This is a genomic window from Thermodesulfovibrionia bacterium, assembly GCA_030646035.1.
In the GTDB taxonomy this organism is placed as follows: Bacteria; Nitrospirota; Thermodesulfovibrionia; order UBA6902; family UBA6902; genus JACQZG01.
Genome location: JAUSMY010000030.1, coordinates 115344 through 173014 on the forward strand (window position 1 = coordinate 115344; position 57671 = coordinate 173014).

Consider the following 57671-nt stretch of genomic DNA (forward strand, 5'->3'; position numbering starts at 1 on the left):
CATGGTGCGTGGCGCCGTCTTTAGATGCCGCATAAATAGGACATTCTTCCGCAGGATAATCGGTCCCGTCAGGCTTTCGATAGTGAACTAAAGAGTGTATATGTTTCCCGAAGAGTTCTCCTGCATCCCATCCTAACATTTTTTCAGCAGTTGCATTGATAAATGTGCAGTTGCCCTGCAGGTCCACCCCATAGATCCCATCGCCTGCACAGTTCAGGATCAGGCCATGCTGGTTTTTCAGCCGTTGAAGTTCTGAAATATATCTTTCCATCTCGCTCGCCATCTTGTTGATAGACAAACCAAGATCTCCAATCTCATCGCTTCTGCCGTATTCCTCCACCCGCGCAGCAAGGTCGCCCTTTTCTATTTTGTTCACGGCTTCAGATAATTTCAGTATCGGCGCGACTATCCTTCTTGTTGCAATCCATGTGATTATTATCAGCGAAAAAACGATGATGAGAAAGCCGACGAAAAACATCGTATTTCTCGCAAGATAGATATTCTTTAATGCCGCTGCTTCAGGGATTTCATAGATTATTGCCCAGTAGCGGCTCTTGTTCATCGGATCAAAGAATATCTTTTTAAAGCCGTCCACATGGTGGTCCTCTTTATGATACTTAGTAAGACTGTCCAGAGACTTCATCTCATCTAAAGATTCATGCATCACGTTCTTAACTGTATAGTCAAAGCCAAGATCAAATCCAAACTCCTTTGACCTGTCAGGGTGGACGAGGAAAGCGCCATCCTGGTTGATGACATATTTTCTTGCCTCGCCGGCTGCTGTCCTGATATTTGAGAAGATGGCTTCGGCAAATACATTGATGACCACAACACCCCTCACCCTTTTTTGCGCATCATAAACCGGGGTTGCTATCCTGAAGACAGAGGTATGGGGTATTTGTATCACACCTTCTTCGCGATTCAGGTTGACATCTGAATAATAGACCTCGTTCTGCCTGAGCTTCATGGTCTCAGCGAAATAGAGATATTGCGCCTTGTTCTGAAGCTCTTTCCGTGGGATTATCTTTATTGTGTCGCCGACCAGGTCGGCGCGTATGATCTCGTTGCCTTTTTCGTCAAGATAGCGAAGCTGGAAATATTCAGGATGATATTTCAGAAATGCACCGAATATCAGTTCGAGGCGCGCATACCAATGTTCAGTCTTATCTCCTGTAAGCGGGTCTATCCCGTCATTATCCCTTGCCCTGATGATCCCCTGTACAGGCGGAGTTGCTGAAATGACCATCAGGTCATCCTTTGAACTTTTTACAAAATGCTCGATCTCCATTGCATCTTTTTCAATATTCTTTCCGGTTGATTCTAACAATTCATTAACTGCAAGGGTCATTCCCTGATAGTAGGTTGTCCCTCCCATAATGAGGAGGGCAAATGTCAGGAGCGTCCCCAGCCCGAGAATGGTCTTTGCTTTAAGCCCGAATTTCATCTTGTTAAAAATCATTCAATTCCCTTTTTAATTAAAAAATCCTGAATTCTTTTAATATGCGCACCCTCATCAAAGTGCAACTTCTGAAGTTTCAATATGATCTCTGAATCCGACTCTCCTGTCATTTTATCATGCAGATAGCTTTCACCAAGGGATCTCTCCAGCAATAACGACATATCCAATGCCTTTTTCAGTATTATGTCTCCGGATTCAATTTCATTTGCAATATTATCGGCAATTTTCAGACTCTCTTTAATATGGAGCACAGACACAGGCACAACCGTCTCCTGACTCAGTTTATCGCCCATAACATACGTCCTGGCAACTTTCAGAATAAGAGCATGGTTCTCCTCTTCAATAGCAAGCTCTCTGAAGAGGCTTTCAGCCTCGGGGAACAGCCTGCTTAATGCCCTGTATATGCCGGCGCATTTATTCTCAAGTTCAATGCATGCCTCCAACTCTTCATATGAACTCATATTAATACCTCCTTAACCCTTGCTCTCTTCAACTTCCCATTGTCTCACCGGTATTGTAAAGATAAATTTTGAGCCCTTCCCAACCTCGCTCTCAACCCATATCTTTCCGCCGTGAAGCTCAATAAAATCTTTGCAGAGTTTTAATCCAAGCCCTGTGCCAGCGTATTTCTTTGTATAAGATGACTCAAGCTGCTGAAACGGCTGAAAGAGCTTTCCCATATCCCCAGGGGCAATGCCTATGCCTGTGTCTGTGACGGAGATTTCGATTAACTCCCGACCCCCCTTAACTTCCCCCCTTGGCAAGGGGGGATCGAGGGGGGTGTCTTCTATCCGCCGGGTGGAGATGCTCACGCTTCCCCCGTCCGGAGTAAACTTCATTGAATTGCTTAAGAGATTAAATATTATCTGCTTTATCTTTCTTTCATCTGCTGTGATGTTTCCAATATTCTCATTCACCTCTGATGTCAGCTTTATAGCATGCTTCATCGCTTTTTCCTTGAACATCACAAGGCTTCTTTCAATCAATGCCCTTAAGTCGAATTCAGAAGGCTCAAGCTCCATCTTGCCTGCCTCTACCTTTGACAGGTCAAGGATGTCATTTATCAGGCTGAGCAGGTGCCTGCCGCTGTCTTTGATATCAGTGGAGAATTCTTTCTGCTGCTCTGTCAGAGGGCCGGCAATGCCGTCTATCATCACCTCTGAAAATCCTATGATCGAATTAAGCGGCGTACGAAGTTCATGCGACATGTTGGCAAGAAAGTCGGACTTCGCCCTGTTCGCGGCTTCAGACTGAAGTTTTGCATATTCAAGTTCCGATGTTCTCTCTTTTACCTTCTCCTCAAGCTTCTCACTGTATTCTTTAAGCTGAACCTCAGATCTCTTCCTTTCTATCATCCCTGCCAGTGTGTCAGCTACTGCCTGCAAAAACTCAATCTCACTTTTTTCCTGCCGGTGGCCTTCCTGTAAATAAATCACGACAACCCCCAACACCTTGCCCATGGACAGGATCGGGACATTATAATGTCCGTGAGGAGCTATCCCGTCATAACTGTTTTCATGACGCTCATCCAGGCAATCAGCAAATTGTATCTGCTTGCTTGCCGCTGCCCGGCCGCAGAGACATCTTCCAAAGGGAACTCTTGCACAGATCTCCTGTATCGGGGCACTGAATCCCCTGCTTGCGGTAAGCACCAGCACCTCAGGCTCATCTTCAACAATAAAGATACCGCCTTTGGGCATAAGGGGGAGAAATGGCACAGAAAGGATCACATCAATTGCTTTCCCCAGCAGTTCATTAAGCGGGGCATCTTCCAATGAAATATGAAGGAGTGAATTCAATACATTCTGAATCTCGTAATTTTTATTAAGCTCATCCTCAGCCTCTTTCAGCGCTGTTATATCCTGAACCGTTCCTAACCCTTTTATGGCAATACCTTCTTTGTTGAACTCTATTTCAGCGATCTCCCTCACCCACTTTATATTACCGTCAACAAATACTCGGTGCCTGATATCGTAAAGTTTTCCTTTGAGAGCGGCAGTCCATGCCTTATCAAGCAATTCCCTGTCATCAGGATGAACAATATCAAGAAAGCACTTATAGGACAAGGTAGCTTCCATGGGTATCCCGAATATGCGGTAAGTCTCTTCAGACCAGAAAAGTTCGTCTTTTAATATGTCCAGATACCAGCTTCCGGTATGGGCAACTGACTGAGCCCTCTTAAGACTGGCTTCGCTCTCACTTAGAGCATCTTCCATCTTCTTCCGGGCTGTGATCTCACGCGATACCCATACAACCATCCTTGATTCACCCGGCATGATAAGAGGAGATGTCCTGCCTTCAAACCATGTCTTCCCTGCCTGGACATCGAGCGAATACTCAAGTATCTGCGACTCATTGGTTTCAATCGTCTTCCTTATAGTCGAAAGAAAGAGGTCAGCGCTCTCTTTCGGCAATATCTCATGGAGCAGCCTGCCTTTCAGCTTCTCGGTCTCCGCATAGAGCAGGGCTTTTTTATCAGGGAGTGAAAGCACTTCTATATAGCGGCCGTTCTCGTCCAGAATGAATGATATGTCAGGAAGGGCGCTGGCAAAAGCCTTCAGCCTCTCATCGCTCTTCTTAACCTTCTCCAGCATACGGACATTATTTATTGCAAGAGAAACAATAGCAGTAAAGGAAACTGCCAGGTATTCATCATCTTTGTCAAATTCTGTCCCTCCGGATTTATTTGAACAATAGAGCCTTCCAATAACCTCATCATGCAGAACAACCGGCACACCCAGAAACGTCTTCATCGGGGGGTGGCCGGGAGGGAATCCTATAGATTCAGGATGTTTTGATATATCAGGGATACGCACCGGTTTACCCTCTCTCAATAAATAACCGAGAAGCCCCTTTCCCTCAGGCAGGCCGTGCTCTCTCTTCATACGATCAAAAATATCAGGCGGGATGCCTGAAGGCACAAAATGTTCGTATCCCCCCTCTTTGTTCAAGATGCCGATCACAGCATATTCTGCATCCAGCAGTTTACAGGCGCTGTCAGCTATTTGCTGAAGAAGAATATCAATGTCTTGAGCGCTGATGACCTCTTTAGATGCGGCATAAAGACTGTTCAGATTATTTATAAGTCTTATATTCCGGTCAAAGGTCAGATCAAGTGTCCCGGCCATATGATTGAAACTTTGCGCAAGATCTCCCAGCTCATCTTTACTATCCACAGCCGCAGATACATCATAGAACCCTTTCTCAATCTCCACTGCCATTTCTTTTAATCTTAGGATCGGGACAACTAACTTCCTCCTGACATAAACAGCCATTACTATAAATAGCACAATGGAAAAGCCGATAATGCCAAACCGCAAGTCTCCGTAGAGCCTGAACTCAAACTCATAATTTTCAACGAGCCGATTGACAAACGAGTCAATGGTATCAATACATCTCTTGCTTCTGATATCGTATGCTGCCTGAGCGCCCTCCTCCCCTTTCAGCACCTTGTCAGCAGTCTCTATGATCATGGGCTTCACCTCTGACTGCCATTTAGAGACAAGATCATCTAAAGGGAGAACCAACGGCTGGTGAGTCAGGGGGGCGAGCCCTGAGCTTTTATCCCCGTATTTAACATCATTGAACGTCTTTTCTATTTCCGCGATCTTTTCTGCGATGACGATCTCAATTGTCCGGCTGCGCTCCAAGCCCTCTTCATGCCCTGCCCTGTTAAAGAGCCAGGCTATCTCTACCATCTTTAATCTCAGCGAACCTGCGGCATTGATCCTCCTTGCCTCGCTATGTAAATGTATGGTGAACCAGAATGACGCAGCAGTGAATGCTGTCACTATGAAGAGGAAGATTGAGCCGATGATGATGTATTTTGAGGTGAGAGATCTTATGTTCAGCATTGCCCCCAAATAAAAGTCGTTCTAATCCGGCAGTTAAAAAAGAATATTATGGCGAATATGTTACAGCCATATAATAACTATACAATAAAAAGGGGGGAATTCAAAAAAGGCAACTCATATAGAGAAAGGGCTATTGGAAACTTAAGGAGAATTATTCTTTTGACTTCTCTAAAAAACTCTCAAGATACTCTTTGAACTTCTCAGGAAAGAGCCATCTGATGCCGAGCTTCTCAGCCCATTTTATCGCGCCCTGGTCAGCAGTCACAAGCACCGCGTCAAGCTCTTTTGCAAGGAGTATGAGGTCAACGTCTTCTTTGCTGTCAAGGATGCCTTCTCTGAGCGCCTCCCTGTAGCCCTTCCTCATAGTCTGTATTATCTCCCGCTCATCCATCTTGCCCGCGCTCTTTACGGCAATCTCGGCAACCCTCAGCCCCTTGTTTATCCTCTGCCTCATATCTTCGATAAGCTCATAGAGAAAGAATGCCGGGGTGGTCAGCTCGTGTTTGCTCGGCGATTTTTGATGAATAACTGCAAGGAGCGCTCCGGGTATCTGCTTCTTGTCCACAAAGTTCAGGAGTTCGTTAAAGATAGATGACGGCATATAAAACTCAAGCGACGGGATCTGCTCTGCCATGCGCAGAAAGTTTTCCATAGCCTCGGTAGGCGAGTTTCCAAAGTGATTGCGCACATCAGGATTCACAAAGAGGCTTGTATCAAGGACGAGTCTCTCTTTTTTATTTTTTACAGGCGCCATTCAGATCAAAAGCAAGCGTGTTCCAGCTCTTACATTCAGGGCACCTGCCTGCCCATTTTTTGGAGGTATATGCACACTTTGAACAGCAGAAAGGTATGACGATCGGTTTATCTACCTTAAGAGCCTTCTTGAACTCTTCTGCAGCCTGTTCGTACTGCGAGCGCCTTTGATAGATATTGCCGAGCAGCACATGTATATCAGGAGAATCAAAAACAGAGAAATCGATATTGTTTAAAGTCTGAAGCGCGTCATCTATCATCTCAAGGCGGTAGTACAGCTTTGCAAGGAGAAACTGTATCCTGGGGTCTGCCGCGTTCTTTTCAGCAGCCTCCATATAAAAGTCTATGATCCTGCCGGGCTCGCCAATGGAGAGAAATAGGTCCTCAAGCCTCGCAAGGAATACAAGTGATGATGTTGTCTGATAGCCGTTAATAAGTATATCTATGGCATCATCATCCTGATTCTCTTCAAGGCATGTCTCTGCGAGAGCGATGTGAGCCGCTATAAAATCCTTGTCAGCCTTGATGATCGATCTCAGTGCCTTTACCGCTTTATCCGAATTACCGGCTGTGATCTGCTGGCGGCAGAGTTCATATCTATAACCGAGAAGCGTATCCTCCTCATTGATTATCTCATCAGCAGACAGGTCGCCCTTGAGTATCTTGCCCTGGACATCTATCACGTCATCCCACCTTCTGGTCTTATCAAAGATATCCCTCTTCTTGCGGAGCGCCATAAGGTTGCCTTCGTCAATATCCAGCACCCTGTTAAGATATTTCAATGCATCCTGCCATTTCTGTTCTTTCTCAAATACCCTTTCAAGAGACATCAGGGTCTCAATGTCCCTCGGCTTCAGGGCAGCGGCTTTGGCATAATAGTCCCTGGCGCTGACAAGGTCGCCCTTTTTAAAATAAACATCTCCAAGCCTCAAAAAGGCGTTCGCATGCTTTGGCTCCTCGTCATTTATGCGCTTAAGAAGCTCGGCAGCCTCATTAAGCCTTGAGGCATGGAATGCGTTCAGTCCCTTTGCGTAGTGCTGCTCTATCTTCTGTTCTTCCTTTTGGCTGCGCTGCTCCTGCCAGTTATCGATAAAACGCTTTGCATCCCTAAAAATTGTCACAATAAACATTGAGAAGAAACCAATCGCCGTTGACATGAGAATAACGGCGATAATGGGGATATCTTTAAAGGTGGTTCCCTGCCAGACGGTCACTGAGACAGTGCTGCTGTTCAAGAAAGCCAACATGCCTAATGCGGAGATGAAGATCAAAATAAACAGAATTATTATCTTTCCCATTCTATTTCCCTAAAAAACATTAACCTTTGAAAGATATCCTCGGCGCATCCATCCAGAGCTTTTCAAGATCGTAGAATGACCTGGACTCCTCATTGAATATATGAATTATTATATCACCGTAATCCATCAATACCCACTGGCCGTTCGCCATCCCCTCTATGCCCATAGGCTTGATGCCGGCATTTGTTTTAAAGTCCTGCTCTATAGCCTCGGCTATGGTCCTTATCTGGACCGGGTTCTCCCCTGAACAGATAACAAAATAGTCAGCGAATGCGGTGAGGTCTGAAAGCTGAAGTATGATGATATCTTTGGCCTTCTTGTCAGAAGCTGTCTTTGCCGCCTCAACAGCCCTTTCTTTAATGATCTTGTCTATGGAAGTTTTACTTTTTTTCAATTGATGTCCTTACAAAGAGTACGCCTCAAACCGCTCATTATTTGCAGGTTCTCACTCTTCAGTTATTATTATTTTTATACAGGTTATGCAAAATTATATAGGATTTAACAGATTCAGGCAAGAGGCTCGCAGTATCCATGCCCCTGCTTATCGCCTCTCTGATATGCGATGAAGAGACATTCACATCAACCACCTTGCAGAGGATGGTCTCCTTTTCTCCTGAGGCAGCAAGTGCGAATACTCTTCTTTCACCCCTGTCAAGCTCATCCAGTATATTTTTTGAAACTCGTTGCAGATACGGTGATGATGACAGTCCGGCAAATGAATAGCCCGGCCTTGAGATCACAACCACATTGACCATTGAGAAGAGCCGTTCCGTCTCTTTCCACAGCGGCATGTCCCTGAACGCGTCTATCCCGATTATTAAAAATAGGGCCACGCCTTCCACTGCCAATTTCTCTACCGTCTCGATCGTATAAGATTTCCCCTCTCTTCTAAGTTCAATATCTGAGGCCTCAAATTCGGGATGTCCGGCGATCGCCGCCTTAACCATCTCAAACCTATGGCCTGCTTCTGCAAGTCCGGGTTTATTAAACGGCGGGCTGCCTGCAGGCACAAAGATAATCTTATCAAGTGATAGTACCCTGAGGACTTCTTCAGCAGTCTTCAGATGGCCATAGTGAACAGGATTGAACGCGCCGCCGAATATACCGATCTTCATGAGTTGTGAATTTTACCTTTTAACTTTTATTGAATTTGATAATTTGTAAAACCGCTAAAATGTTTATGGTTAGAAATAAACTGTCAAAGGAGAGGTTTATTGCTCCTTTGAGCTTGGATAGCGCCAGTAGATATATTAACGCATATATCATTGCGCCGCCTGCAATCAATCCAAGCATATTACCGAGGCGATTTTGTTTAAATAATAAATAGGCAGTTAGAAAGTAAATAGGAATAAAAAACATATCGGGGTACATCAATGTATTGTAGGCTTCTTCAGGGAAAGCCTCGGGGCGAACCCATGTGCCATTTATAACAGCGCCTACAGCGTATGCCTGAAATATGCCCCAGGCAAAGAACCAAATTATTGCTATCCACGGTTTTTGTTCTTTTGTGTTCATTTTTTCTAACCTAAGATTAGTTTTTATATTTGTTCATAATCGGAGACCAGGCATCTACCGCTTTCACAGAGGATTCCCTTGTGAATACCGAATGTATTATGTTTGACGGTATCGCAATCACATCCCCTGATTTGACCGGATAGACTTTGCCCTCAACATCAAAATACAAAACCCCTTCAAGAACCATAGTTATTTGCTCGCTTTCATGACTATGAGAATCAAATACGCTGTTCTGCTGCACCTCGAAATAGGTGAACATCGTTTTCTCAAGTGATATCCCCCACATTTTTGCGCCGGGAACGTCTTCTTGTAAACGAAGAATATCTTTTGTGCAAAACTTTACTCTTCCTCCAATATCCTGCATCATGCATATCGCAGATGAGGGGCATATGCTTTTAAATTCTTCAGTGTTTTTGATCTCTGATGGCACTCGTGTTCTGTCTATTTCCTCAAATCCTGTCTTTTTAAAAAACCCGCTTGCTGTAGTTGTAAGCAAAAACAGCTTTTCCACATTGTTCAGTTGGGCGAAAGACCTGATCTTATCAACAAATGTTTTTCCAATACCATTGTTGCGCGCCGCCTCTTTTACCGCCAACGACCTTAACAACGCCGTATTACTTACTATCTCAATCCCGCCTACTCCGATAAGCTCACCACCTTCTTCCGCTAACAAGAAATTTGAAATATGTCCGTCGATATCTTGATATGGAAGATCAACTGCCGCCAGAAGTTCACTAACTCTCGGTAAATCTTTATGTTCCGCAAATCTGAATATCATGGGGTATTCTTCTATTAATTCGTCTTGAGGCTAACTGGATAATAAAATGGAATTTAGAAAGCTATTATGTCCTTACCTGCCCATTGCCCATTACAATGAACTTCGTGCATGTAAGCTCCTCAAGCCCCATGGGGCCGCGCGCGTGTATCTTGTCGGTTGATATCCCCATCTCAGCTCCGAGGCCGTACTGAAAGCCGTCACTGAACCTTGTTGAGACATTCACCATTACCGAAGATGAGTCCACCTCTTTAAGGAACCTCATCGCCTTGTTATAGTCCTCGGTGACTATTGAATCGGTATGCGCAGAACTGTACTTTGCGATATGGTCCATTGCGGCATCAATGCCTTTCACAATCTTTATGTTCATTATCTTGTCGATATATTCAGTATGGTAATCATTATCTGCGGCAGGTGAAACAGCTTTATCATATTTTCTTGAGGCCTCATCTCCCTTAAGCTTGACCCCTGCCTTCTTGAACCTCTTTATCATAGAAGGGAGGAATTTTCCTGCGATCTTTTCATCCACAAGCATCGTCTCCATGGCGTTGCATGTAGCGGGACGCTGCACCTTGGCGTTAAAGCATATCTCTTCAGCCATCTTAAGGTCTGCGTCACGGTCAACAAATACATGGCAGACTCCCTTGTAGTGTTTGAGCACCGGGATACGCGAGTTCTCAGTAACAGCCCTTATCAGGCTCTCTCCTCCGCGTGGAATGACAAGATCTATTATCCCCTCAAGCTTGAGCATCTCCATCACAGCCTGCCTGTCAGGCGTATCTATGAATGTTATAACACCCTGATGTATGCCCTGTGATTTTATCGCGCTTCTGAGTATCTTCACTATAGCTGTATTGGAGTGGATCGCCTCGGAGCCGCCCCTGAGCACGACCGCATTGCCCGCCTTAAGGCAGAGCGCGGTAGCATCTGCTGTCACATTGGGCCTTGATTCATAGATGATAGCTATGACACCGATGGGGACCCTCATCTTGCCGACCATCATTCCGTTCGGCCTTGTCTGCATCTTGAGAATCTCTCCTGAAGGATCAGGCAGTGCCGCTATCTCAACAAGCCCCTGCGCCATATCTTCTATACCCTTTTGCGTAAGCGTGAGCCTGTCAATCATAGCCTTTGAAAGGCCCTTCTTTTTTGCTTCTGTGACATCCTTTTTATTCGCAGCCTGAAGCATTTTTGAATTTTTCAGAATGGCATCAGCCATCTTTATCAGTGCCTTGTTCTTCAATTCAGAAGATGCCTTTGCAGCAGACCTGGAACCTTCCTTTGCCTCAAGCGCTTTTTTTAATACGTATGCCTTTATATCCATGAAAGTCCTCCATCAATTAATAGCGATTGAAAATTTTAGCATAAACAACAGGAAAGAGAAATGTTATGTCTGCGGAGAGATGACCGTGTTCAGCAGCTATTGCTTATTTCAAAAAACTCGGTACTGCATTGCATAAAGGCATCCACAATATCAGGGTCAAAGTGTTTGCCCCTGTCTGTCATTATTCTTTCAACCGCTTTCTCATGCGGTATCTCGCCTTCATAAGGCCTTGAAGCCCTGATCGCGTCATAAGCATCACACAGAGCGAATATCCTGGCTTCTAAAGGGATCTTATCTCCTTTTAAACCGATATAACCGGTACCGTTATATTTTTCATGGTGGTAAGCGCAAATATTTCTGCCCATGATCAGAAATGACTGTTTTGTTATAAACTCATCAATATCCCTGTCAAGCACGCTTTTCCCTATATGAACATGTTTTTTCATCTGCTCATATTCTTCATCGGTCAGCTTCCCTGGTTTTAACAATATGGCATCCTTTATTCCGACCTTCCCAATATCATGCAGCGGCGAGGCATCGGCAATATCCTGAATGAATTCTTCAGTGATCACATTACGGTACTTATTATTCTTCCGCAGCTGCCTCGTCAGAGCCAGTGCATATTTTGTTGTCCTTTTTAAATGACAGCCGGTATCGACATCTCTGCATTCAGTTAGGTCAGCAAGAGAATGTATCAGTGTCTTCTGAGATGAAATAAGTTCTTTATACCTCGATATATTCAGATATGCAACAAGGCCTATAAGAGAGACAAAGAGAAGAACAAGCGAGGCTGGCGGCATTGCAAGGCCCAGCATAGATGCCCTGAACAATGAAAGGTCCTGTTTATTGCCAAGCAATAATTTTCTTATCGAAAGTATATCAGCGGTAAGGTAGTGTATACTCTCTTTTTCAGAAATATCGAGTTTGCCCTGCCTGCCGATAAATGTAAATTTGGACTTGTTGAGTTTAAGGGTGCCGTCAGACCCAAAAGAGATGATATTGCCCTCTTCAGTATTAAGAAAGATATTTTCAGGCAGCCGGCTTAAGATCTTTGAAAGAAAGATGCTCATTACGAGAAAACCCTTTCGTGTGCCTTTGGAATCAAAAAGAGGAGTTGCCAGATCAATCATTGGAATATAATTAACAACTCCTCTTTTCTGTTCAGCATTAAGCTTTACAGAAGACACATATACATCCCATTCATTCAGATCCGAAGGATAGTTAATATTATTAAGGCGCATGATATTAACAGTATCGCCATCATCATTAACCACATGGTTCACGTCATAATTGTTTTCTACCTTTATAATTTGATGATTTTCAGTATCAATGATGCTTATCCGGTACAAGTCAGAGTAATTCGATTTCAGATCATGAAATGTATCCAGCACCTCATCTTTCTTCAGGGAAGACGTGAAGCCGCTGTCAGTATATTCTCTTGTAACAGCACTATCCTTAACAAATAAGAGCTGGCTGGCCAGTCCTGAAAATAATACCTCCAACACTTCTTTAGCGGTCTCAAGGCGGGCTGCCGAGGTATTCTCCTGAAGTGTTATCTCAAGATCATATATCTGCTTTGCAGTAACAAAAACAACAAAACTCACAACAAGAAACAGCGTCAAAACCACTGATATCAACACCTTGTTCTGTCTGAAAAATTTACTGGTCATTTCAATAACACCGGCTGAATGAATTTTGATTTATATGTGATAAGCTCAAACTGACGTTTAAAGTCTATCACATATAAATCTGAGTTCAAGCTGATGGCAATATTTACTGGAATTGCGGGGTGTTAACGCGAGAGGCTATTATGCTCCGGCGGTTTCTGCCTGAACCTTTTCAGCCTTTGCCTTTTCACGGGCAGCCTTTTTCGCCTCAAACGCAAGGGCGATCTCAGCATAGTTGATCGTCCCTTCGATGGCAAGAGAGGGACACTTGGATGTGCAGATGCCGCAGCCTATGCACTTTTCCTGATCAATGACATGCAGTTTCTTCGGCTCGCCTGAAGCGGCATTCACCGGGCAGACCTTTGCGCAGATTCCGCAGCCGATGCATTTTTCATTGATAAGCGCTTTCGGCCTGAAAGGCAGGTTATCTACGATTGCGTCTGTCGGGCACTTTATTACGCATAAGCCGCAGACTTTGCACTTGTCGATATCAATAACAGAGAGGTTATTAGTAATTGCAGGCGCGTCATACGGGCATACCTTTACGCACATGCCGCATCCGATACAGCCGACCCTGCAGTTCCTCTTTGTGTCAGCGCCCTTGTCCTTTGAACGGCATGTGACCAGCACCTCTTTTGAAAGAGGCAGTATTGAAATGATCTGTTTCGGGCAGGCCTTTGCACATTTTCCGCATGCCGTACACTTTACAGGATTTATAATGGGCAGATTCTCTTCGCTCATGTTTATTGCGCCGAAAGGACATGCCCTGAAGCATGTTCCATAACCGAGACAGCCATATACACACGATTTATCTCCGCCGCTTGCAAGCACAGCCGCCTTGCAGTCTCTTATGCCCTCATATTGGAACCTGCGGGATGACTTTGACGCGTCGCCATTACAGAGAACCCTTGCGATCTTCGGCTCAGTTATCTCAGCAGCCTTGCCGGATATTTCAGCTACAGCTTTAGCGCAAGGCGCACCACCGGGGGTGCAGAGGTTTGGCGGGACATCCGGGTTTGAAATAACCGCCTCTGCATACTGACGGCAGCCTGGATAACCGCATGCTCCGCAGTGCGCGTGCGCAAGAACCTCAAGTATCTCCTCAACCCTTGGGTCGGTCTTGACGTCAAACTTCTTGGCGGCAAAGGCAAGTCCAAGCCCGAACAGGGCTCCGATACCGAGCAGAAAGATTGCAGAAAACTTGAGCACTGAAGCGATATCTACAAATTCCTTTGCCTCTACGCCTCCGCCGACACCTGCATAAGAGAGCGAAGAGGTTAAGAGGATGAGAAGATAAGAGAACAAGAAGATAAAGCAGGAAGCAGCCATAAGCTTCTTCTTTCTTATTTGTCCTTTAATCTTTTTCGTTTCTGGTTTAAACATTAAATAATTATTTCCTTAACTTTAAATTAAAGTGTAATTAATCCAGAGAACCCCATGAACGCAAGCGATATAAGGCCTGCAAGAACAAAGGCTATAGGCAGGCCTCTGAAAGGAGCCGGCACATCCGCAAGCTCCAGTTTTTCACGTATGCTCGCCATTATGATCAGCGCAAGCCCGAACCCGAGCCCTGAACCGAGCCCGAACGCAATCGTCTCAAGAAAGCTGTAGCCGTGATCAGCGCTCATCAAAGGAACCGCAAGTATGATACAGTTTGTAGTTATCAACGCAAGGTAAACACCGAGTTTGTAATATAAAGCCGGGCTGACCTTCTTCATTATTATATCCGCGGACTGAACAAACGAAGCCACCACGCCTATGAATATCATGATCTTGAGAAAAGCTATATCAAGAGGGATCATTATATAGAAGAAGATGAGCCAGCTTAATGCGGCGCTGACCACCATAACGCATGTAAACGTAATGCTCATGCCTATCGCAGTCTCCATCTTCTTTGATACGCCGAAGAAGATACAGAGGCCGAGGAACATGGTAAAGACAAAATTATTGATCAATGATGATGCGATGATCAGCTGAAAAAGTTTTCCAAAGTCCATAAGTTATATCTCCTGAATCCTTATACGCCGGAGGCGCCTTTGCCCCCGAAAAATCTTATATCAACCCAGTTAAAAAATGCCATGAGAACACCGACCGCGAGAAAGCCGCCTGCGGGCAGTACCATAATGAGCAGCGGTTTGCCGTCAACGATCGGGAACCCAAAGAGTGTTCCCTTACCGATAAGCTCCCTGAAGAAACTAATGACCAGCATGGCCACAAGAAAACCCAGCCCGCTTCCTAATCCGTCGAAGAACGCCTTTGACATTTTATTCTTGCTGGCAAAGACCTCAGCCCTCGCAAAGATCGAGGCAAAAGCCACAATTATCTGAATATAAAGCCCTATCACTTTATATATATCTCTAAAATAAGTGGACATGGTCATATCTATAATAGTGACGTAACCGGCGATAATGAACATGAATATCGGGATACGTATCTTCGGATGTATGAAGTTTCTGATTGCAGACACTGTAACATTGACCATCGTCTGGACAAATACTACCGAGACCCCAAGAGCAAAACCGGTCTTTAAGCTGCTTGTAACAGCGATTGCAGGGCACAGGCTGATAGCCATACGGAATATGGTATTCTCGCCGAATACGCCGTTCTTCAGAAGTTCCCAGTTGCTCTTTACACGAATATGGCTCATTTCTCAACCTCGCTTGTACTGTTTCCTGAACCCAGTTTTTCCTTGAGCATATTAACCGCATTCTTGACCGCATCTTCAGCCACCGCGCGGGTTGATATGGTAGCTCCTGTTATCGCCTGAATATTCTTGTCAGTCTCTGTCTTTACAACAACAAGGTCATCTGCGGTCTTCCCGACAAACTGATCAAGAAAATAATCTTTCTCCACCTCATCTCCAAGTCCGGGTGTCTCTTTATGCCCGAGTATCTTTACTTTCTTGATAAGAAGATCGTTGCCCAGAGAAACAAAAACATGTATATAACTGGAATAGCCTTTGCCGTAGCTCTCCGCGATATATCCGATATCCGTGCCGTTTATGCATTTTTTTATTTCCTTGGACTTGCCGGTCTTTTCATCCGTTACCTTCTCTATCTTTACCTCTCCGCATTTCCTCGCGGCATAGTATTCAGAATGTTTATGGTGCGGTTCCCACATTCCCAATTCCTCAACCTGATCTGCCTCAGGCATCATCGTCTGAAGGGCCGCCTCTTTCTCCTCTTTCTCTTTCTGAAATTTGACCGGAGAGGTATAAGCATAGATAACCGCTATCAATAACCCGCCTATGACATATACAACAGCGAGGTTAAAGGCTATCTTTATGATCTCTATTGGTTTCATTTCTTATCTTCCATGACTTTCTTCTTCTTGACCGCCCCGAAGAGGTCAGGTTTTACACCCCTGTCGATAAGCGGGGCGAAACAGTTCATAAGCAGTATCGCAAACATTACGCCCTCAGGATAACCGCCTTTCAAACGTATGAGCATGGTCAGTGCCCCGCAGCCTATACCGAAGATTATCTGGCCTTTCCTTATAGTCGGGCATGTCACATAGTCTGTAGCCATAAAGAAGGCGCCGAGCACCAGGCCGCCGCTCATCATATGAATAATGGGGTCGCCGGAAAACAATCCGCTTTTGCCGCCAAACGCCCAGGCAAGCAGGCCGACTGTCGCCATAAAAGAGACTGGTATATGCCAGGTTATATACTTTTTATAAAGAAGATAAAGAGCTCCGATAAGGAGAAATATCACCGAGGTCTCACCGAGAGATCCTGCCCTGTGGCCTGTAAAAAGACTCATGTACAGGTCGCTTTTTGTTCCGAACGCCTCAATGAGCTTTGATATGCCTTCTTCCTTTAATATCCCCAGAGGGGTCGCAGTGGTCTTGGCATCAAGAGCAGCAAATGCGGCAGTAGGCTCTTTCCATACAGTCATGGCCTTTGTCCATGTGATCAATAAGAAGGCCCTTCCGATAAGCGCCGGATTAAAGACATTATATCCAAGCCCGCCGAAGAGCTGCTTTACAATTACTATAGCTACAAACGAACCGACTATTGGTATATAAAAAGGAAGGTCAGGCGGAAGGTTCATCGCAAGGAGAAGCCCGGTCAGGAAGGCGCTCCCGTCATGCACAGATATCTTTTTATTTAAAGACCTCTGGTAGATATATTCAAAACCTACTGAAGAGCCGATACATAGAGCGGTTACAAACATCGCCCTTGGACCGAAATAGTAGAACGATGCTATCAAAGCCGGGAAGAGCGCAAAGTTGACGCTCCACATTATCTTTGATACAGACTCCTCATCCCTGACATGAGGGCTGACCGATACGATCAATTGTTTATCTTTTTTCTCTTCCGCCATTTTTACCTTTTAACTTTCAACTATTAACTCTAAACTTATTTACCCTGGTTTGGTCTGTGATTTGGCAAGCCTGACGAACTGAACCATCGGCCTCTTTGACGGACATACGAAAGCGCATGACCCGCATTCAAAGCAGTCAAAGAGGTTGTAATCCTTTGTCTCTTCAAAACGGCCCTTCTCGGAAAGAATACTTATCATTGAAGGATTAAGCCCCATCGGGCAGACATCTATACAGCGGCCGCATCTTATGCAGGCGGAGTACTCGTCAGTTGATATGAACTCATCTTCACTCTGAACAAGTATCCCTGAAGTTCCTTTAATCACAGGAACATCAAGGTTCCACTGGGCAAAGCCCATCATAGGCCCGCCGCTTATAACCTTCACAGCGCCCTCAGCAAGACCGCCGCAGTCTTTAATGATCTCTGATACAAGTGTGCCTATACGGACCATGAGGTTCTTCGGCTCCTTAACACCTCTGCCTGTTACCGTCACTATCCTCTCAATAAGAGGCTTGCCAAAGCGTACCGCCTCATATACGGCAAGTGCTGTGCCGACATTCTGAACAACAGCGCCGACATCCATTGGAAGGCCGCCTTTCCCTGGAACCTCTCTGCCGGTGATAGCCTTGATCAGCATCTTTTCAGCGCCCTGCGGATACTTTACTGTAAGAGGCCTGACCTCTATGCCGGCCTCACCCTCTGAAGCCTTCTTCATCGCCTCAATTGCGTCCGGCTTGTTCTTCTCTATTCCTATATATCCGTTTGTCACACCGACCGCTTTCATTATCAGTTTAAGCCCGTTAACAATAGACTTTGGCTGCTCCACCATAAGCCTGTGGTCAGCAGTGAGGTAGGGTTCGCATTCAGCGCCGTTAAGGATGACAACATCAATTGTTTTTTCTTTGGGAGGGGAGAGTTTCACATTGGTTGGAAAAGCTGCCCCTCCGAGCCCGACTATGCCTGCATCCCTTATCAGTGCCTTTATCTCATCTGCGCTTAAAGCCATGAAATCCGGGGTATCAATTAATGCAATGCCCTCGTCTTTCTCATCGCTCTCTATCACAACAGACTGCACCATTCTGCCTGAAGGGTGAAGAAAGTCGCTTATTGCAACGACTTTGCCTGATATGGAAGCGTGAACAGGAGCGGATACAAAACCCGGCGCGGAGCCGATCAGCTGGTACTTTTTGACCTCATCGCCGATACTCACCTCAGCCTTTGCAGGCGCGCCTATATGCTGGCTTAAAGGAATTACCACTCTTTTAGGTAAAGGGGCATTCTGGGTTGGATTGCCAGCAGTAAGTTCTTTGGAGTCATGGGGATGAACCCCTCTTTTAAATGTATCGGTTCTAACCATTTAATAATCAATCCTTAAAATTTATGTCTTCGAGGAATAAATCCTGGTTATTATACAGAAAGAAGCAATAAAAGTGCTCATAAATATTTTATAAATTAATAAAAAACATTAATAGTTTTTGATATATAAAGAGGATTCATTTAATATGCTGCGATTTTAAAAAATAATTCGGTTTTTGTAAGCATTTTCCTTGCCAATCTCTTTACTTGGCATAGTCCCTATGATAGAATAGCTGCAGAATGAAGGGTAAGTTTTTTATTGTATTATCAATAATATCAGCCCTTGGGATCTTAATCCTCCTGGGCAGCAATGAAGAAGGTATTATTATAAACCCCTCATACCATACTTCTGTAATGCGTGGAATTCACCTGAACCACAAAAATGGAAATGCACTCAAATGGGAACTCTTTGCCAGGAACGCGACATTTCCGGAAGACAAAAAAGATATCATTATTGATTCACTTGAGCTGAAGATCCATGACGGGCATGATATATATATTACCGGCGGGAAAGGTATATATAATATAAACAAGAAAGACCTTGCTATAGAAGATAAGATAGAGATAAAACTGAAAGACGGGGTCTTTAAAACCGATTCGCTCAAATGGGAAAGCGAAGAGGGGCTGATAACTGCTCCTAATGGTGTTGAATTTATTAGTGATAATTTCACAATTGAAGGAACCGGACTTGTGGCTGACGTAAGCAAAGAGAAGATAAGGATACTTAAGAATGTCAAAGGCACTTTTTACCGTTAACATATTCCTGGCGATTACATTATTTTTCATGCCGGTAGTTGCCTCACACGCGTCTACCCTGAAAAGAGACACCCCGATAGTTATTACCTCCGATACGCTGACCGCTGACAATAAAAATGACACAGCCATATTTGAAGGCTCTGTCGTTGCAACATCTCAGGATATTAAGATCTCCTCAGATAAGATGACAGTTTATTACAGAGATGGAGACAGCAAGATCGCAAAAATACACGCAGTTGGAAATATCAAGGTCCAAAAAGACGGGATGGCTATCTTTTCAGAAGAAGCGGAATACATAGATGAAGAAGAGAAGATAATCTTTACAGGGAATCCTAAGGTCATTGAAAATGATAACTCCATAACAGGGACCAGAATAATCTATTTCCTCAAGGATGACCGAGCTGTTGTAGAAGGCAGCAAGGTACTTATAAAAAACAAGAAATAATAATTATATGCATACTCTTGATATTACAGAACTAAAAAAGAGCTATAGCGGCAAACCCGTTGTCTCAGGAATAAGCATGAATATCAATTCCGGAGAGGTGGTGGGGCTTCTCGGACCGAACGGGGCAGGAAAGACAACATCATTCTATATGATACTCGGCCTTATTGAGCCGGACAGCGGCTCTATCTATCTCGACGGCGAAGACCTGAGCAGCTACCCTATGTACAAAAGATCAAGGAAGGGGATCGGCTACCTCCCACAGGAGATCTCAATCTTCAGAAAGCTGAGCGTTGAGAACAATATCAGGGCTGTCATTGAGATGACAGACGCCAAAGATAAAGAGGAAAAGCTGAACCGCATAATGGAAGAGTTCAACCTTGCCCCTTTTGCAAACAGACTTGGATATCAGCTGTCCGGAGGCGAACGCAGAAGAGTGGAGATTGCAAGGGCCCTTGCCATAGACCCTCTGTTTATACTGCTGGATGAGCCGTTTGCCGGGATAGATCCTATTGCGGTAATGGATCTGAAGAAGACACTCTCGCAGCTGAAAAGCAAAGGTATAGGCCTTATCATCACAGACCATAATGTCAGGGAGACGCTCTCGATAACTGACAGGGCATACATAATAAGTGACGGGAAGATAATCGCACACGGCATCCCGACAGAACTGATAGCCAATGAACTTGTAAAGAGAAGCTATCTCGGAGAGGAGTTCAGGTTATAATGGCTATGCAGGAACAAAAACTACAGCTGAAGATGTCCCAGAAGCTGGTGCTTACCCCCCAGCTTCAACAGTCTATAAAGCTGCTTCAGCTTCCTCTTCTGGAACTATCCCAGGAGCTGACCCAGGAGTTGATGAGCAATCCCCTGCTTGAAGAGATCACCGATGGTGAAACTTTTGAAAAAAGTTCCTCATCTGAATTAAAGCATGATGATGAAGCAATTCAACAACCTGTTGAAGAAAGCGAGTCCCCTCTTGAGAAGATATTCGGATATACAACCGATAACTACTTTGAAGAGAGAGAGAGCGACGGCAGGGATCTTGGTTATTTCAATGACGGCATTGATACGCCTTCCCCTTTTGAGCGCAATACCCACAAACCTGACCTTTACGAACACCTGCTGTGGCAGCTAAGGCTTTCAAATATCCCGGAGTCAATAGGCCATATAATCGAGATAATGATAAACAACCTTAATGAGTACGGTTATCTTGACGCTTCTCTTGATGAGATAGCAAAGGCCGCTGAAACCGACATCCAAACCGCTGAGAAAGCGCTGTCAAGTATGCAGGGGTTTGACCCGGCCGGTGTCGGAGCAAGAAATCTTCAGGAATGCCTGATCCTACAGTTGAAACCTCTTGACCTTCAGGGCACTCTCGTTGAGAATATCCTCCGTCATGGCTTTAATGAACTGGAGCGAAAGAACCTGAAGCAGCTTGCCTCAAAACTGCACGCCTCTTTTGACGATATATTAGCCGCTGTGAAGATCATTGAAGGGCTCGAACCAAGGCCCGGAAGAAATTATTCTTCTGATGAACCTACTTATGTAACACCTGACGTCTTTGTTGAAGAAGCAGACGGCCAATTTATCATAACCCTGAACAATGAGGGAAGCCCCAGGCTGAGGATATCAGCTTTTTACAGGAGGCTCCTGGCTGACAAAATCAATCTGGGCAAAGAAGAGAAAGAGTTCCTCAGGGAGAAGCTTCGGTCAGCCCTCTGGCTGCTCAAGAGCCTTGACCAGAGGAACAAGACCATATACAGGGTCACAGAGAGCCTGCTCAAGTTTCAGGAAGATTTTTTTAGAAAGGGATTTAAACATCTTAAGCCTTTAAAATTGAAAGACATCGCAGAAGACCTGGGAATGCATGAAAGCACGATAAGCCGAGTAACTTCCAGCAAATATATGCAGTGCCCTCAGGGGGTCGTAAGCTTAAAGTCTTTCTTCAGCAATGCAATATCTTCGACAAGCGGCAGCATACCTTCGTCAAATGTTAAAGAGACTATCAGAAAGTTCATCGAGGATGAAGATTCTAAAAAACCTTACAGTGACAAAAAAATAACTGAGCTGCTTAAAAACAACGGGGTTGATATAGCCCGAAGGACCGTAGCCAAATACAGGGAGGAACTAAAGATACCTTCAAATACCAAACGCAAAAAATGGGCATGATCAATTATCAGAAATAATATGTAATTTTTAATCACCGGCTTTTAATTTCAATCAAATTGAGGAGGAGCAAATGAACATTACAGTACATGCCAAACATATGGAACTTACAGACAACCTGAAAAAATACGCTGAGGAGAAGATAGGGAAGTTCAATAAGTATTTCAGCGATGTTATAGAAACGACAGTCACCCTCAGCATTGAGAAGTACCGGCACAAGGCAGAAGTCCTCATAAAAGCCAACGGTTCTTTTATACAGGCTGAAAGCATAACCGATGAGATGTATTCCTCCATTGATGAGGTTGTTGAAAAGTTAGAGCGTCAGGTCAAAAAGAATAAAGAAAAACTCGCATCTAAAAGAAAGGGAAGGGAGAAACCCGGAGAAATATTTGCCGGTGAAGAACCTGCCCCTGCCATAATCAAAAGCAGGTCTTTTGATACCAAGCCCATGAGCATTGATGAAGCAGCCATGCAGATGGAGATGCTCAAAAGGGATTTCTTCATATTTACCAATGCATCTTCAGGCCAGATAAATGTTCTGCACAAAAGAAAAGACGGCAATTTGGGGCACATAGAACCACAATAATGAAACGCATTAAAACCGGACATTTCTCTACTATACTGCTGACAGGGCTTTCGGGCGCCGGAAAGACAGTGGCGCTCAACGCCCTTGAAGACAGCGGATTCTTCTGTGTCGACAATCTCCCTGTTACTCTCATTAAGACCTTTGTAAACCTATGCAGCAAAACTCCGGCTGTTTCAAAGGTCGCTATCGGAGTAGATATCAGAGGCGGTAAGTTTCTGCCCGCATTCTCGGATATAATCCCGACCCTTAAAAAGAAGTTTAAGATGGAGGTGATCTTCCTTGAGGCAAAAGAAGATGTGCTCTTGAGCAGGTTCAAGGAGACAAGGCGCCCCCACCCTCTTGGCCTGAATGATATAAAAAAGTCGACACAAAAAGAGAAAAAGCTCCTTTCATCCATCAGGAAAGAGGCAGACAGGATAATAGATACATCTAAATTAACACCGCACCAGCTCAGAAAACTTATTATAAGTTCCCACCTCGGGGCAAATAGCAAAAGCATGGCGATCACCCTGATCTCTTTCGGATACAAGTACGGCGTTCCGCTTGAATCAGATCTTCTATTTGACGTGCGCTTCCTTCCAAACCCTTTCTTTATAAAAGAACTTAAAAAATATCCCGGTACATCGGCAAAAGTAAAAAACTTCGTTCTTCAAAAAGAAGATACAATAAAGTTCCTCGATAAACTCTACCCTCTTCTTGACAGCATAATCCCGCTATATATAAAAGAGGGCAAGAGCTACCTTACGATAGGCATAGGATGCACAGGAGGCATGCACCGCTCACCGGCAATTGCTGAAGAGATTAAAAAGACCCTCAAGAAACAGAAGCTGAATGTCTCTGTATTGCACAGGGATCTGCCGCTCTCATAAAAAACATTGCAGTTCGGTTTTGCCTGGTTTCCTAATGTGTGTGAAATTACACAAAGCTGCAACGTATGGTATTTATTATATTTATCTTAAAGCCATAACTCATTGCAATATATAATAATTCGCAATTTATATAGTAGTGGCACCAACTTTGCGTGTATATATTGGGTATGAGTAACCAGAGACGTTCAAAACGCGTAAATCACAGGCTGGATGCTGAGGTTGTACTTGAGAAAAAGTCATATTGGGGATCAATAGAGAACTTCTCTGAAGTGGGGATCTTCAAGATATCAGTTCCTGATGAAGAAGTTGTCGAATTCATCCCCGGCGCAGGGGTTTTAATAAGGTTTCAACTGCCCTCAAAAGAAGAGATCAACCTGAACTGCTCTATAAAATGGCTGCGTATCACACCCGAACCGCTTGCAGGGATCATATATAACATGGGAATGGAGATACATAACCCGCCGCAGCAATATCTGAACTTCGTTCACAGCCTTTATGTGTTAGAATAAAAAACCTCCTGAAAGGCTGAGAAGCATGCAAAATCAATATAACGAATACTGCTCCTACCTGGTGGGAGAGCTCACCAAGTTAATTTCCATTAATGCCGAAGAATTCAAAATTCTGCTGGATTATTTTCATTGCAGAAATGTTTCCAAAGGCGTGACTCTCTGGAGAGAGGGAGATGATTGTGACTACATTGCATTTGTAGCATCGGGCAGGGTTATGATATCCAAGGAGACAGAGTTAAAGGGCAACCCTGTAGTGCTCGGCATCTACGGCACAGGGTCTTTCATAGGCGCACTGTGCATACTTGATAACAGCGGCAGGGCTGTTACTGCTGAAACACTTGATGACACCTCGCTCATGATAATAACCAAAGAGAATTTCGACAAGCTCATGAATGAAAATCCTGCATTATGGGGGAAACTGCTGAAGGGTATCCTTCTCTCCGTATCAAAGCGTCTTAAAAGTTCCTTCGAACGCCTCGTCACGGTTTTTTAAAAAATCCGTTCCCATCTTATCCACCCGTCATAACCTTGCGTAAGTATGATATTAATCATATCGTATAACATAGATACCATTTACAATATTAATGCCAATAGAGGTAAGGTAATAATGAAGAATTTATCTAATGAAGAGCTCCTGAAAATAAAAGCTGAGATCAACGTATTCCGCTACTTGAGCGAAGAGGATATTAAAGAGATATCCGGCTACTTCAAGATTAAGTCAGCGGCAGCAAACAGCATCATCTGGAAAGAGTTCAGCCCTTGCGACTATGTCGCCTTTATACTTTCAGGAAGCGTGAAGATGACGAAGGAGACGGAGTTCAAAGGGAAAGAGATAGTATTCGGCATTTACAAAAAAGGAGCGACCATCGGCGCCTTATGCATACTTGACCGAGGCATCAGGCCTGTTACAGCCGTAGCATTAGAAGATGTCTCTCTGGTTCTTATTACGCGTGAGGACTTTGATGAACTGATAGAAAAGTATCCGAGATCAGGCGCCAGACTGTTAAAAGGAATGCTCCTTTCACTCTCAATGCGCCTGAGATGTTCATATGACCGCATGACATCGGTATTCTGATTTAAATCGTATTTTCTTCCTCTTTGTCATTCCCGACTGAACCTGTCCCGTGTTTCGAGGAATCACCTCCTTTTATTCCCCTCTAAAAAGAGGGGTGAGGGGTGTGTTGTTTGCTTCTTTTCACTTAACTTACCACTACATTTTGTACCTTGTGTTTTCCTACTCATACAACTATACTTTTCTTATTCAAAAAAATACGGCTGGCAGTATACTAATTGTTAGGACTCACGCAAGGTAACATTATGAATGACGAAACCTATAAATCTGCATTACAAAGAAATCTAAATGAAGTAGTTATGGCAAAGTTAGAGTACGATGCTTATCGGGAAATTGATGAGAAATTACTATTGAACTTTTATGATTCTTTTTTTGTACTCGCGCAAGATTCACTTTTCAATGATATGGTTGCGCATATGATAAAAGTATTAGACCAAGATTCTCAAAGCACCACCTTCTGGTACATTTTCAGATATAAATCGGACGAAGTTAAAGAATTCATAAAGCGAGAGAATATAGATTTTATGGCTATCTATGACATTGCAAATAAACTCAAGATCGTCAGGAATAAAACTCATTTCCATATTGACAAGAAAGGCGTAAAGGACCCAAAAGCTGTATGGGCAGATGCAAATATTACATACGATGAACTCAAATCTAATATAGACGCTATTTATAAAATCTTAAACTATTTTCATAACAAAGAATTCAATGTTGATTTTTTAATACCACCAATAAATGATTTGCAATATATTATTAAAGCTTCGGTCGATGCTGGATATGCGTCAAAACTGGAGTCCTAATAATATCGATAGAAGACATATGGCTAAGCAGAAAGCTAAATCAAACGTAATTCCTTTCCCAAGCAAAAAGACACAAGAGAAACCGAGATGCGGGCTTTGCGGGAAAAATACAAATCTGATCCAGACAGATTGCTGTGGGAACTGGATATGTAATGATGAACATAAATATGTCATATTTTCCTAAGCCAGAAATAGTTGCAGCAGGAATCATAGAAGCTTCACCTTGTGCGGTTATCATCAGACTGAAGGACACAGCGGCAACTGGAAAGACTGCTTGGAATGCAGGCATCCTTCAAGACAGAAATGTACGTTTGGTACGGGACTAATGAATACAATTTTGAAAAACTTGAGAACCCGCCTGCTTACGAACCTACAAAATGCTCTCAATGCGGGATCATTATTAATTTAGGGACTGGTGGTTATTCCGCTCTTGGGGATCAATATTGGTGTGAAGAGTGCCATGACATACTGACAAAAGAAAAGATACAGGAATATGAAAATATCAGAAAAAGAAGAAGTGACTAATCACAGGGAACTACTTCAGTAGCTTCTCAAAATCCTTAGCACCAATTATTAGGATCTGCCTTCTTGACAGCAAAGCCTTTTTTATCACATTATCATAGGCAATATAATAGCATCACCTCTGGAAATAATGCGTTAATGCGTGAAAATCTTATTAAACTATACCAGCTTGTATCTGGACGCCGTTTCCTCAAAATTTACAATGAGCTTAAACGTACTGAGTTTCTAGACCGCGACAGCCTTCTGTCCCTGCAACGCGCCAAGCTTTATAAATTGATCTCTTATGCATTTCAGTATGTCCCTTATTACCGCAGAACATTTGATGAAGTGGGTTTCCGCCCTGAGGACTTAGATAAGGATTTCAACAATTTCCGTAAAATTCCTCTTCTTACCAAGAAGGACATTATTGACCACCGTGAAGAATTCTTCACCACCGACATCAAAGTCCGAAAAAACCTTTTACCGACATCGAGCAGCGGCACCTCAGGAATGCCTCTTAGTTTCTGGCAAGACCGCAATCACTGGGATCACTATAAAGCCGATTATTGGAGGTCTCTGTCATATTCTGGGTGGCAGCTTGGTGACAGGACGGCCTACCTATGGGGAATAATGGATGCAAATAAAAATCAGTCGCTATATGCAAGGTTAAGAGAGAGCATGAAAAAAATTGCAGACAATAGTTTCAAATACAGCGCGCTTGATCTTTCCGATGAAAAATATGCAGAGTTAGCACTCCGCATAAGGCAAGAACGTCCGGTACTACTCACAGGCTATGCTTCAGCGTTGTATGCCTTTGCCCAATATCTGCGGAGAAAAAATCTGACCGACCTGAAGCTACGGTCTGTTTATTCCTCGGCAGAGATGCTTTATCCACACCAACGGGAATTTATTAATAAAACATTGAACTGCAGGATTTTTAACCGGTATGTCTCACGTGAACTCGGGATCATAGCATATGAGTGTGAAATGCATAATGGTATGCATGTTAGCATGGAAAATTGCTATGCTGAGGTCATCGGCTCCGATAAAACACAAGACGGAGGAAATGCCGGTGAGATCATATTAACAGATCTGAACAATTTCGGCTTCCCTTTTATAAGGTACTGTCAGGGAGACATGGTGCAAATGAAAGAGCAAGTTTGCGAATGCGGACGGCAGGGAACTGTAATAGAAAGCTTAAAAGGCCGGACGGCTGATTTATTCAGAAGAAGCGATGGGGGGGTAGTATATGGCGCTTTTGATGTTATTCCTAAAAAAGTCAGCGGGATCAAACAATATCAGATAATACAAAGGGAGGTTGACCTTATTATCGTCAGGCTTGTATGTGACAATAAATTTGATCTGAAAGATAAGGAAACAATTACACGCATCATCAGAAAAATCATGGGGGAGGCTGCATTGGTCAGGTTTGAGTTCCATGACAAACTTTCTCTGTCCTTGTCCGGTAAATTCCGGTATTGCTACTCGGAACTGGCTGAGACCCGGCAGAATGAAAAAGAATAAAAGATCACAGGCCGTTATGGTAACAGAAAGCTCTGTGCCACAAATCTACTTCAGTATCTTCTCAAAATCCTTGACATCCCCTTCGCTTACAGGGCCGTAAACGGTCAGTGCAAACGGACTGTTGTTAATGAGTTTCCGGGCAAAGGATTGAAGGTCTTCAAGAGAGACTGAATCTACAAACTTCAATGTCTCCTCAGGCGTATAATATCTACCGTAATTTATCTCCTGCCTTGCGATGCTGGTCATCCTGCTGTTCATGGACTCAAGCGCAAAGATAAGGCTGCCCTTAAGCTGGTTCTTCGCCCTGACAAGCTCTTCGGATGTGACCGTATCTGAGATGTTCCTTATCTCATTCACTGTGATATCAACCACCTCTTTTACATGGCTCTTGTCTGTGCCCGCATAAACGCCCCAGAGGCCGTTATCGGAATATGAAGAGTTATAAGAGCCTATGGAATATACCAGACCCCGTTTCTCCCTTACCTCCTGAAAGAGCCTTGAGCTTGCGCCGGCGCCGATTATCGTGTTGAGGAGATACATCTTGTATCTTTCCGGGCTCTTTGCAGAGATGCCTTTAAGTCCGAGACAGATATGGGACTCTGAGAGATCCTTGACGACAATGTTAAGAGCACCGTTAAATTTCTGCAACGGCAGATCTCCGGCAGCAGAGGCATTATCAAGGCATCCGATAGTCTTTTCAAGGTGCTCTACAAGAAGGCTCTCATTAAAGTTACCGCTGCATGCGACAACAATGTTGCCTGCTCCGTATTTTTCTTTCCTGTATTGTGTAAGTGAGTCCCTTTTGAATCCGTCTATAACCTCAAGGCTTCCGAGAACTGAAAGCCCGAGCCCCTCCTCGCTCCATACACTTTTGCTGAAGAGGTCATGCACCAGATCAGACGGCGAATCCTCGACCATCTTTATCTCTTCAGCGATGATGCCCTTCTCCTTTTCTATATCTTCATCCGGGAATGTAGAATTCTGGAAGATATCGGTCAGGAGTTCAAGCGCCTGCCCTAAGTGGTCATCAAGCACCTTTATATAGAAAGTTGTATTCTCGGTAGATGTGAAGGCGTTGAGTTCTGCACCAAGGTTGTCAGACTCCATGGCGATCTCTTTCGCGTTCCTCTTCACAGTGCCCTTAAAGAACATGTGCTCCAGAAAATGCGAGATCCCGTTGTTTGCGAGGTTCTCATACCTTGCGCCTGTATTTACCCATATACCGACGCAGACGGAACGGACATCATTTGATTTAAATGATACTAAGGGGATGCCGTTGTTAAGGAGCGTCTTTTTATACATTCAGGTATGTAGTGTTTAGAATGAAACTAAAAGTAGAAAATCAGGTCTTCCCCTGTCGGGGAAAACCCTGGAGAGTCTTTATGAATTATCCGGCATGGCATCTTTACGGCTGACGCCTACCTTACCTGTCTTATCCAGCTTGATTACCTTTACAGGGAATACATCTCCCTCTTTTATCTCGTCAGAGACATTTTCAACCCTCTTGTTTGATATCTGAGAGATATGAAGCAACGCCTCTTTACCTGGCAATATCTCTACAAAAGCGCCGAAGTCAACCACTCTCATTACCTTAGCAGTATATATTTTCCCCATCTCAGGCTCTTCCAATATGCCCTTGATAATTTCAATGGCCTTCTGTGCTGATGCCTCGTCATTTGAGGCGATACTGATAAGGCCTGTATCATCCACATTGATCTTGGCGCCTGTCTCCTCTATTATGCCTCTTATGACCTTGCCGCCGGTTCCGATAATATCCCTTATCTTGTCGGTCTTTATCATCATGGTGTATATCCTCGGAGCATACTTTGCGAGGTCTTCCCTTGGAGTTGTAAGGACTTCATTCATCTTTCCGAGAATATGGAGCCTGCCCTTCTTTGCCTGTTCAAGTCCCTCTTCCATTATCTGCCTTGAAACGCCGTTGATCTTTACATCCATTTGAAAGGCAGTTATGCCCTCGGAAGTGCCGGTCACCTTAAAGTCCATATCACCGAGGTGATCTTCAAGCCCGAGTATATCCGTAAGCACTACGGTCTTGTCACCTTCTTTAATCAAACCCATAGCTATACCGGCAACAGGCGCCTTGATAGGCACACCAGCATCCATAAGAGCCATTGTTCCGCCGCAGACTGTGGCCATTGAGGAAGAACCGTTTGACTCAAGTATGTCAGATACTATCCTTATGGTATATGGGAATTTAGCCCTATCAGGGAGCATCGCCTTTAACGCACGCTCAGCAAGCATGCCATGGCCGATCTCTCTCCTGCCTGCGCCACGGAGAAACTTTACTTCTCCGACGCTGAAAGGCGGGAAATTGTAATGCAGCATGAAGGTCTTCTTATACTCTCCCTCAAGAGAATCTATCCTCTGCTCATCATCCGAGGTGCCGAGTGTAACAACGGTAAGGGCTTGTGTCTCACCCCTTTGAAAGAGCGCTGAACCATGAGCCCTTGGAAGTATTCCTACATCACAGCTTATCTTTCTGACCTCATCCGGCTTTCTGCCGTCAGCCCTTATACCCTTTTCGAGGATCATATTCCTGACCAGGTCTTTCTCTATTTTATCGAATCCGGATGATATATCCCTGGATATGTCATTCTCGGCTGTATTCAGTTCAGCTATCACATCATGTTTGATATTATCAAGGACTGACTGACGCATCAGCTTATCCGGGATTACAATTGCCCCTTTGATCTTCTCAAGGCATATGGAGGATATTTTATTTAATAACTCTTCATTTGTCTCAGGCGGTGTTACCGTTCTCTTTTCCTGGCCTGCTATTGAAACAAAATCTTTCTGTAACTGAACATAACGTTTTATCTCATTATGGGCAAGCTCAAGCGCCTGAAGAAGGACAGCCTCAGTGACCTCTGTGCCTCCGCCCTCTACCATCATTACAGCATTCTCAGTACCTGCAACAACAAGAGAGAAGTCGCATGAATCTGTCTCCTGAAGATTTGGATTCATGATAAATGTGTCACCCATGATGCCAACCCTTACAGCGCCGACAGGGCCGTCAAAAGGGATATTAGAAATACTAAGTGCTGCGGACATGCCGATAATGCCGAGTATGTCTGATATATTCTCTTCTCCGAATGAAAGAACGGATACTATGCCCTGTGTCTCTGAATAAAAACCATCCGGAAATAGAGGCCTTGTGGGCCTGTCAATGAGGCGGGATGTTAAGGTCTCCTTTTCAGTAGCCCTGCCTTCCCTCTTAAAGAAACCGCCCGGGATCTTACCGGCAGCGTAGGTCTTCTCTTGATAATCAATGGTGAGGGGGAAAAAATCTATATCTTTTCTTGCTTCCTTCTTTGCAACTACTGTCGCGAGCACCATGGTGTCGCCGTATTTTACAATAACAGAGCCGTCTGCCTGCTTTGCAAATTTTCCGGTTTCAAGCGCAAGCGAATTGCCTCTTACTTCAAGTTCAACTTTTTTTACCATTTAGAAACTAACCCCTTAAGCCGAGCTCATCAATGAGCTTATCATAGCGCTTTCTCTCTGTTCTCTTCAGATAGCCAAGCAGCCTGCGTCTTCTCCCCACAAGCTTCAGAAGCCCCTTTCTGGAGTTCTGGTCTTTTTTGTGGGTCTGAAAATGCGACATAAGAGCGTTTAGTCTCCCGCTTATCAAAGCGATCTGAACCTCTGGAGAACCTGTGTCAGTCCCGTGAAGTTCAAACTTTTTTATTATCTCGGTCTTGTTTTCGTTGTAGGTTGCCATTTAATTTACCTTTCCTTATTTAGCGAATAAAATTATAGCATAAGACTTCTGTGTATGTAAACAATGTTTAAAAAAAATATAATATTGACAAATAATCTGCAAAAATCTAACTCAGGCTGTAATTTCTGTGCTAATCATTAAATGACATCCTCACATCCTTAACCTTGCCAAAACTCATTCTATGGATCGGGCAGGGCCCGTGCAAAAAGAGGCATTCAATATGGTCCCTGGTCCCGTATCCCTTATGGGCAATGAAATTAAAACCGGGATACTCTCCATGGTAATCCTGCATAATATCATCTCTCACTACCTTCGCAACAACTGATGCGGCAGCTATAGATGCGCTTTTGGCATCACCCTTTATTATATTCTCCTGCCTTATATTTATATCAGGCAGCTTAACAGCATCGATCAATAGAATATCCGGCTTCAGACTAAGGCCCTCAAGCGCAGTCTTCATGGCAAGCTTTGTAGCCTGAAGAATATTTATCCTGTCTATGGTCCCCGCATCTATTATACCGACCCCGACATCGGCGCATCTGCTCACAACCTCCCAGAATATCCTCTTCCTTTTTTTTTCGGGTATCTTCTTCGAATCATCAAGCCCGTGTATAACAAGTCCCGCAGGAAGGATCACTACAGCAGCTACAACCGGGCCGGCAAGAGGCCCCCTTCCTGCCTCATCAATGCCGGCTATAACAGGAAAGTTCCTGCGAATATCCTCGTCATATAAAAAGTTTGGCGGAAGGGCGTTCATCTTAAACTAAGGTCTCAATAAAAGCACAATTTAAAAAAATTAAAAAGAAATGAGCAAAACTCAATGAGTTCTGCTCATCATTACTATTGTTCTGCCTGAAATTATTTATATTTATAAAGAAATGAAAGACTTTTCCTTGATCTTTGCGGCCTTACCCTTCTTGCCTCTCAAGTAATAAAGCTTTGCTCTTCTCACAACTCCTCTTTTCACTACCTCAATACCATCAACAAGCGGAGAATGAAGCGGGATAATCCTTTCAACTCCTACTCCATATGAAATCTTTCTGACTACAAAATTCTCGCGGATACTGCCTCCGCTGCGAGCGATAACCACCCCTTGATAGGCCTGTATCCTCTCTTTTTCACCTTCTTTGACCTTCATCTTGACATTAACAGTATCGCCTATACTGAAATGGGGAATCTCTTTCTTAAAACCCTCTTCTATCGTCTTTATTGCATTCATTTTACTGCTCCTCCTCTATCTCTGAGATCAGTTTTTTATCTAAATCTGTTAAATTATTTTTTTTGAGCAGTTCCGGCCTCATCTGCATGGTCTTTCTCAGTGCCTCTTTCCTTTTCCAGGTCTCTATATCCTTATGATTACCGGATATGAGAACCTCCGGAACTCCAAGCCCTCTGAACTCCCTGGGCCTTGTGTAGTGGGGATAGTCAAGCAAACCCCACGAAAACGACTCATCCTCAATCGACTTTTCGTCACCCAGAACACCCGGAATAAGTCTTGTAACTGCATCTATAATAACAAGAGCTGCGAGTTCCCCGCCTGTCAAAACATAGTCTCCAATCGAGACCTCTTCATCAACAAGCGAAAGCCTTACCCTCTCGTCAATCCCCTCATAACGGCCGCATATAAATACCAGCCTCTTCTCTTCTCTTGAGAATTCCTCTGCCATCGACTGGTCAAAGGTTTTTCCCTGCGGGCTAAGAAGAACAACCCTTCTCTGCTCCCCATCCTCACTAAGGGCATCCATTGCCTTGAATATCGGCTCGGGTTTAAATACCATCCCAGGCCCGCCGCCGAATGGATAATCGTCTGTTTCTTTATGCCTGCCTTCTGCAAAGTCCCTTAAGTTGCAGACTGTTGCATCAAGCAGCCTCTTTTGGCGCGCTATCTTTAAAATTCCTTCATCAAGATAAGCGCTTATTATCTCAGGGAAGATAGTTAAAACATCACATCTCATATTGAAGCCTTATAATTGAAGAAGAGGAGCAAACTCCTCCTCTTCAGTAAGGCAGTAATATATTAATGATATATATTGCAGCAGGTTATTCCAGAATTTCAAGCACAGCACGCTTCCCAAGCTTTGTCCCTGTAGCACTCAGGATGGTCCTCATAGCCCTTGCTGTCTTGCCCTGCTTGCCAATCACCTTTCCAAGATCGCTTGTTGCAACACGAAGCTCAAAAACCACAGTCCTCTCCCCGTCTATCTCAGCAACCGATACCTCATCCGGGTTATCAACCAGTGACTTCGCCATTTTCTCAACCAGTTCCTTCATTTCAACCTCCATACAAATTGGGGATGATAGTTAGATACCAGAGATCTGCAAAAGTTTTTTTACTTGAGATGATGGCTGTGCCCCGCAACCGAGCCAGTATTTAGCCCTTTCCGTATCGATCTTGATCGTTGAAGGATCCGTCAAGGGGTTATATGTCCCGATTATCTCAAGAAATACTCCATCTCTCGGCTTTCTTGAGTCTGCCACAATTACCCTGTAAAATGGCTGCTTCTTTGCGCCTTTTCTTGTTAGTCTTATCTTTACCAAATCATTCCTCCGTTCATATTTGTAGCTTGTAATGATACAAAATTTATAACATAAGATACAAGTGCATAAATAACTGCCTATTAATTAATGAATTAGAATTTAAACTGCGGCATGCCAAAGCCTTTGCCCATTTTAAACCGCTTCATCATCTTTTTCATGCCCAGATGCTGCTTGAGAAGCTTGTTAACTTCAGCAATGTTCCTGCCGCTTCCTGCAGCTATCCTCTTCTTTCTGCCGGCAGATATGAGAACACGGTTCTCTCTCTCATCCCTTGTCATGGAATTAATTATCGCCTCGACACTGACAAAGGCGTTATCGTCTATTTTGACACCTTTAAGCTGTTTGCTCATTCCGGGTATCATATTCAGGACATTTTCAAGCGGCCCCATCTTCTTGATCTGTTTTATTTGGCTCTTGAGATCCTCAAAAGTAAACCTGTCCTTCTTCAGGCTCTCTTCGAGCTTCATTGACTCTTTAACATCAACAGCCTCTTGAGCCTTCTCTACAAGGCTGACGACATCTCCCATGCCGAGTATCCTTGAAGCCATTCCATCAGGGCTGAAGGGCTCGAGGAAATCGATCTTTTCTCCGACTCCTATAAATTTTATAGGTTTCCCGGTAACAGAAAGTATAGACAAGGCGGCGCCGCCGCGAGCGTCACCGTCCATCTTTGTGAGGATGATGCCGCTTAGGTCAAGCCTGTCATTAAATGATTTTGCGATATTAACGGCATCCTGTCCTGTCATGGCATCGGCAACAAGCAGTATCTCATGCGGATTCGATTCTCTCTTAATATCCTCAAGCTGCATCATCAGGTCATCGTCTATGTGAAGACGGCCGGCTGTATCAAGCAGAATGACATCTCTGCCATCGACATTTGCCTTCTTAAGAGCCATTGGAAATACACCAACCGGATTATCTCCCGGCTTTGTCTCATAAACAGGCACCTCGATCTGCAGCCCAAGCGCCTTAAGTTGCTCTATCGCTGCCGGCCTTTCAGTATCCAGCGCGACAAGCATCGGCCTTCTTCCGTCTTTCTTAAACCTTTTTGCCAGCTTGGCTATTGTCGTGGTCTTACCTGAACCATGAAGGCCTACCAGCATTATGACGGTCGGCGGATTCGGGGCAAGGGATATTTTGCTCTGGCCCCCGCCCATCAGCTCGCAGAGTTCATCATGAACGATCTTTACGACCTGCTGTCCCGGAGTGATGCTGTCAATGACCTCTTTGCCTACGGCCCTTTCCTTGACCTTTTCAACAAAGTCCTTGACGACCTTGAAGCTCACGTCTGCCTCAAGGAGCGCTATCCTTATCTCCTTCATGGCAGCCGCAATATCATCCTCCCTAAGAAGGCCGCGGCCCTTCAGCTTCTTTAATATGCCGTCTAATCTTTCTGATAATGATTCAAACATAATCTCACTTAATAATTACTGTTAATCCTCGTTAAAGTTATGCTCTATATATTTCTCAGCAGACATCGCTGCTGTTGCTCCATCACCCACTGCAGTGCATATCTGTTTTAATGACCCTGCCCGGATATCACCTACACCATATACTCCAGGCGCTGATGTGGACATCTTGTCGTCTGAAATTATGTAGCCTTTGTCATCAAGGCGGACAATACCTTTAAGAAATGCGGAATTCGGATTATATCCCACATATATAAAGACCCCATGAACATCGAGGACTGTCCTTTCACCGGTCTTGACATTCTTTATATGCAGGGCTTTTACGCCGCTCTCCCCCTCTATCCTTTCAGGTACGGAGTCAAGTATGAATTTAACCTTGGGATTTGAGGAAGCCCTCTCCTGCGCTATCATAGCCGCTCTGAAACGGTCGCGCCTATGCACAATATAGACCATATCGGCAAACCTTGTAAGGAACATCGCTTCCTCAACAGCAGAGTCTCCGCCGCCGATGACCGCGAGCTTCTCGCCCTTAAAGAACGCACCATCGCATATCGCACAATATGAAACGCCTTTACCCCTCAGCTCGCCTTCACCAGCTATATTTAAAAGCTTGGGGCTCGCTCCGGTAGCAAGGATAACGGTCTTTGACTCATACTGCATGCCGTTCTCAAGTGTTATGCGCTTGACCTTATCCTTTAGAGAGACCTCGGTTACTGACCCCTGAACAATATCAAGCCCGAACTTTGTGGCGTGCTTTTCAAATCTCTGAGAGAGCTCAGCTCCGGAAATCCCTTCCTCAAAGCCTGGGTAATTCTCAACCCACTCAGTGGTCATTACCTGCCCGCCTGCAAAACCCTTCTCAATAAGAAGTGTCTTCAGCCGCGCCCTTGAAGCATAAAGCCCTGCTGTAAGACCAGCAGGGCCTCCGCCGATAATTATTACATCTAAGCTCATTTATTTAATTGCTATAGGAGGGAGTTTATTTTCGCTGCAAGCGTCGCCTTGGGTACGGCGCCGACAAGCTGGTCAATGTTCTTACCGTTCTTAAAGAACATAAGTGTAGGAATACCCCTGATATTAAAGCGGCTTGCAAGGTCAGGATTCTCATCTGTATTGATCTTGCCGAAAGCAGCCTTGCCCACATATTCAGTGGCAAGTTCTTCCACGATCGGACTTATTATCTTGCACGGCCCGCACCATGTCGCCCAGAAATCAACAACAACCAGGCCCGCAGCCTGAGCCACATCCTTCTCAAATGAACTGCTTGTCACATTTATAACGTCACCCATGATCCCCTCCTGTATAATGTTTTATCTGATATGTAATATTCCTGAAACAGATTAATTATATTGCTTGGATAAGTTCTTTGTCAATTATTAATTATTGCCGCATTTATAATAGATAACATCACAATAATACATTGAAAATAATATACATCACGGTTAAAATCGGGGATACCTTTAAATGAACAAAACCATATTCATGATCCACGGGATGATGGCAGGGCCGTGGTGCTGGGAAAATTACAAAAACTTCTTTGAGGCGAAAGGATACCGATGCGTCACACCGTCGCTAAGGTATCACGATATGGATCCGGCTGACGCCCCTTATCTTAAATTAGGGACAACAGGTATCCTGGATTATATTGAAGACCTTGAGAAAGAGATATTGAAACTCGATGCTCCCCCAATAATAATGGGGCATTCAATGGGCGGCCTTCTCGCGCAGATACTTGTAAGCCGCAACCTTGCAGAGGCCTCGGTGCTTCTCTGCCCTGCCCCACCATACGGAGTTATGGCACTGAAGCCTTCGGCTGTAAGATGCTTTTCAGAGGTTCTGATGACACGAGGGTTTTGGAGAAAGCCCTTCCGATTCTCGTTTAAAAAGACGGTTTACTCATGCCTGCATTTAATGCCTGAGGAAGATCAGAAAGAGGCTTACGGCAAACTTGTATACGAATCAGGAAGAGCGGCATTTGAGGTTGGACTCTGGTTTCTCGACAATAAGAAAGCTTCAAGAGTAAATCCCGAAGAGGTTAAATGCCCCCTGCTTGTAATCTCAGGGAAAGAAGACCGCATAATCCCTGCATCGGTGGTGAAGAAGGTGGCGAACAGATACAAATCTGTTTCAACCTACAAAGAGTTTGACAACCACGCGCACTGGGTAATAGGAGAACCGGGCTGGGAAGAAATAGCTGAATCCATACATAAATGGCTTGGGGCAAATGTTGATTAAACTCCATGCTTTGTATTTTTTTTGATAATAATTTATCATTTTTAATATTTCAAAAAGGAGAAAGATCATGCCAGAGATAAAGAGCAGAGAAGAAGGCCCGGTGCCGGGAATAGAATATTCAGAGATACATATCCCGGATGATAATGACCTCGGGACAGGCACGTTCAAGACCGTGCTTAAAGAAGATATAATGGGCAAGATAAACCCGATAATCAGCAGCATAGCTAATGAGGAGCCTGACTTTCTCATGCTTGTAACAATAAACACAGCCATTGAGGAGATCAATGTCATGCTCGGAAAGTCCGAGAAAGTGCCGCCGGTTTCCCGCGCTTTCTTCAGCATCCCGAAAGAGGTCGACATCAAAGCCACGCACACTATTGACGCGCACTTCAAAGAATGGAAAGTGACAGAGGTTGAGTTGGATGGGCAGAAGCTGGAGATGATAGACTGACCGGCAATATCTATTTTTGTGGTCGATCTTACTCCCTATTCAGTGTGTGCCTATTGTTCATCACCAACCGCCTCATCATATTCAGGCGCGACGATACCCCGTTTAACCATGATGCTGTAAATAAGGCGGGAGCGGTTTGCCACATATCGGGAATCGCCGAGCGGATTGAACTTGCGCGGATTCGGCAAAACCGCCGCGAGCCTTGAGGCTTCCTCAGGCCCGAGCGCAGATGCCGGTTTATTATAGTAATGCCTTGACGCAGCCTCTATGCCGAATATCCCCTTGTCTCCCCATTCTGCGACATTCAGGTAAAGTTCGAGTATCCGCTTTTTTGAGAGCGCCTTTTCCATGCGCCATGTGATGACCGCCTCCCTGATCTTTCTGACAGGACTTTTTGACGGCGAAAGAAAAAGGTTCTTTGCAAGCTGCTGGCTGATGGTGCTTGCGCCGAGCTTGAACTTCTTCGCCTTTACATCTTTCTCCAAAGCCTTCTGTATCGCCTCGTAATCAAAACCCTCATGGCTCCAGAATTTATCGTCTTCTCCTATCAGAACAGCTTTAGTAAGATAAGGCGATATCGAACCGAGTGGAACCCACTTCTGAATGACCTTGTATTTCTTCCCATCGCGCGCCCATTCATCTTCGCGATATTTCATGAACGCCGTCTTCTCAGGGTTCTCCTTCTTCAGCGCGGAGATATTGGGATAGATGAATTGAACCGCGATACCCCCGACGATGATGAGGAATATTATTAAGAGCAGCTTTTTATAAAATGGGCTCTTCTTTTTTCTCTTTGCCATTCTCTAAAAGTCCCTACTTCTTCCTCAAAGCCGCCTCAACCGTCTTGATGGCGCAGAACTCTCCGCACATGCTGCAAACCTCTGACTCAGTCGGCGGAACCAGGTCGCGCTTCTTTCTGACTCCCTCAGGGTCAAAGCTCAGGGCTATCTGGCCGTTCCAGTCGAGCGCCTTTCTTCTTCTTGCCATCTCGTTATCCATCTCGATAGCGCCTTTGACGCCTTTGGCGATATCAGCTGCGTGCGCTGCTATCTTTAAAGCGATGACACCTTCTTTCACATCATCAAGATCCGGAAGCCTTATGTGTTCTGAAGGAGTGACGTAGCAGAGAAAGTCCGCGCCAGCTGCTCCGCCTATCGCCCCGCCTATCGCAGCAGCGATGTGGTCATAGCCCATGGCGATGTCAGTGACAAGCGGGCCGAGCACATAGAACGGCGCGCCTTTGCAAATCTCCTTCTGCATTTTGATATTCAACTCAACCTGATTTATCGGGACATGGCCGGGCCCTTCTATTATTACCTGCACGCCTGCGTCAACAGCCCTGTCACGTAATTCACCGAGCGTAAGCAGTTCATCTATCTGCGTCCTGTCTGTCGCGTCTGAGAGGCATCCGGGACGCGCGCTGTCGCCGAGGCTCAATGTGAGATCATATTTCCTCGCCATCTCAAGGAGCCTGTCATATTCTTCATAAAGCGGGTTCTCCCTCTCATTGTAGATCATCCATTCAACAAGGAACGAACCTCCGCGGCTAACAATATCGAGTATCCTGCCTTCGTCACGCAGTGTCTGGATCGTCCTTCTCGTGAATCCGCAGTGAACAGTGACAAAATCAACACCTTCCTTTGCATGCTCCTCTATCGTCTGAAAAAGCATCTCAGCGGACATCTTTGCTATTGAGCCTTCTCTTTCAACCGTCCTGACTATCGCCTCATATATCGGAACCGTCCCGACTGAGATAGGAGACCTCTTCATAAGCAGATTCCTGATCTCCTTTATAGGCCCGCCTGTGGAAAGGTCCATCACAGCATCCGCGCCGTACTTCACAAGGACATCGAGCTTCTGCATCTCGGTCTCAAGGCATATGCTGTCCTTTGATGTTCCTATATTTGCATTGACCTTTGTGCGAAGTCCCTTTCCTATGCCGAGAGGTTTTATGTTGTGAAGTATATTCCTTGAGATAACGGTCAGGCCGTTAGCTATATCCTGTGAGAGCTGCTCAGCGCTCATCTGTTCATCAAGCGCAACCGCCCTCATCTCGTCGGTGATGATGCCCTTCTTTGCAAGATCTATCCTTGTCTCTTTTATATCAGCCATTTTATTCTCCTAAAATATTTATTAGTTCCCTTGTTTTTTCTTTTATGTCAACAGCGCATAATATCTCTGATATCATTGCCGCACCGAATGCGCCGGACTTCTTGACCTCATCTATATTCTCAGCCTTCACCCCGCCAAGCGCAAAGACAGGTATTTTTATTTTTCTGCTGACATCTTTTAATACATCAATGCCGAGTGGTTCACCGTACTTTAATTTTGAAGGCGTCTTGTAGACCGGCCCGAATGTTATAAAATCAGCTCCGCCCTTTTCAGCCTCTTTCGCCTCTTTTAAAGAATGAGTTGAAACACCGATCAATAACTTATTCTTTAAAGCCTTTCTCACCGCATCAGCCGGAATGCTCTTCTGTGTAAGATGAACGCCATCAGCTCCGACCGCAAGCGCGATATCGAATCTGTCATTGATAAATAGCTTTGCATCATACTTTGCAGTCAAGTCTCTCATTTTAGAAGCCAGCTTTAACAACTCTCTTGTCTCAATATCCTTCTCTCTAAGCTGTACAGCTTTCACTCCGCTAAGCAAAGACTTACGCACTGCCATGATGAGTGATGTGTGATGTGTGACAAGCTTTCTGTTAGTAATTAAATAGAGATCAAAATCTATGTTTCTATTTTTCACTTTCAACTATTTTTACAGCATCCCCTGTATCGGGCTGCTCGCGGTCGCGTATAACTTCCTCTCTATCCTGCCTGCCTTATATGAAAGGCGGCCTGCCATTACACCGTACTTCATCGCCATTGCCATTGCGATTGGGTCTTTCGCTCCGGCGATTGCTGTATTCAGAAGAACGGCGTCACATCCAAGCTCCATCGCAATTGCAACATCTGATGCAGTGCCTACGCCTGCATCAACTATGATCGGAACCTTTGCCTGTTCAAGAATGATCTTAATGTTGTATGGGTTCCTGATTCCAAGCCCCGAACCTATCGGAGCGGCAAGCGGCATGACAGCCGCAGCGCCTGCATCAACAAGTCTGAGCGCCATAACAGGGTCATCATTTGTATATGGAAGGACGATGAAACCCTCTTTCGCAAGTATCTCAGTCGCCTTGAGTGTTGCGCATGCATCAGGAAAGAGCGTCTTCTCGTCGCCTATCACCTCAAGCTTTATGAGGTCCGAGACTCCGGCCTCTCTTGCGAGCCTTGCGTATCTCAGAGCATCCTCCATCGTATAGCATCCTGCTGTGTTGGGAAGTATCTTGTACTTCTTGGGGTCTATATAATCAAAGAGATTCTCTGATTTGTTGTCAAAGATATTGGTACGTCTTACGGCAACAGTGACAACGTCAGCGCCCGATGCCTCGATGGCATCTTTGGTCTGCTGAAAGTCCTTGTACTTGCCTGTCCCGACCCAGAGACGGGATTTGAACTCAATGCCCTTGATAACCAATTTATCTTCCATATCTATCCTCCTCCGACAAAGTTAACTATCTCTACCGCATCCCCTTCTTTCAGATAATGATCATTGAAGTTGCATCTCTTTATTATCTTCAAATTAACCTCAACCGCAACCCTCGCAGGTTCGATATTCAGGTTTTCAAGAAGGCTGAATATCGTGATGCTCTCATCTACTTCTGATTCTATTCCATTTATTTTGAGTTTCATATATCCCTTCAAATAGTCATTCTGGCTTGTCCAGAATCTTCCCCTCTAATAAGAGGGGTAAGGGGTGTGTTTTATCTTAACATCCCCCTGTATCCCCCTTTTCTAAGGGGGAATTTATAAAACTGATTCCCGATTCTGGACAAGCCAGAATGACAGATAAATAGCAATCAGCTATATATGCACATCCCTCTTGCCTTGTTCAATCAATTTAATCTTTTCAGCAAACCCGTTTGAGTTTTTGCCTATCTCTTCATCAAGCATCTTTGTTAACTTATCCTTAACCTCGCCTGACGCGCAGTCTTCGAGATATTCTTTAAGGCTCAACAGCGCATTCTCATGACAGAAATTCTTAATGCCCTCTGCTTCCGCAAGCTCTCTGAACCTCCCTCCGCTTCTGCCTTCCCTGTAACACGCTGTGCAAAGGCTCGGCACAAGCCCGAGGCTGACTATCTTTTCGATAACTTCTTCAAGGCTCCGGGCATCCCCTATCTCAAACTGCTCCGTATCACCGTCATGCAGATAACCTGACGGGCTTGTCTTTGAACCTGCTGATATCTGTGATGCGCCGATAGTCAAAAGCTCATCCCTGATCCCAGGCTGTTCCCTTGTGGAGATGACAACGCCTACATAAGGAAGCGCGAGCCGGTATATGGCGACTATCTTCTTCAGGTCATGATCAGATACGCGGTATCTGCCAAGCTCTACACCGGAACCTTCGGCAGGCTGAAGCCTCGGCACTGATAGCGTATGCGGTCCAAAACCGTACTTATTTATCAACCTTCTGCTGTGTGAGATCAATGCCGCAATCTCCCAACGCCAATCGTAAAGTCCAAGCAGTACACCCATCCCAACATCCTCAAACCCAGCCTCTATCGCCCTGTCCATAACGCCGAGCCTCCAGGCGTAATCAGATTTAGCGCCTGTCGGGTGCATGTGCCTGTAAGTTGGAATATGATATGTCTCCTGAAAACACTGATACACGCCAATGCCCGCACCTTTCAGCCTCTTGAAATCTTCAACGCTCATCGGAGCGGTGTTCGCGTGAAGTATGCGTATGTCGGTCTTATCATAAATAGAATGTATGACCTTCTCCAAATAATCGATACCGGCAACTTTTACGTGCTCGCTCGTGACAAGAAGCAGCCTCTTGTAGCCCCTGTCAGAAAGCAGCTTTGACTCTTCAACCGCCTCATCAACCGTAAGCGTCTTTCTTACAGCATCTTTATTGCCTGTCCTGAATCCGCAATAAAGGCAGTCATTCACGCATTCATTTGAGAGATATAGCGGCGCAAAAAGAACGATCCTCTTGCCGTAGACCTTCTCCTTCACCTTTCCGGCAGCCTCAAATATCTCATCCCATAACCCCTTATCCTCAAGCGCAAGCAGGCTTGATACCTCGGTCATATCAAGGATCTGAAGGCCGAGAGACTTTGCAAGTATCTCGCGTATGTGTGCCGGGTCTGTGTTAATTTTCTTATTCATAGTCATAAAAATAAAAAACCGTATCCCAGAAAGGAATACGGTGAATGATTCTTCCTCCCTTTCCTCCGCCGGGATTAACCGGTTCAGGTTCAAGGGGTCTCCTTCCGGTAAATCGGAAGAACTCTCAGGCTAATGCCTCCCCCAGGGTAGTTAAAGTATAGCGTTAAGGAAAAAAGAGAGTCAAGCAAGTGAAAAAACCAGGCTGGTCTTAATTTTTTATGATATATTGTTCTTATGATATATCTAAGAAATCTGCTGATATTGCTGGCTCTCTTCATTTCATCCGCGCCGCTCTCCTCATCATACGCAGATGACGCGCTGAGAGTTGATGAGATAGTGGATAAGATGGACAAGCTATACCGCAGCAAGACGAGCCGCGGGCAGATCGAGATGATGATATCATCTGAGAACTGGGAGCGCACGCTCACAATGGACATATGGAGCGAGGGGCTTGACATGACCTTCATCAGAATAAAGAGCCCGAAGAAGGACGCTGATATCGCGACGCTCAGGATGAAGAATGAGATGTGGAACTACTTCCCCAAGATAAACAAGGTGATGAAGGTCCCGCCGTCGATGATGATGAGTTCGTGGATGGGGTCTGACTTTACGAATGACGACCTTGTGAAAGAGAGCTCCATGAGGGAGGATTATACCGGAAGACTGATAACTCCCGAAGACGCTGATACTGCGAATTACTATATCGAACTCATACCTAAAGCTGACATACCCACGGTCTGGGCAAAGATAATCCTCGTTGTCAGCAAAGGCGACTACCTTCCCGTGCGGGAGATATACTATGACGAAAAGGGGCAGAAGATGAGGATCATGGAGTTCAGCGAACCGAAGATCTTCAGCGGAAGGAAGATCCCTTCCGTGCTTGTGATGAGGCCGCTCAATAAACCTGAGAAGAAGACCGTCATAAAATATATCGAACTTGAATTTGACATAGCGCTTGAGCAGGATGTCTTTACGCTGAGAAACCTTCAGAGAATAAAATGATCGTCCATAAGATAGCCTTCCGCAATATCTTCCGCAACAAGTGGCGCTCGATACTTACAGGCATGATGATGGCAGGCGGCTGCGCACTCTTCGGCCTCTTCTTCGGAATGATAGACGGCACCTACGGCAATCTCATAGACATGTTCACCCGCGACCATACCGGCCATATACAGATCCATAAACAAGGGTATCTTGACAAGCCCTCGATATACAAGACGATCGCATCCGCCGATTCTATCGGAAAGAAAATAGAATCCATCCCATATGTCAATTCATGGGCTCCGAGGGTATACACACCTGCGCTCGCCTTTGCAGGAAAGAAGACAACCGGCGTAACTGTCATGGGTATTGATCCCATCCGAGAGGCAAACACGACACGGCTTAAGAACAAGGTGACCAAAGGAAATTTCCTTTCGGCTTCTCCTGAGCAGGAGGTCGTGATAAGCGACGGCCTTGCGAGGGTGCTTATGCTCGAGCTTGGGGATGAGATAGCGCTTATTGCGCAGGGCGTTGACGGCTCAGTGGCAAATGGGCTTTATAAGGTCACGGGAATCACCGGCGGCGAGGGCAAGTCCTACGGCGAGTCAAAGTGCTACATCCATATAAAGACGCTTCAGGATTTCCTCTCAATGGATGAAGGTGTTCATGAGATAGCTGTTGTGCTCAATGACCATTCAAAGACGCAGGAGGCTGCACGCCTCATTGCGGAAACACTTAATGACCCGATGATTGACGTTGACCCGTGGCAGGTTGTTGAGGCGCAGTTCTACAGCGCGATGCAGGCTGATCTCAAGGGCAACAGGTACTCCATCATAGTCTTTACGATAATCATAGCCGTAGGTGTGCTGAATACGATCCTCATGGTCGTGCTTGAGAGGACGCGGGAGTTCGGCGTGCTAAGGGCACTCGGCACAAGGCCGTCGCAGATATTTCAGCTGATAGTACTTGAGACATTATTCCTCTCTCTGCTCAGCATACTGGCAGGCACGGTAATAGGCGTAGCAGCGAACTGCTGGTTCCATACATACGGCATTACATACCCGACACCTATTGAATACGGCGGCTATCTCTTTACGAGGCTCACATCTGAAATAAGTTTGAGGTCTATATTTGTGCCGCCGCTTATAATTATCGCAACAGCTCTGATAGTGAGCATATGGCCTGCTGTAAGGGCTGCGAAGATAGTGCCTGTGAAGGCGATGAGGGCGAATTAGAATATGAAGATACTTCTAAAACTCGCATGGCGTAATGTCCTAAGAAACAAGAGAAGGACATTTCTGTCAGGAACAGCCGTAGGCATCACCCTCGCCTCTCTCATGCTCATTGACGGCCTCTACATAGGGATGATAAAGGGCATGATAAGCACGGCAACTGACACATTCCTGGGCCAGGGGCAGATACACGCAAAAGGTTTCAGCGATACGCTTGAGGTTGAAAAGACGATAAACGGTTCAGAGGATATCCTCGCCTCATTGGATAAAGAGGCCCTGCTTAAAGCCTATGCGCCAAGGACAGCGTCATTCGCCATGCTCAGCTCTCCTGCCGGAGTGACCTCTGTCCTGCTTTACGGTATAGAGCCCGGAAAAGAGAAGGATGTATCAATGATAGATGAGGCTATCAGAGATGGCGAATTCCTTCAGCCCGAAGGCGAGAGGCAGATACTCATCGGTTCAAAAGCTTCTGAGACGCTTGAGGCAGGGCTTGGCGACAGGCTTGTCCTTACGGTCGCGCAGGCAGGCACAGGCGAACTCTCTCAGGAGATGTTCAGGATATCGGGGATATATCATATGGGCATAAGAGAGGCTGACAGCGGCATGGCATTCATACATATTAGTAAAGCGCGCCAGCTTCTTGCCCTGGGCAGCGAAGCACATGAAATCGTTCTGAAGTTCAAAGACCTTGACAACGCAGGCAACAGGACGCTCTCTTTCTGGAGCAAATATTCAGGAAACAACAACGAGGCGTTAGGCTGGAGAGACCTGATACCGCAGCTCGACGGGATCATTGAGATGACAAAGATATCCACCATCATCACATCGACTCTCGTATTCTGTATAGTGGCGGTGATAATAATGAACGCGCTATTCATGTCGCTTTATGAGAGGATGTTCGAGTTCGGCGTCCTGCGGGCGGTTGGAACACGTCCAATGAGCATGGCTCTGATAATCTTCTTTGAAGCTGCATCTCTCTCTGCTATAAGCATCATAATGGGGCTTCTGATGGGGTTCGGCGTTGTCACCTTCTTTTCATGGTATGGTATAGATTATAGAGGTATTGAGTTTGCGGGCGTAACGGTAAATGAGCTTCTCTATCCTGAACTCGCGCTGAAGCAGTTCACCTTCTACCCGCTTCTCATATTTATATTTTCGATTGTTGCGGCAATATATCCGGCAGTCTTTGCGGCAAAGATGACGCCTGCAAAGGCTATGCAGAGAAGCATGTAGGCAATTCCCCTCTAGAAAGAGGGGCGCAGGGGTGTGTTTAAATAGAACGAGTATTTTAGGAGTATATAAGAGATTCAACAAACAGAATTAAATTAACACACCCCTTAATCCCCTCTTAATATAGGGGAAATAATGATATGTCAGAAAACGTAATAGAGATACAGCAGGTCTCAAAGGTATATAACACAGACGGCTCAGAGGTGCGTGCGGTTAACCGGCTCAGCCTCTCTATACAACGGGGCGAGTTCACTGCTATCGCCGGGCCTTCAGGTTCAGGCAAGACCACGCTTTTGAATATTATGAGCGGCCTTGATACTCCGACAAGCGGAAACGTGATGCTCTCAGGCAGGCAGATAAGCGGATTAAAGGGAAGCGAGCTCTCAGACTTCAGGCGCGACCATATCGGTTTCATATTCCAGTCCTATAACCTTATCCCCGTGCTTACAGTGAAAGAGAACATCGAATACATCATGCTCCTTCAGGGCGTGAGCGACAAAGAGAGAAGAGAACGCGTCGCATCAATACTGGCCGAGGTCGGGCTGAACGGCATGGAGGGCAGACTGCCGAAACAGCTTTCAGGCGGCCAGCAGCAGCGCGTTGCAATCGCAAGGGCGATGGTCTCAATGCCTGACATAATCCTTGCGGATGAACCGACCGCTAATCTTGACTCGCATACAGCCTCGACACTACTTGACATCATGCGGGAACTCAATGAGAAGAGCGGCATGACCTTCGTCTTCTCAACACACGACAGTATGATAATGGAGAAGGCAAAGAGGCTTGTGCTCCTCAAAGACGGCATGGTTGACAGAGATGAAGTAAGAAAGCCATGAAGGTCATAAGAAAAATAATTATTACTTTTTTTGCACTTCTGCTCTTATGTGCTTCCGCGTTTGCTGAAGAAAAGAAGATAGAGACGAGCGGATATATCAGGAGCTTCCTCATATTCACCAATTCAGAGAATGATGATTCCACAGAACTCCTCTCAAGGCTGAGATTACGGCTCTTCATTCCAAAAGAGGATAATATATCATGGGAGTTCGCATACGAACTTCTGCCGAGGTTAAGGCAAGATGCCGCTATCGTCTCCATATCTGCAAATCCACAGCTTATATACAGGGCGTTTGACCTTGACGAACTGGTATATCCCGGCAGCGCGGATTCAGGAAGCGACCTTGCGCTTTATCAAAACCTTGACAGGGCGAACGTAACCTTTGCGACTGATCATTTCGATGTTTTCATAGGGAGACAGGCACTTGCATTCGGCTCGGCAAGGGTGATAAACCCTACCGACATTATCGCGCCATTTACGTACAACACTATCGCAAAGGAGGAACTTACTGGGGTTGACGCGATAAGAATAAAGACACCTTTCATGGAGATGGGCGAGATAGATATGGGGGTCGTATCAGGACATGAGTTCAAACCTGAAGAGAGCGCGGCATTTATCAGAAGCCGGTCTTACATAAAAAAGACTGATGTCTCGGTCATGGCTATGGTATTTAAGGAGAATGTTTTAATCGGGCTTGATATCGCCCGCGCGATAAAAGGTGCAGGCGTATGGCTTGAGGCTGCTCAGGTATTTGCAAATGCAGCAGAGAGCTACAGGCCGGATGAGAATTATTTCAGGTTGTCGGCCGGGGCTGACTATAGCTTTACTGAAAAACTTTACGGCTACATAGAGTACCATTACAGCGGCGCAGGCAGCGGGCGAAGCGGGGATTACTTTTCTCCGATAAATAAAACAGCCTTCAGGGAAGGCGCTGTCTATCTTCTTGGCAGGCATTACATCGCGCCGGGATTCTCATATCAGATCACTCCCCTTCTGCTCTTCAGCGGCAGCGCACTCATAAACCTCAACGATGGTTCTGCTTTATTATCGCCGGTATTTGAGTACAGCATTGTGCAGGATATCTACGCGAACCTCGGCGCGTATATCGGATCTGGTGACAGTTCAGATAACATGCTGAAGCCTGAGAGCGAGTTCGGGCTGTATCCTGATACATATTACGCGGCTTTGAATTTTTATTTTTAGATTTACTGTTGTTCATTATTTCTTTATGTTCACTAAATATGAACAATACAAAAAAGTGAACAATCCTTAGCACCCACTTGACACCTTTATCAACTTCTGTTATTCTATATTTATGGAACAATCGAACTATGCAAAGATATTCAAAGCCCTTTCAAATGAGCAGAGGCTCGGCATCTTTATGATGATCTACAAGGACTGCTGCGGTTCAGGGGGAACGTTTCAGGTTGAGAAGAATAAAACCTGCTGTGAAGAAATTAAAGGCAGCGTAGGAAAGGCGTTCACTAAGGTTTGTGACTGCGTGAGCCTGTCGCGCTCAACAATATCGCACCATTTCAAAGAACTGCAGAATGCCGGGCTGATCACCTGTGAGCGCGAGGGGCAGGCCTTCCGCTGCCGTGTTAATAAAGATACTGTTAAAGCGATCAAGAAATTCCTGGATTAATATTTTTTTGTTAAGTTGGTTCGACGGTTGTCGAATATTAAAACTTTTTCATAGGAGGAAGTAAAATGAGTTCAGAGACAAAAGAGAAGAAAGAAGACGCAGCATGCTGCAGCACGAAAGAGAATGAGGCGAGCGGTTGCTGTTCAGGAGAGAAAGGGGCTATCGCATCTATCATCGAGGCGATGAAGAGCAGTTGCTGTTGCAGCCCGAAGAAGGAAGAGACAAAGAAGAAAAACTGCTGCGGTTAATATCGGATATGAGATGGGGTGCCTGCGAAGGCATCCCATCTTAGTTTCCTGATTATGTTGTATTCGTATTTGCCTGGAAAAGGAATTAATTATTTTCAGAAACGGCATCACTGCTAATTTTATTTTCTATGCTGTCACCCTCAATATCATATCCAGCTATAAACTCTTCAACCATCCTGAATGCTATATCATCGCTGAACTGTTTTGGAGGGTGCTTCATAAAGTAGGCGGAAGGTGAATACAGCGCGCCGCCCTTCCCTCTCTCAAGAGCAAGCTTGCAGCATCTTATTGAATCGATTGCAACACCGGCTGAATTTGGCGAGTCCTCAACAGAAAGCCTGAGTTCGAGATTCATCGGCACATCTCCGAATATCCTGCCCTCCATGCGGATGAAGCAGACCTTGTTGTCATTCTGCCATGGGACATAATCGCTCGGGCCTATGTGTATATTGTCAGCATCCATCCTCTCGTTAAGAATTGACTGGACCGCCTCTGTCTTGGATGTCTTCTTTGAAGCGAGCCTGCTCCTGTTGAGCATATTCAGGAAGTCTGTATTTCCGCCGGTATTTAACTGATATGTCCTGTCAATCGTTACCCCCCTCTTTTGAAACAGGTCGGTCAGAGTCCTGTGAGTTATGGTCGCGCCTATCTGCGCCTTTATGTCATCGCCAATTATGGGAAGCCCTTTCTCCATGAACCTCCTTGCCCATTCAGGGTCGCTCGCTATGAATACCGGCATATTATTTACAAAACCTATTCCTGACTCAAGGGCGCATTCGGCATAGAACTTTACACCTTCCTCAGAGCCGACAGGGAGATAATTCAGAAGCATCTCAGCGCCTGTTTCTTTAAGCGTCGTGACTACATTCTCTCTGGTGGCTTCATCTTCGCTGCTAAGTATAAATGTGCGCTTGGGATCATATTCATTCATATGCCTGGAGAATCCGTCGAGTATCCTGCCCATCTTCACCTTTACGCCTGTCTCGGGAAGATCTTTACAGAAGACGGCTGTACAGTTCGGAAGAGCGAAGACAGCCTCGGAAACATCCCTGCCGACCTTTCTCTTATCAATATCAAATGCCGCAACAACCTCAATGTCAAATGGTTTGTAGCCTCCGATATCCCAGTGCATCAGTCCGACAGCATCTTCGGCGGTTTTGTTTTTATAGTACTCAATGCCCTGTATCAACGAGCTTGCGCAGTTGCCTATCCCGGCTATAGCGATCCTGATCTTTTCCATACTAAACCCTCAATTAAACTGAATGTAATTTGATTATACGACTTTTTTCTCTATATGCAAAAAATATTGCCGCATTATCAATTGAGCTCGCTGTGGACAAATAAGACGCTATATTATATCTTAAACACTGACAGTTGAAACCGCTATAAAAGCACAAAGGGAAACTCAAATGGTAAAGAACGACCGCTGGATAATAGAGATGGCAAAGAAAGGGATGATAGAGCCCTTTGAAGAGGATCAGATAAAAAAAGGCATATCCTTCGGCGTCGGTTCATACGGATATGACATGAGGATATCTGATGAGTTCAGGATATTCAAGAGCGAGAACAGGTCTTTTGTTGACCCGAAGAACAGTGACCCTGACAACTTCATCCATTTCAAAGGCGATGTCTGCACCATACCGCCGAACTCTTTTGTTCTTGCGCAGTCGCTTGAGTACTTCAGGATACCGAGAGAAGTAGTGGTCATCTGCTTCGGCAAATCAACATACGCAAGGAGCGGAATCATTGTGAATGTGACGCCTCTTGAACCTGAATGGGAAGGGCATGTGACGATATCCATATCAAACACCTCCCCGCTTCCGGCAAGACTGTACGGCAACGAGGGGATATCACAGATACTATTTCTCGGCGCTGATGAAGTCTGCGAGATATCATACGCTGACAAGAAAGGTAAATATCAGGCGCAGAAAGGCATCACGCATTCAAAGATATAAATATGAAGATTTCAGACAAAATAATACTTGCACTTGATGTCGCTGACCGCAACTCAGCAATTGAAATAGTTAAGAAGTTCAAAGATCATATTGATATATTCAAGGTCGGCTCCGAGCTCTTTACATCCGCAGGGCCTGATGTCGTTAGAGAGATAAACTCCATGGGCAAGAAGGTCTTCCTCGACCTCAAGTTTCATGACATACCCAACACAGTGGCAAAGAGCGTCAGGTCTGCGGCAGAGATGGAGGTCTTCATGCTCAATGTTCACGCCTCTGGCGGCAGCGAGATGATGAAGAGGGCTGCGCAGGCGATCGCTGAAGTATCTTCTGAAAAGAATATAAATAAACCAAAGCTGATAGCGGTGACCGTGCTTACCAGCATTGATCAGACCATACTACAAAGAGAAGTAGGCATAGAGAAGGCGATAAAGACCCATGTGACGCACCTTGCAGAACTTGCCCGACAGTCCGGGCTCGACGGTGTGGTCGCATCCCCGCAGGAGACGCCTGTCATACGAAATGCCTGCGGCAAGGACTTTCTTATCGTCACACCGGGAATAAGGCCCTCATGGGCAGAAGCAGATGATCAGAAGAGGACGATGACTCCTGCGGAGGCGATCAGCAAAGGCGCTGACTACCTCGTTATGGGCAGGGCGATCTTATCGCAGCCTGACCCGCTCGATGCGTTAAAGCGTATAGAGGAAGAATTAAGTTACTAAAGCCATGAATTATGCTTATCCATCCGAACAGAGAAATATTCCTGAAAGACTCAAACACCGGAAAGATATTCCCTGTCTATACAGAACTGCAATTCATTGAGCCGAAAGAGATATACGAAAAGATAAAGAAACCTCACAGCTTCCTGCTTGAGAGTTCAAAAGGGCCTGAAAATATATCACGATACTCCTTTATCGGTGCAGACCCTTTTCTTCTCTTCAGGGCAAAAGACGGCAATGCTGCGATAACAGAGAAGAACCACACAAGAATTTCATCATCACACCCGCTCAAAAAGTTAAGAGAGATCATCACCTCCTTCAAAACAGAGAGAGATTATGCCCTGCCTCCATTTACAGGCGGGGCTGTGGGGATGCTCAGCTATGACTTTGTCCATTACTTTGAGCGGCTGCCGAAGACCGCTCTTGATGACCTCAAGATCCCTGATGCAGACTTCATGCTTTACGATACGGTCATAGCTGTTGACCATAGGCTTAATAAGACATTCATCATCTCATCTCCCGGCGCAGGGAAGCCCGGCAGTGACGATTGGGGAGGCCATTATGACGGAGCGGTTGATAAGATAACCAAGCTGCATGAAATAATTACATCCCGACTATTTTCTAAAGAAGAGTTAGGAGGGGTCAGTGACACTTCTGTTAAAGCCTCTTTGGAATTGAAACATGAGATGGGCAAAGAAACGTATATGAATATTGTTAAACGAACCAAAGAATACATAAAGGCAGGAGATATATTTCAGGCGAACCTCTCGCAAAGGGTATCTTCAAATCTCGGCGATACAGACCCGTGGCATATATATAAAGTGCTGAGCAGTATCAACCCGTCTCCCTTTGCAGCTTATCTTGATATGGGTGATTATTTCATCGCAAGTTCATCGCCTGAGAGGCTTGTACGCGTATCAGGAAATATGGTTGACACAAGGCCGATAGCAGGCACAAGGCCGCGCGGGGCTGATGCAGAAGGCGACAGGCAGATGAGGAACGACCTGCTCCTGAATGAGAAAGAGCGCGCAGAGCATCTCATGCTCATTGACCTTGAGCGGAACGACCTCGGCAGGATATCCGACTACGGCACAGTCAAGGTTGATGAACTGATGGTGACGGAAGATTATTCCCATGTCATACACATCGTCTCAAATGTCAAAGGCACGCTTGCAAAAGGCAAAGACTGTTTTGATGTGATAAAGGCGACATTTCCCGGAGGAACAATAACAGGCGTGCCCAAGGTAAGGTGCATGGAGATAATAGACGAGCTTGAGCCTGTGACAAGAGGGCCGTACACAGGCTCACTCGGATACATCGATTTCAACGGCGATATGGATCTTAACATCATCATCAGGACATTTGTGATAAAGGATGGTAAAGCATACGTTCAGGCAGGCGCAGGCATTGTGGCAGATTCAGACCCTGAGAGAGAGTATTACGAAACGCTGAAGAAGGCTGAAGCTCTGATAAAGACGTTGGAAATGCTGTAAGGGAAAAGCCTTGACAGAAAGCCGGTTATCTCCTTACACTACAGGTAAGGCAGATAGTTCCTTACCAGGAGGCAGATGATGATAGTTGCAAAAGTAACATCCAAAGGACAAGTGACCATCCCAAAAAAGGTCAGGGACAGGCTGGGCGTGCATCCCGGCGAAGATGTAGGTTTTGAGGAGAAAGAAGGAGTGGTAGTGATAACAAAGGCGGTGACCAAATCCCCTTTTGACAAATGGGTCGGCAGACTGGCAAAGCTTGAGGGACAGAAAAGCGATAACCTCGTAAAGGAGCTTCGGGGCAATTGATCACCGCGGTTGATACCAACATCCTTTTCGATATCCTTATTCCGGGAGAGTCCCACAGCGCGTCCTCAAAGAGGCTTCTGGACAAACATCTGGCAAGCGGCAAACTGATCCTCTGTGAAGTGGTTTTTGCCGAACTCGCAGCCAGATTTCCTTCCGAACAGGAATTGAAACTCTTTCTCGCAGAAACAGGCATGAGGCTTGTTCCGTCCAACGAGAAATCCCTGCACCTTGCCGGCACGCGTTGGGCTAAATATGCACAGAGAAGCAAGCGAAATCAGTTTTCCTGTTCAGAATGCGGCAAGACCTTTACAATGCATTGCCCGCATTGCAAAGCAATGGTCACAAGGCGGCAGATTGTCTTGAGCGATTTTCTGATAGGCGCTCATGCCCTTGAGCAGGCTGACTGCCTGTTGTCGCGGGACCTCGGGATATACAAAAGCAACTTCACTGATCTGAAGGTAATAGGTAAGATATGATGAAGACGCTGGAGATTTTGTAAAGGGAAAAGCCTGTCATTCTGGCTTGTCCAGAATCGATTAACCACACCACTACATTCTTTTATTTTATGCTTGTATTTTTCTTACTCATATAACTATACTTTTCTTATTCCAGCAAATACGGCTGGCTGTATTAATTGTTAGCTCCATGAATATAAAATAACCCTGACCAAGAGCGCCCGGCATCTATACCGGTCAAGAGAATAACAGGAGATGTAATAGCATGAACTATTCATCAATAAGAGACAATCATACTCACGGCACTGTTGGTGATTTTCTCAAGCAAACTATTTCTGCCAACTCGGAAGTCTCAATAGTTTCAGCTTACTTCACCATCTATGCTTATCATCAATTAAAAAATAATTTAGATGAAATCAAAAAGCTCCAATTTTTGTTCGGAGAACCCACATTTATTAAATCCATGGACCCGGACAAAATGAATACCAGGGATTTCAAAATTGAAGATGATAAGCTAACGATCCCGCTTGAAAGCAGACTTAATCAAAAAACTATGGCAAGAGAATGCTCTGAATGGATTAGGAACAAAACTGAAATCCGTTCTATGGTAAAACCGAATTTTCTACACGGAAAACTTTATCATGTAAGGCAGGAAAGCGGAATTGAAAAAGCAATAGCCGGAAGCTCTAATTTTACTGTAAATGGATTAGGGCTTGGAGGAAGTAAAAATATTGAGCTCAATCTTATCGTTGATAGCGATAGAGATCGCCAGGAACTTAAAAGCTGGTTTGATTCTATCTGGAATGATCAAACCGGATTGGTCGAAGATGTAAAAGATGAAGTCCTTAAATACCTTGAGCAATTGTATGTGGAGAACGAACCGGAGTTCATTTATTTCAAGACACTATACCATATTTTTGAAGATTATCTGAGCGAACAAAAAAAGGGCGGTTTACTGGACGAAAAGACCGGTTTTTATGATAGTGAAGTATGGAATATGCTGTATGACTTTCAGAAGGATGGGGTTAAAGGTGCTATTAACAAAATACTAAAGCACAATGGATGTATTATTGCTGACAGCGTTGGTCTTGGTAAAACTTTTGAAGCATTAGCTGTTATCAAATACTTTGAATTATTAAATGCACGTGTGCTTGTGGTATGTCCTAAAAAACTTACCGGCAACTGGACTGTTTATCAGGCAAGTCAAAACCATTCCCTTAATCCGTTTAAGAAAGACCGTTTTAATTATTCTGTAATTTACCATACAGATATGGGGCGTGAATCAGGGCGTTCAAATGCTAATGGAATTGAACTGGAAAACCTTAACTGGGGCGCATATGACCTCGTTGTGATTGATGAATCACATAATTTTCGTGGAAACCCCATGGATAAAGTTAAAGATGACGGTAAAATTAAAATGAACCGTGCTAAATGTCTTATGGAGAAAGTCATTAAATCCGGTGTAAAAACTAAGGTCTTAATGCTATCAGCTACACCGGTTAATAACACACTACGTGACCTAAGAAATCAAATTGCTTTTATTACCGAAGGGAAAGAGGACGCACTTTTTGAACATTGCAAAATAAAGAGCATCAGCGTGACTCTTGAGAATGCACAAAAAAACTTTACCCGATGGGCTGACCCTAAAAACAAAACACGCAGCATGAAACAACTCTTAGAAAGACTTGATTCTTCATTCTTCAAGCTGCTGGATGAACTCACGATTGCCCGGTCGCGAAAACACATTGTCAGTTTTTACAATATGGAGGCTATAGGTAATTTCCCAAAAAGGGAAAAGCCTCATTCCGTGTATCCTGATATTGATATCGATAAACGCTTTCCATCGTATGACAGAATCAACAAGCAAATTCTTGAATATAAATTATCTGTATTTAATCCATCTGCGTATGTGAAGCCAGACAAACAAAAGAAATATGAATTGCTCGCAGGCGCGCAGGTTCTAAACTTTAAGCAGGCTGACCGTGAATATTTTCTTATTGGAATGATGAAGATTAATTATTTAAAACGGCTTGAGAGCTCAATAGAATCATTTGAAATATCATTGGATAGAACCATACAAAAAATTGAAGGCCTCGAAGACAAGATCAATCGCTTCCTTACATCCAAAGCAACAAGCCAGGAAGAAACGCTCGAGTCCTTAACGCCATCGGATGAAGAACTTGGTGAAAATATTGACGAACAGGATGAATGGCAAGTCGGTAAGAAGTTGAAATTTGATTTTGCTGATCTCGAATTAAAAAAGTGGATCGTTGACTTAAAGAAAGACAAAGAAGCCCTGATTGATTTACTGAATAACGCAAAAGTTGTTACGCCTGAACGCGATGCAAAGCTGAAAGAGCTGAAGGCAATCATCAAGAAGAAAGTGAATAATCCAACAAATGAAGCTAATAAAAAGGTGCTTATCTTTACTGCATTCGCTGATACAGCAGAATATCTTTATGAAAACCTGAAAGGGTGGGTGAAATCAGAATTGAATCTTAATTCCGCATTGGTATGCGGCAGTTACACTCAGACATCATTCGGGAAAAATGACTATGACAGTATTCTGGTAAATTTTTCCCCTCGCTCTAAAAACAGGGCTCAATTGAATACATCCAGTCAAACTTTAGAGATTGATATTCTGATCGCCACGGACTGTATAAGCGAAGGACAGAACCTGCAGGATTGCGACTGCCTGGTTAATTATGATATTCACTGGAATCCGGTAAGAATTATTCAAAGGTTTGGCCGTATCGACCGGCTCGGAAGTATAAATAAAACCATTCAACTGGTGAATTTCTGGCCAACCAAAGACCTGGATAACTATCTCAACTTGAAAGGGCGGGTTGAATCCCGAATGGCGCTCGTGGACGTAACTGCCACAGGTGAAGACAATATTCTTAATACAGAACAGATAGAAGAACTGATAACCGATGACCTGAAATACCGCAACCAGCAATTGAAGAAACTACAACATGAAGTGCTCGATTTGGAAGACATGGATGAATCCATTTCTTTGACAGATTTTACACTCGATGATTTTAGAATAGAACTGATGAACTTTATTGAGAATAACAGGAAACGTTTGAAAGATTCCCCAATGGGATTATATGCGGTCGTACCTGCCCCAGGAGGTGAACATGCAAACCTCATAACCGGTAGAGAGATTAGCGCGTCTGAAAAAGAGATTATCAAACCGGGCGTGATTTATTGCCTTGTTCAAAAAAATGCATTTGAAGGCAACGAAGAAGTTAATCCGCTGAACCCCTATTTTCTTGTGTATGTGCGCGACGATGGGACAGTCCGCTATAATTACACTAACGCAAAACAGATTCTTGAGATTTATCGGCTTCTCTGTCAGGGGCAGAAGCAACCCTACGAACAATTATGCGCTTTATTTAATACGGAGACCGGCAACGGGGACACG

General features: G+C 44.9%; 61 protein-coding genes, 1 pseudogene and 1 riboswitch (2 of these 63 cut by a window edge). Of the genes and pseudogenes, 27 read left to right on the forward strand and 35 right to left on the reverse strand.

Annotated features, from left to right (window positions below; translation table 11 throughout):
• From Q7U10_04235 to rsxC, 17 genes are all read right to left on the reverse strand, one after another.
• Positions 1–1459, reverse strand: partial view of an ATP-binding protein gene (locus tag Q7U10_04235; GenBank protein MDO8281819.1) — the 5' portion only. The gene continues 977 nt to the left of window position 1, outside the view; the window shows 1459 of its 2436 coding nt (coding positions 1–1459); it begins with the start codon at positions 1457–1459; the stop codon falls past the left edge of the window.
• A complete protein-coding gene (locus Q7U10_04240) occupies positions 1456–1920 on the reverse strand; it encodes a hypothetical protein (protein MDO8281820.1) in 465 nt (154 codons plus the stop codon). Before Q7U10_04240 ends, Q7U10_04235 begins: the two co-directional genes overlap by 4 nt.
• Positions 1921–1932: 12 nt before the next feature.
• Complete coding sequence (locus Q7U10_04245) at positions 1933–5313, reverse strand: GAF domain-containing protein (GenBank protein MDO8281821.1); 3381 nt, start codon at positions 5311–5313, stop codon at positions 1933–1935.
• A 151-nt stretch (positions 5314–5464) separates the two neighbouring features.
• On the reverse strand, positions 5465–6067 hold the full coding sequence (locus Q7U10_04250) for an RNA ligase partner protein (GenBank protein ID MDO8281822.1): 603 nt from the start codon (positions 6065–6067) through the stop codon (positions 5465–5467).
• Positions 6048–7364 carry a tetratricopeptide repeat protein gene (locus tag Q7U10_04255; protein MDO8281823.1) on the reverse strand — a complete coding sequence of 439 codons (1317 nt, stop codon included), beginning with the start codon at positions 7362–7364 and terminating at the stop codon, positions 6048–6050. Before Q7U10_04255 ends, Q7U10_04250 begins: the two co-directional genes overlap by 20 nt.
• A 19-nt stretch (positions 7365–7383) precedes the next feature.
• Positions 7384–7758 (reverse strand): ribosome silencing factor, encoded by a 375-nt coding sequence (gene rsfS / locus Q7U10_04260; GenBank protein MDO8281824.1) that lies wholly within the window; start codon positions 7756–7758, stop codon positions 7384–7386.
• A gap of 58 nt (positions 7759–7816) precedes the next feature.
• Complete coding sequence (nadD, locus tag Q7U10_04265; protein MDO8281825.1) at positions 7817–8479, reverse strand: nicotinate-nucleotide adenylyltransferase; 663 nt, start codon at positions 8477–8479, stop codon at positions 7817–7819.
• Positions 8480–8498: 19 nt separating this feature from the next.
• Entirely contained in the window at positions 8499–8879 is a 381-nt protein-coding gene (locus tag Q7U10_04270; GenBank protein ID MDO8281826.1) for a hypothetical protein, read from the reverse strand.
• Between the two features lie 16 nt (positions 8880–8895).
• Positions 8896–9657, reverse strand: a complete 762-nt coding sequence (arsN2, locus tag Q7U10_04275; protein ID MDO8281827.1) for an arsenic resistance N-acetyltransferase ArsN2 — start codon at positions 9655–9657, stop codon at positions 8896–8898.
• A 64-nt stretch (positions 9658–9721) separates the two neighbouring features.
• Entirely contained in the window at positions 9722–10978 is a 1257-nt protein-coding gene (locus Q7U10_04280; protein ID MDO8281828.1) for a glutamate-5-semialdehyde dehydrogenase, read from the reverse strand.
• 89 nt (positions 10979–11067) lie between these two features.
• The gene (locus Q7U10_04285; GenBank protein ID MDO8281829.1) at positions 11068–12648 is read right to left on the reverse strand and encodes an HD domain-containing protein; all 1581 of its coding nucleotides are present in this window, start codon (positions 12646–12648) and stop codon (positions 11068–11070) included.
• Positions 12649–12786: 138 nt separating this feature from the next.
• The gene (locus Q7U10_04290; protein ID MDO8281830.1) at positions 12787–14028 is read right to left on the reverse strand and encodes a Fe-S cluster domain-containing protein; all 1242 of its coding nucleotides are present in this window, start codon (positions 14026–14028) and stop codon (positions 12787–12789) included.
• 26 nt (positions 14029–14054) lie between these two features.
• The gene (locus Q7U10_04295) at positions 14055–14642 is read right to left on the reverse strand and encodes an Rnf-Nqr domain containing protein (GenBank protein ID MDO8281831.1); all 588 of its coding nucleotides are present in this window, start codon (positions 14640–14642) and stop codon (positions 14055–14057) included.
• Positions 14643–14662: 20 nt separating this feature from the next.
• Positions 14663–15292 (reverse strand): electron transport complex subunit RsxE, encoded by a 630-nt coding sequence (rsxE, locus tag Q7U10_04300; protein ID MDO8281832.1) that lies wholly within the window; start codon positions 15290–15292, stop codon positions 14663–14665.
• The gene (locus Q7U10_04305) at positions 15289–15948 is read right to left on the reverse strand and encodes an FMN-binding protein (GenBank protein MDO8281833.1); all 660 of its coding nucleotides are present in this window, start codon (positions 15946–15948) and stop codon (positions 15289–15291) included. The genes rsxE and Q7U10_04305 overlap by 4 nt, the downstream gene beginning before the upstream one ends.
• Positions 15945–16970, reverse strand: coding sequence for an RnfABCDGE type electron transport complex subunit D (locus Q7U10_04310; GenBank protein ID MDO8281834.1), 1026 nt, complete (start codon positions 16968–16970; stop codon positions 15945–15947). Before Q7U10_04310 ends, Q7U10_04305 begins: the two co-directional genes overlap by 4 nt.
• A 39-nt stretch (positions 16971–17009) precedes the next feature.
• Positions 17010–18326, reverse strand: a complete 1317-nt coding sequence (rsxC, locus tag Q7U10_04315; GenBank protein MDO8281835.1) for an electron transport complex subunit RsxC — start codon at positions 18324–18326, stop codon at positions 17010–17012.
• Positions 18327–18565: 239 nt separating this feature from the next.
• Here rsxC and lptC point away from each other — a divergent pair, with 239 nt between their 5' ends.
• The 12 genes from lptC to Q7U10_04375 all read left to right on the forward strand — a co-directional run bounded on the left by lptC (position 18566) and on the right by Q7U10_04375 (position 27556).
• Positions 18566–19081, forward strand: coding sequence for an LPS export ABC transporter periplasmic protein LptC (gene lptC, locus Q7U10_04320; protein ID MDO8281836.1), 516 nt, complete (start codon positions 18566–18568; stop codon positions 19079–19081).
• The gene (gene lptA, locus Q7U10_04325) at positions 19056–19526 is read left to right on the forward strand and encodes a lipopolysaccharide transport periplasmic protein LptA (GenBank protein MDO8281837.1); all 471 of its coding nucleotides are present in this window, start codon (positions 19056–19058) and stop codon (positions 19524–19526) included. Before lptC ends, lptA begins: the two co-directional genes overlap by 26 nt.
• Before the next feature lie 7 nt (positions 19527–19533).
• Positions 19534–20250 (forward strand): LPS export ABC transporter ATP-binding protein, encoded by a 717-nt coding sequence (gene lptB / locus Q7U10_04330; protein MDO8281838.1) that lies wholly within the window; start codon positions 19534–19536, stop codon positions 20248–20250.
• Positions 20250–21695: an RNA polymerase factor sigma-54 gene (rpoN, locus tag Q7U10_04335; protein MDO8281839.1), complete on the forward strand. Its 1446-nt coding sequence runs from the start codon at positions 20250–20252 to the stop codon at positions 21693–21695. The genes lptB and rpoN overlap by 1 nt, the downstream gene beginning before the upstream one ends.
• A gap of 70 nt (positions 21696–21765) precedes the next feature.
• Positions 21766–22278 (forward strand): ribosome-associated translation inhibitor RaiA, encoded by a 513-nt coding sequence (gene raiA, locus Q7U10_04340; GenBank protein MDO8281840.1) that lies wholly within the window; start codon positions 21766–21768, stop codon positions 22276–22278.
• On the forward strand, positions 22278–23147 hold the full coding sequence (rapZ, locus tag Q7U10_04345) for an RNase adapter RapZ (protein MDO8281841.1): 870 nt from the start codon (positions 22278–22280) through the stop codon (positions 23145–23147). The genes raiA and rapZ overlap by 1 nt, the downstream gene beginning before the upstream one ends.
• 167 nt (positions 23148–23314) lie before the next feature.
• The gene (locus Q7U10_04350; GenBank protein ID MDO8281842.1) at positions 23315–23656 is read left to right on the forward strand and encodes a PilZ domain-containing protein; all 342 of its coding nucleotides are present in this window, start codon (positions 23315–23317) and stop codon (positions 23654–23656) included.
• 25 nt (positions 23657–23681) lie between these two features.
• Positions 23682–24149 carry a Crp/Fnr family transcriptional regulator gene (locus Q7U10_04355; protein ID MDO8281843.1) on the forward strand — a complete coding sequence of 156 codons (468 nt, stop codon included), beginning with the start codon at positions 23682–23684 and terminating at the stop codon, positions 24147–24149.
• Positions 24150–24263: 114 nt separating this feature from the next.
• Positions 24264–24731, forward strand: a complete 468-nt coding sequence (locus Q7U10_04360) for a cyclic nucleotide-binding domain-containing protein (GenBank protein MDO8281844.1) — start codon at positions 24264–24266, stop codon at positions 24729–24731.
• 242 nt (positions 24732–24973) lie between these two features.
• Positions 24974–25531, forward strand: coding sequence for a hypothetical protein (locus Q7U10_04365; GenBank protein ID MDO8281845.1), 558 nt, complete (start codon positions 24974–24976; stop codon positions 25529–25531).
• Between the two features lie 279 nt (positions 25532–25810).
• Entirely contained in the window at positions 25811–26056 is a 246-nt protein-coding gene (locus Q7U10_04370; protein MDO8281846.1) for a hypothetical protein, read from the forward strand.
• A gap of 63 nt (positions 26057–26119) precedes the next feature.
• Positions 26120–27556, forward strand: a complete 1437-nt coding sequence (locus Q7U10_04375; protein MDO8281847.1) for a hypothetical protein — start codon at positions 26120–26122, stop codon at positions 27554–27556.
• 45 nt (positions 27557–27601) lie between these two features.
• Here Q7U10_04375 and Q7U10_04380 read toward each other — a convergent pair whose 3' ends face one another.
• The 11 genes from Q7U10_04380 to trxA form a co-directional block, all read right to left on the reverse strand.
• Positions 27602–28858, reverse strand: coding sequence for a pitrilysin family protein (locus Q7U10_04380; GenBank protein MDO8281848.1), 1257 nt, complete (start codon positions 28856–28858; stop codon positions 27602–27604).
• Positions 28859–28936: 78 nt separating this feature from the next.
• Positions 28937–31021, reverse strand: coding sequence for a polyribonucleotide nucleotidyltransferase (pnp, locus tag Q7U10_04385; protein ID MDO8281849.1), 2085 nt, complete (start codon positions 31019–31021; stop codon positions 28937–28939).
• A gap of 7 nt (positions 31022–31028) precedes the next feature.
• Positions 31029–31298 carry a 30S ribosomal protein S15 gene (rpsO, locus tag Q7U10_04390; protein MDO8281850.1) on the reverse strand — a complete coding sequence of 90 codons (270 nt, stop codon included), beginning with the start codon at positions 31296–31298 and terminating at the stop codon, positions 31029–31031.
• Positions 31299–31428: 130 nt separating this feature from the next.
• On the reverse strand, positions 31429–32055 hold the full coding sequence (locus tag Q7U10_04395; protein MDO8281851.1) for a ribonuclease HII: 627 nt from the start codon (positions 32053–32055) through the stop codon (positions 31429–31431).
• A 111-nt stretch (positions 32056–32166) separates the two neighbouring features.
• Positions 32167–32517 (reverse strand): 50S ribosomal protein L19, encoded by a 351-nt coding sequence (gene rplS, locus Q7U10_04400; protein MDO8281852.1) that lies wholly within the window; start codon positions 32515–32517, stop codon positions 32167–32169.
• Position 32518: 1 nt separating this feature from the next.
• Complete coding sequence (gene trmD, locus Q7U10_04405; GenBank protein MDO8281853.1) at positions 32519–33253, reverse strand: tRNA (guanosine(37)-N1)-methyltransferase TrmD; 735 nt, start codon at positions 33251–33253, stop codon at positions 32519–32521.
• 85 nt (positions 33254–33338) lie between these two features.
• Positions 33339–33569: a KH domain-containing protein gene (locus Q7U10_04410; protein MDO8281854.1), complete on the reverse strand. Its 231-nt coding sequence runs from the start codon at positions 33567–33569 to the stop codon at positions 33339–33341.
• Positions 33570–33599: 30 nt separating this feature from the next.
• Positions 33600–33836, reverse strand: coding sequence for a 30S ribosomal protein S16 (gene rpsP / locus Q7U10_04415; GenBank protein ID MDO8281855.1), 237 nt, complete (start codon positions 33834–33836; stop codon positions 33600–33602).
• 92 nt (positions 33837–33928) lie between these two features.
• Positions 33929–35248 carry a signal recognition particle protein gene (ffh, locus tag Q7U10_04420; protein MDO8281856.1) on the reverse strand — a complete coding sequence of 440 codons (1320 nt, stop codon included), beginning with the start codon at positions 35246–35248 and terminating at the stop codon, positions 33929–33931.
• 21 nt (positions 35249–35269) lie between these two features.
• Entirely contained in the window at positions 35270–36199 is a 930-nt protein-coding gene (gene trxB, locus Q7U10_04425) for a thioredoxin-disulfide reductase (GenBank protein ID MDO8281857.1), read from the reverse strand.
• Between the two features lie 11 nt (positions 36200–36210).
• A complete protein-coding gene (trxA, locus tag Q7U10_04430) occupies positions 36211–36534 on the reverse strand; it encodes a thioredoxin (protein ID MDO8281858.1) in 324 nt (107 codons plus the stop codon).
• Between the two features lie 175 nt (positions 36535–36709).
• Between trxA and Q7U10_04435 the strand changes: the two genes are divergently transcribed.
• Positions 36710–37480, forward strand: coding sequence for an alpha/beta hydrolase (locus tag Q7U10_04435; GenBank protein MDO8281859.1), 771 nt, complete (start codon positions 36710–36712; stop codon positions 37478–37480).
• A 67-nt stretch (positions 37481–37547) separates the two neighbouring features.
• On the forward strand, positions 37548–37931 hold the full coding sequence (locus tag Q7U10_04440) for a hypothetical protein (GenBank protein MDO8281860.1): 384 nt from the start codon (positions 37548–37550) through the stop codon (positions 37929–37931).
• A 65-nt stretch (positions 37932–37996) separates the two neighbouring features.
• Here Q7U10_04440 and mtgA read toward each other — a convergent pair.
• From mtgA to hydG, 6 genes and pseudogenes are all read right to left on the reverse strand, one after another.
• Positions 37997–38731 (reverse strand): annotated as a pseudogene (gene mtgA, locus Q7U10_04445) (monofunctional biosynthetic peptidoglycan transglycosylase).
• Between the two features lie 13 nt (positions 38732–38744).
• Complete coding sequence (thiC, locus tag Q7U10_04450; GenBank protein ID MDO8281861.1) at positions 38745–40034, reverse strand: phosphomethylpyrimidine synthase ThiC; 1290 nt, start codon at positions 40032–40034, stop codon at positions 38745–38747.
• A gap of 10 nt (positions 40035–40044) precedes the next feature.
• Positions 40045–40680, reverse strand: a complete 636-nt coding sequence (gene thiE / locus Q7U10_04455) for a thiamine phosphate synthase (protein MDO8281862.1) — start codon at positions 40678–40680, stop codon at positions 40045–40047.
• A 12-nt stretch (positions 40681–40692) separates the two neighbouring features.
• Positions 40693–41463 carry a thiazole synthase gene (locus tag Q7U10_04460; protein ID MDO8281863.1) on the reverse strand — a complete coding sequence of 257 codons (771 nt, stop codon included), beginning with the start codon at positions 41461–41463 and terminating at the stop codon, positions 40693–40695.
• A gap of 2 nt (positions 41464–41465) precedes the next feature.
• Positions 41466–41666 carry a sulfur carrier protein ThiS gene (thiS, locus tag Q7U10_04465; GenBank protein ID MDO8281864.1) on the reverse strand — a complete coding sequence of 67 codons (201 nt, stop codon included), beginning with the start codon at positions 41664–41666 and terminating at the stop codon, positions 41466–41468.
• A 171-nt stretch (positions 41667–41837) separates the two neighbouring features.
• A complete protein-coding gene (gene hydG / locus Q7U10_04470) occupies positions 41838–43148 on the reverse strand; it encodes a [FeFe] hydrogenase H-cluster radical SAM maturase HydG (protein MDO8281865.1) in 1311 nt (436 codons plus the stop codon).
• 43 nt (positions 43149–43191) lie between these two features.
• Positions 43192–43301: riboswitch (TPP riboswitch) on the reverse strand.
• Between the two features lie 81 nt (positions 43302–43382).
• Between hydG and Q7U10_04475 the strand changes: the two genes are divergently transcribed.
• From Q7U10_04475 to Q7U10_04505, 7 genes are all read left to right on the forward strand, one after another.
• Positions 43383–44150, forward strand: coding sequence for an outer membrane lipoprotein-sorting protein (locus tag Q7U10_04475; GenBank protein ID MDO8281866.1), 768 nt, complete (start codon positions 43383–43385; stop codon positions 44148–44150).
• On the forward strand, positions 44147–45364 hold the full coding sequence (locus tag Q7U10_04480) for an FtsX-like permease family protein (protein ID MDO8281867.1): 1218 nt from the start codon (positions 44147–44149) through the stop codon (positions 45362–45364). The genes Q7U10_04475 and Q7U10_04480 overlap by 4 nt, the downstream gene beginning before the upstream one ends.
• Positions 45365–45367: 3 nt before the next feature.
• The gene (locus Q7U10_04485; GenBank protein MDO8281868.1) at positions 45368–46594 is read left to right on the forward strand and encodes an FtsX-like permease family protein; all 1227 of its coding nucleotides are present in this window, start codon (positions 45368–45370) and stop codon (positions 46592–46594) included.
• A 137-nt stretch (positions 46595–46731) separates the two neighbouring features.
• Positions 46732–47427: an ABC transporter ATP-binding protein gene (locus Q7U10_04490; protein ID MDO8281869.1), complete on the forward strand. Its 696-nt coding sequence runs from the start codon at positions 46732–46734 to the stop codon at positions 47425–47427.
• Positions 47424–48629 carry a hypothetical protein gene (locus tag Q7U10_04495; GenBank protein ID MDO8281870.1) on the forward strand — a complete coding sequence of 402 codons (1206 nt, stop codon included), beginning with the start codon at positions 47424–47426 and terminating at the stop codon, positions 48627–48629. Before Q7U10_04490 ends, Q7U10_04495 begins: the two co-directional genes overlap by 4 nt.
• A gap of 112 nt (positions 48630–48741) precedes the next feature.
• Positions 48742–49071 carry a metalloregulator ArsR/SmtB family transcription factor gene (locus Q7U10_04500; protein MDO8281871.1) on the forward strand — a complete coding sequence of 110 codons (330 nt, stop codon included), beginning with the start codon at positions 48742–48744 and terminating at the stop codon, positions 49069–49071.
• Between the two features lie 65 nt (positions 49072–49136).
• Positions 49137–49319 carry a hypothetical protein gene (locus tag Q7U10_04505; protein MDO8281872.1) on the forward strand — a complete coding sequence of 61 codons (183 nt, stop codon included), beginning with the start codon at positions 49137–49139 and terminating at the stop codon, positions 49317–49319.
• 85 nt (positions 49320–49404) lie between these two features.
• Here the strand turns inward: Q7U10_04505 and Q7U10_04510 are convergent, their stop codons facing one another.
• Positions 49405–50559: an inositol-3-phosphate synthase gene (locus Q7U10_04510; protein ID MDO8281873.1), complete on the reverse strand. Its 1155-nt coding sequence runs from the start codon at positions 50557–50559 to the stop codon at positions 49405–49407.
• 169 nt (positions 50560–50728) lie between these two features.
• On the opposite strand from Q7U10_04510, the gene dcd reads away from it, so the two are divergent.
• The 6 genes from dcd to Q7U10_04540 all read left to right on the forward strand — a co-directional run.
• Positions 50729–51274 (forward strand): dCTP deaminase, encoded by a 546-nt coding sequence (gene dcd, locus Q7U10_04515; protein ID MDO8281874.1) that lies wholly within the window; start codon positions 50729–50731, stop codon positions 51272–51274.
• A gap of 2 nt (positions 51275–51276) precedes the next feature.
• Positions 51277–51993: an orotidine-5'-phosphate decarboxylase gene (pyrF, locus tag Q7U10_04520; GenBank protein ID MDO8281875.1), complete on the forward strand. Its 717-nt coding sequence runs from the start codon at positions 51277–51279 to the stop codon at positions 51991–51993.
• A gap of 11 nt (positions 51994–52004) precedes the next feature.
• Positions 52005–53483, forward strand: coding sequence for an anthranilate synthase component I family protein (locus Q7U10_04525; protein MDO8281876.1), 1479 nt, complete (start codon positions 52005–52007; stop codon positions 53481–53483).
• Between the two features lie 75 nt (positions 53484–53558).
• The gene (locus Q7U10_04530; protein MDO8281877.1) at positions 53559–53789 is read left to right on the forward strand and encodes an AbrB/MazE/SpoVT family DNA-binding domain-containing protein; all 231 of its coding nucleotides are present in this window, start codon (positions 53559–53561) and stop codon (positions 53787–53789) included.
• Positions 53786–54265, forward strand: a complete 480-nt coding sequence (locus Q7U10_04535) for a type II toxin-antitoxin system VapC family toxin (GenBank protein MDO8281878.1) — start codon at positions 53786–53788, stop codon at positions 54263–54265. The genes Q7U10_04530 and Q7U10_04535 overlap by 4 nt, the downstream gene beginning before the upstream one ends.
• Positions 54266–54509: 244 nt before the next feature.
• On the forward strand, positions 54510–57671 hold the 5' portion of the coding sequence (locus Q7U10_04540) for a helicase-related protein (protein MDO8281879.1). The gene runs 174 nt beyond the window's last position; 3162 of the gene's 3336 nt are visible here — the first part of the coding sequence; its start codon is at positions 54510–54512; the stop codon falls past the right edge of the window.

Coding starts and splice junctions, on each gene's coding strand:
- rpsO (MDO8281850.1), bottom strand. CDS start 31,298: ATGGCAACCTACAACGAAAACAAGACCGAGATAATAAAAAAGTTTGAA.
- ffh (MDO8281856.1), bottom strand. CDS start 35,248: ATGTTTGAATCATTATCAGAAAGATTAGACGGCATATTAAAGAAGCTG.
- Q7U10_04370 (MDO8281846.1), top strand. CDS start 25,811: ATGCAGGCATCCTTCAAGACAGAAATGTACGTTTGGTACGGGACTAAT.
- Q7U10_04280 (MDO8281828.1), bottom strand. CDS start 10,978: ATGGATATAAAGGCATACGTATTAAAAAAAGCGCTTGAGGCAAAGGAA.
- Q7U10_04360 (MDO8281844.1), top strand. CDS start 24,264: ATGAAGAATTTATCTAATGAAGAGCTCCTGAAAATAAAAGCTGAGATC.
- Q7U10_04500 (MDO8281871.1), top strand. CDS start 48,742: ATGGAACAATCGAACTATGCAAAGATATTCAAAGCCCTTTCAAATGAG.
- Q7U10_04350 (MDO8281842.1), top strand. CDS start 23,315: ATGAGTAACCAGAGACGTTCAAAACGCGTAAATCACAGGCTGGATGCT.
- Q7U10_04525 (MDO8281876.1), top strand. CDS start 52,005: ATGCTTATCCATCCGAACAGAGAAATATTCCTGAAAGACTCAAACACC.
- raiA (MDO8281840.1), top strand. CDS start 21,766: ATGAACATTACAGTACATGCCAAACATATGGAACTTACAGACAACCTG.
- Q7U10_04295 (MDO8281831.1), bottom strand. CDS start 14,642: ATGGACTTTGGAAAACTTTTTCAGCTGATCATCGCATCATCATTGATC.
- trxB (MDO8281857.1), bottom strand. CDS start 36,199: ATGAGCTTAGATGTAATAATTATCGGCGGAGGCCCTGCTGGTCTTACA.
- rapZ (MDO8281841.1), top strand. CDS start 22,278: ATGAAACGCATTAAAACCGGACATTTCTCTACTATACTGCTGACAGGG.
- rpoN (MDO8281839.1), top strand. CDS start 20,250: ATGGCTATGCAGGAACAAAAACTACAGCTGAAGATGTCCCAGAAGCTG.
- trmD (MDO8281853.1), bottom strand. CDS start 33,253: ATGAGATGTGATGTTTTAACTATCTTCCCTGAGATAATAAGCGCTTAT.
- rsxE (MDO8281832.1), bottom strand. CDS start 15,292: ATGAGCCATATTCGTGTAAAGAGCAACTGGGAACTTCTGAAGAACGGC.
- lptB (MDO8281838.1), top strand. CDS start 19,534: ATGCATACTCTTGATATTACAGAACTAAAAAAGAGCTATAGCGGCAAA.
- pyrF (MDO8281875.1), top strand. CDS start 51,277: ATGAAGATTTCAGACAAAATAATACTTGCACTTGATGTCGCTGACCGC.
- Q7U10_04490 (MDO8281869.1), top strand. CDS start 46,732: ATGTCAGAAAACGTAATAGAGATACAGCAGGTCTCAAAGGTATATAAC.
- arsN2 (MDO8281827.1), bottom strand. CDS start 9,657: ATGATATTCAGATTTGCGGAACATAAAGATTTACCGAGAGTTAGTGAA.
- lptC (MDO8281836.1), top strand. CDS start 18,566: ATGAAGGGTAAGTTTTTTATTGTATTATCAATAATATCAGCCCTTGGG.
- Q7U10_04530 (MDO8281877.1), top strand. CDS start 53,559: ATGATGATAGTTGCAAAAGTAACATCCAAAGGACAAGTGACCATCCCA.
- Q7U10_04485 (MDO8281868.1), top strand. CDS start 45,368: ATGAAGATACTTCTAAAACTCGCATGGCGTAATGTCCTAAGAAACAAG.
- Q7U10_04410 (MDO8281854.1), bottom strand. CDS start 33,569: ATGAAGGAACTGGTTGAGAAAATGGCGAAGTCACTGGTTGATAACCCG.
- Q7U10_04310 (MDO8281834.1), bottom strand. CDS start 16,970: ATGGCGGAAGAGAAAAAAGATAAACAATTGATCGTATCGGTCAGCCCT.
- rsxC (MDO8281835.1), bottom strand. CDS start 18,326: ATGGTTAGAACCGATACATTTAAAAGAGGGGTTCATCCCCATGACTCC.
- Q7U10_04460 (MDO8281863.1), bottom strand. CDS start 41,463: ATGGAAGATAAATTGGTTATCAAGGGCATTGAGTTCAAATCCCGTCTC.
- Q7U10_04435 (MDO8281859.1), top strand. CDS start 36,710: ATGAACAAAACCATATTCATGATCCACGGGATGATGGCAGGGCCGTGG.
- Q7U10_04475 (MDO8281866.1), top strand. CDS start 43,383: ATGATATATCTAAGAAATCTGCTGATATTGCTGGCTCTCTTCATTTCA.
- dcd (MDO8281874.1), top strand. CDS start 50,729: ATGGTAAAGAACGACCGCTGGATAATAGAGATGGCAAAGAAAGGGATG.
- trxA (MDO8281858.1), bottom strand. CDS start 36,534: ATGGGTGACGTTATAAATGTGACAAGCAGTTCATTTGAGAAGGATGTG.
- Q7U10_04305 (MDO8281833.1), bottom strand. CDS start 15,948: ATGAAACCAATAGAGATCATAAAGATAGCCTTTAACCTCGCTGTTGTA.
- Q7U10_04495 (MDO8281870.1), top strand. CDS start 47,424: ATGAAGGTCATAAGAAAAATAATTATTACTTTTTTTGCACTTCTGCTC.
- Q7U10_04355 (MDO8281843.1), top strand. CDS start 23,682: ATGCAAAATCAATATAACGAATACTGCTCCTACCTGGTGGGAGAGCTC.
- thiS (MDO8281864.1), bottom strand. CDS start 41,666: ATGAAACTCAAAATAAATGGAATAGAATCAGAAGTAGATGAGAGCATC.
- pnp (MDO8281849.1), bottom strand. CDS start 31,021: ATGGTAAAAAAAGTTGAACTTGAAGTAAGAGGCAATTCGCTTGCGCTT.
- Q7U10_04290 (MDO8281830.1), bottom strand. CDS start 14,028: ATGTTTAAACCAGAAACGAAAAAGATTAAAGGACAAATAAGAAAGAAG.
- Q7U10_04480 (MDO8281867.1), top strand. CDS start 44,147: ATGATCGTCCATAAGATAGCCTTCCGCAATATCTTCCGCAACAAGTGG.
- Q7U10_04365 (MDO8281845.1), top strand. CDS start 24,974: ATGAATGACGAAACCTATAAATCTGCATTACAAAGAAATCTAAATGAA.
- nadD (MDO8281825.1), bottom strand. CDS start 8,479: ATGAAGATCGGTATATTCGGCGGCGCGTTCAATCCTGTTCACTATGGC.
- Q7U10_04395 (MDO8281851.1), bottom strand. CDS start 32,055: ATGAACGCCCTTCCGCCAAACTTTTTATATGACGAGGATATTCGCAGG.
- Q7U10_04255 (MDO8281823.1), bottom strand. CDS start 7,364: ATGGGAAAGATAATAATTCTGTTTATTTTGATCTTCATCTCCGCATTA.
- Q7U10_04440 (MDO8281860.1), top strand. CDS start 37,548: ATGCCAGAGATAAAGAGCAGAGAAGAAGGCCCGGTGCCGGGAATAGAA.
- rplS (MDO8281852.1), bottom strand. CDS start 32,517: ATGAATGCAATAAAGACGATAGAAGAGGGTTTTAAGAAAGAGATTCCC.
- lptA (MDO8281837.1), top strand. CDS start 19,056: ATGTCAAAGGCACTTTTTACCGTTAACATATTCCTGGCGATTACATTA.
- Q7U10_04285 (MDO8281829.1), bottom strand. CDS start 12,648: ATGACCAGTAAATTTTTCAGACAGAACAAGGTGTTGATATCAGTGGTT.
- Q7U10_04505 (MDO8281872.1), top strand. CDS start 49,137: ATGAGTTCAGAGACAAAAGAGAAGAAAGAAGACGCAGCATGCTGCAGC.
- Q7U10_04240 (MDO8281820.1), bottom strand. CDS start 1,920: ATGAGTTCATATGAAGAGTTGGAGGCATGCATTGAACTTGAGAATAAA.
- Q7U10_04270 (MDO8281826.1), bottom strand. CDS start 8,879: ATGAACACAAAAGAACAAAAACCGTGGATAGCAATAATTTGGTTCTTT.
- Q7U10_04380 (MDO8281848.1), bottom strand. CDS start 28,858: ATGTATAAAAAGACGCTCCTTAACAACGGCATCCCCTTAGTATCATTT.
- hydG (MDO8281865.1), bottom strand. CDS start 43,148: ATGAATAAGAAAATTAACACAGACCCGGCACACATACGCGAGATACTT.
- Q7U10_04510 (MDO8281873.1), bottom strand. CDS start 50,559: ATGGAAAAGATCAGGATCGCTATAGCCGGGATAGGCAACTGCGCAAGC.
- Q7U10_04245 (MDO8281821.1), bottom strand. CDS start 5,313: ATGCTGAACATAAGATCTCTCACCTCAAAATACATCATCATCGGCTCA.
- Q7U10_04250 (MDO8281822.1), bottom strand. CDS start 6,067: ATGGCGCCTGTAAAAAATAAAAAAGAGAGACTCGTCCTTGATACAAGC.